Source organism: Paenibacillus sp. 7523-1 (assembly GCF_002276415.1).
Lineage (GTDB): Bacteria > Bacillota > Bacilli > Paenibacillales > Paenibacillaceae > Paenibacillus > Paenibacillus illinoisensis_A.
Window position 1 is genome coordinate 1 of the sequence record NZ_NPBR01000017.1, and the last position, 57,671, is coordinate 57,671.

The 57,671-nt window shown below is 45.9% G+C and carries 53 protein-coding genes and 2 pseudogenes (1 of these 55 running past the window's edge); 16 read left to right on the top strand and 39 right to left on the bottom strand.

Features of this window, described 5'->3' with window-relative positions; all coding sequences use genetic code 11:
* Window positions 1-305 precede the first annotated feature (305 nt).
* The 3 genes from CHH60_RS18530 to CHH60_RS18540 all read right to left on the bottom strand — a co-directional run bounded on the left by CHH60_RS18530 (window position 306) and on the right by CHH60_RS18540 (window position 2,196).
* Window positions 306-425 carry a GrpB family protein gene (locus CHH60_RS18530; RefSeq protein ID WP_255247997.1) on the bottom strand — a complete coding sequence of 40 codons (120 nt, stop codon included), beginning with the start codon at window positions 423-425 and terminating at the stop codon, window positions 306-308.
* Between the two features lie 208 nt (window positions 426-633).
* Window positions 634-1,404, bottom strand: coding sequence for a glycosyltransferase (locus CHH60_RS18535; RefSeq protein ID WP_255247998.1), 771 nt, complete (start codon window positions 1,402-1,404; stop codon window positions 634-636).
* A 102-nt stretch (window positions 1,405-1,506) separates the two neighbouring features.
* Entirely contained in the window at window positions 1,507-2,196 is a 690-nt protein-coding gene (locus tag CHH60_RS18540; RefSeq protein WP_095360549.1) for a glycosyltransferase, read from the bottom strand.
* A gap of 333 nt (window positions 2,197-2,529) precedes the next feature.
* On the opposite strand from CHH60_RS18540, the gene CHH60_RS29870 reads away from it, so the two are divergent.
* Window positions 2,530-2,700: a hypothetical protein gene (locus CHH60_RS29870; protein ID WP_176476120.1), complete on the top strand. Its 171-nt coding sequence runs from the start codon at window positions 2,530-2,532 to the stop codon at window positions 2,698-2,700.
* Window positions 2,701-2,711: 11 nt separating this feature from the next.
* Window positions 2,712-2,891: an H-type small acid-soluble spore protein gene (locus CHH60_RS18545; protein WP_095360550.1), complete on the top strand. Its 180-nt coding sequence runs from the start codon at window positions 2,712-2,714 to the stop codon at window positions 2,889-2,891.
* An 820-nt stretch (window positions 2,892-3,711) separates the two neighbouring features.
* On the opposite strand, the gene CHH60_RS18550 is transcribed toward CHH60_RS18545, so the two are convergent.
* From CHH60_RS18550 to CHH60_RS18585, 8 genes are all read right to left on the bottom strand, one after another.
* Window positions 3,712-3,882, bottom strand: a complete 171-nt coding sequence (locus CHH60_RS18550; RefSeq protein ID WP_217989997.1) for a hypothetical protein — start codon at window positions 3,880-3,882, stop codon at window positions 3,712-3,714.
* 260 nt (window positions 3,883-4,142) lie between these two features.
* Entirely contained in the window at window positions 4,143-4,841 is a 699-nt protein-coding gene (locus tag CHH60_RS18555; protein WP_095360835.1) for an ABC transporter permease, read from the bottom strand.
* A gap of 8 nt (window positions 4,842-4,849) precedes the next feature.
* Complete coding sequence (locus CHH60_RS18560) at window positions 4,850-5,764, bottom strand: ABC transporter ATP-binding protein (protein WP_095360552.1); 915 nt, start codon at window positions 5,762-5,764, stop codon at window positions 4,850-4,852.
* 175 nt (window positions 5,765-5,939) lie between these two features.
* The gene (locus tag CHH60_RS18565) at window positions 5,940-6,878 is read right to left on the bottom strand and encodes a sensor histidine kinase (RefSeq protein ID WP_095360553.1); all 939 of its coding nucleotides are present in this window, start codon (window positions 6,876-6,878) and stop codon (window positions 5,940-5,942) included.
* Between the two features lie 3 nt (window positions 6,879-6,881).
* Window positions 6,882-7,580, bottom strand: a complete 699-nt coding sequence (locus tag CHH60_RS18570; RefSeq protein WP_095360554.1) for a response regulator transcription factor — start codon at window positions 7,578-7,580, stop codon at window positions 6,882-6,884.
* Between the two features lie 301 nt (window positions 7,581-7,881).
* Window positions 7,882-8,979 (bottom strand): GerAB/ArcD/ProY family transporter, encoded by a 1,098-nt coding sequence (locus CHH60_RS18575; protein WP_095360555.1) that lies wholly within the window; start codon window positions 8,977-8,979, stop codon window positions 7,882-7,884.
* 29 nt (window positions 8,980-9,008) lie between these two features.
* Window positions 9,009-10,211, bottom strand: coding sequence for a Ger(x)C family spore germination protein (locus CHH60_RS18580; protein ID WP_255247999.1), 1,203 nt, complete (start codon window positions 10,209-10,211; stop codon window positions 9,009-9,011).
* 35 nt (window positions 10,212-10,246) lie between these two features.
* Window positions 10,247-11,911 (bottom strand): spore germination protein, encoded by a 1,665-nt coding sequence (locus tag CHH60_RS18585; RefSeq protein WP_255248000.1) that lies wholly within the window; start codon window positions 11,909-11,911, stop codon window positions 10,247-10,249.
* A 342-nt stretch (window positions 11,912-12,253) separates the two neighbouring features.
* On the opposite strand from CHH60_RS18585, the pseudogene CHH60_RS29875 reads away from it, so the two are divergent.
* Window positions 12,254-12,400: pseudogene (locus CHH60_RS29875) on the top strand (WGxxGxxG family protein); the annotation flags it as partial.
* 313 nt (window positions 12,401-12,713) lie between these two features.
* Here CHH60_RS29875 and CHH60_RS30315 read toward each other — a convergent pair.
* The 3 genes from CHH60_RS30315 to CHH60_RS18600 form a co-directional block, all read right to left on the bottom strand.
* Window positions 12,714-12,824 carry a DUF3888 domain-containing protein gene (locus tag CHH60_RS30315; protein WP_255248014.1) on the bottom strand — a complete coding sequence of 37 codons (111 nt, stop codon included), beginning with the start codon at window positions 12,822-12,824 and terminating at the stop codon, window positions 12,714-12,716.
* 228 nt (window positions 12,825-13,052) lie between these two features.
* Window positions 13,053-14,693, bottom strand: a complete 1,641-nt coding sequence (locus tag CHH60_RS18595; RefSeq protein ID WP_095360559.1) for an SNF2-related protein — start codon at window positions 14,691-14,693, stop codon at window positions 13,053-13,055.
* Between the two features lie 61 nt (window positions 14,694-14,754).
* The gene (locus tag CHH60_RS18600) at window positions 14,755-15,243 is read right to left on the bottom strand and encodes a DUF6022 family protein (protein WP_095360560.1); all 489 of its coding nucleotides are present in this window, start codon (window positions 15,241-15,243) and stop codon (window positions 14,755-14,757) included.
* 154 nt (window positions 15,244-15,397) lie between these two features.
* Between CHH60_RS18600 and CHH60_RS18605 the strand changes: the two genes are divergently transcribed.
* Window positions 15,398-16,093 (top strand): MerR family transcriptional regulator, encoded by a 696-nt coding sequence (locus CHH60_RS18605; protein ID WP_095360561.1) that lies wholly within the window; start codon window positions 15,398-15,400, stop codon window positions 16,091-16,093.
* Window positions 16,094-16,309: 216 nt separating this feature from the next.
* Here CHH60_RS18605 and CHH60_RS18610 read toward each other — a convergent pair whose 3' ends face one another.
* The 6 genes from CHH60_RS18610 to CHH60_RS18635 all read right to left on the bottom strand — a co-directional run bounded on the left by CHH60_RS18610 (window position 16,310) and on the right by CHH60_RS18635 (window position 26,192).
* Window positions 16,310-20,140: a GH32 C-terminal domain-containing protein gene (locus CHH60_RS18610; RefSeq protein ID WP_369680196.1), complete on the bottom strand. Its 3,831-nt coding sequence runs from the start codon at window positions 20,138-20,140 to the stop codon at window positions 16,310-16,312.
* 124 nt (window positions 20,141-20,264) lie between these two features.
* Window positions 20,265-21,167, bottom strand: coding sequence for an ROK family protein (locus CHH60_RS18615; RefSeq protein ID WP_095360562.1), 903 nt, complete (start codon window positions 21,165-21,167; stop codon window positions 20,265-20,267).
* A gap of 19 nt (window positions 21,168-21,186) precedes the next feature.
* Window positions 21,187-22,662, bottom strand: a complete 1,476-nt coding sequence (locus tag CHH60_RS18620) for a glycoside hydrolase family 32 protein (protein ID WP_095360563.1) — start codon at window positions 22,660-22,662, stop codon at window positions 21,187-21,189.
* Window positions 22,663-22,695: 33 nt separating this feature from the next.
* A complete protein-coding gene (locus CHH60_RS18625; RefSeq protein ID WP_095360564.1) occupies window positions 22,696-24,303 on the bottom strand; it encodes an ABC transporter substrate-binding protein in 1,608 nt (535 codons plus the stop codon).
* A 56-nt stretch (window positions 24,304-24,359) separates the two neighbouring features.
* Complete coding sequence (locus tag CHH60_RS18630) at window positions 24,360-25,241, bottom strand: carbohydrate ABC transporter permease (protein WP_095360565.1); 882 nt, start codon at window positions 25,239-25,241, stop codon at window positions 24,360-24,362.
* 15 nt (window positions 25,242-25,256) lie between these two features.
* A complete protein-coding gene (locus tag CHH60_RS18635) occupies window positions 25,257-26,192 on the bottom strand; it encodes an ABC transporter permease (protein WP_176476141.1) in 936 nt (311 codons plus the stop codon).
* Window positions 26,193-26,657: 465 nt separating this feature from the next.
* Here CHH60_RS18635 and CHH60_RS18640 point away from each other — a divergent pair, with 465 nt between their 5' ends.
* Window positions 26,658-27,725 carry a LacI family DNA-binding transcriptional regulator gene (locus CHH60_RS18640; RefSeq protein ID WP_095360566.1) on the top strand — a complete coding sequence of 356 codons (1,068 nt, stop codon included), beginning with the start codon at window positions 26,658-26,660 and terminating at the stop codon, window positions 27,723-27,725.
* A 217-nt stretch (window positions 27,726-27,942) separates the two neighbouring features.
* Here CHH60_RS18640 and CHH60_RS18645 read toward each other — a convergent pair whose 3' ends face one another.
* From CHH60_RS18645 to CHH60_RS18660, 4 genes are all read right to left on the bottom strand, one after another.
* Complete coding sequence (locus CHH60_RS18645; protein WP_095360567.1) at window positions 27,943-28,389, bottom strand: DUF1569 domain-containing protein; 447 nt, start codon at window positions 28,387-28,389, stop codon at window positions 27,943-27,945.
* Window positions 28,390-28,563: 174 nt separating this feature from the next.
* On the bottom strand, window positions 28,564-29,742 hold the full coding sequence (locus CHH60_RS18650) for an MFS transporter (RefSeq protein ID WP_095360568.1): 1,179 nt from the start codon (window positions 29,740-29,742) through the stop codon (window positions 28,564-28,566).
* A gap of 22 nt (window positions 29,743-29,764) precedes the next feature.
* On the bottom strand, window positions 29,765-30,583 hold the full coding sequence (locus CHH60_RS18655; RefSeq protein WP_095360838.1) for a MerR family transcriptional regulator: 819 nt from the start codon (window positions 30,581-30,583) through the stop codon (window positions 29,765-29,767).
* A gap of 184 nt (window positions 30,584-30,767) precedes the next feature.
* The gene (locus CHH60_RS18660; RefSeq protein WP_095360569.1) at window positions 30,768-31,484 is read right to left on the bottom strand and encodes a class I SAM-dependent methyltransferase; all 717 of its coding nucleotides are present in this window, start codon (window positions 31,482-31,484) and stop codon (window positions 30,768-30,770) included.
* A 320-nt stretch (window positions 31,485-31,804) separates the two neighbouring features.
* Between CHH60_RS18660 and CHH60_RS18665 the strand changes: the two genes are divergently transcribed.
* Both CHH60_RS18665 and CHH60_RS18670 read left to right on the top strand, forming a co-directional pair.
* A complete protein-coding gene (locus CHH60_RS18665; protein WP_095360570.1) occupies window positions 31,805-32,047 on the top strand; it encodes a (4Fe-4S)-binding protein in 243 nt (80 codons plus the stop codon).
* 2 nt (window positions 32,048-32,049) lie between these two features.
* On the top strand, window positions 32,050-32,328 hold the full coding sequence (locus tag CHH60_RS18670) for a GNAT family N-acetyltransferase (RefSeq protein WP_095360571.1): 279 nt from the start codon (window positions 32,050-32,052) through the stop codon (window positions 32,326-32,328).
* Between the two features lie 327 nt (window positions 32,329-32,655).
* Here the strand turns inward: CHH60_RS18670 and CHH60_RS30610 are convergent, their stop codons facing one another.
* From CHH60_RS30610 to CHH60_RS18680, 3 genes and pseudogenes are all read right to left on the bottom strand, one after another.
* Window positions 32,656-32,877, bottom strand: a complete 222-nt coding sequence (locus CHH60_RS30610; RefSeq protein WP_437126865.1) for a DapH/DapD/GlmU-related protein — start codon at window positions 32,875-32,877, stop codon at window positions 32,656-32,658.
* 228 nt (window positions 32,878-33,105) lie between these two features.
* A pseudogene (locus CHH60_RS30615) lies at window positions 33,106-33,285 on the bottom strand (maltose acetyltransferase domain-containing protein); the annotation flags it as partial.
* A 71-nt stretch (window positions 33,286-33,356) separates the two neighbouring features.
* Window positions 33,357-34,733, bottom strand: coding sequence for an MATE family efflux transporter (locus CHH60_RS18680; protein ID WP_255248001.1), 1,377 nt, complete (start codon window positions 34,731-34,733; stop codon window positions 33,357-33,359).
* Window positions 34,734-34,853: 120 nt separating this feature from the next.
* Here CHH60_RS18680 and CHH60_RS18685 point away from each other — a divergent pair, with 120 nt between their 5' ends.
* Complete coding sequence (locus tag CHH60_RS18685; protein WP_095360573.1) at window positions 34,854-35,732, top strand: AraC family transcriptional regulator; 879 nt, start codon at window positions 34,854-34,856, stop codon at window positions 35,730-35,732.
* 140 nt (window positions 35,733-35,872) lie between these two features.
* Here the strand turns inward: CHH60_RS18685 and CHH60_RS18690 are convergent, their stop codons facing one another.
* Window positions 35,873-36,346 (bottom strand): HIT family protein, encoded by a 474-nt coding sequence (locus CHH60_RS18690; RefSeq protein ID WP_095360574.1) that lies wholly within the window; start codon window positions 36,344-36,346, stop codon window positions 35,873-35,875.
* A gap of 317 nt (window positions 36,347-36,663) precedes the next feature.
* On the opposite strand from CHH60_RS18690, the gene CHH60_RS18695 reads away from it, so the two are divergent.
* Window positions 36,664-36,915 (top strand): hypothetical protein, encoded by a 252-nt coding sequence (locus CHH60_RS18695; RefSeq protein WP_095360575.1) that lies wholly within the window; start codon window positions 36,664-36,666, stop codon window positions 36,913-36,915.
* Window positions 36,916-37,287: 372 nt separating this feature from the next.
* On the opposite strand, the gene CHH60_RS18700 is transcribed toward CHH60_RS18695, so the two are convergent.
* Entirely contained in the window at window positions 37,288-37,536 is a 249-nt protein-coding gene (locus tag CHH60_RS18700; protein WP_095360576.1) for a hypothetical protein, read from the bottom strand.
* 234 nt (window positions 37,537-37,770) lie between these two features.
* The gene (locus CHH60_RS18705) at window positions 37,771-38,913 is read right to left on the bottom strand and encodes a M23 family metallopeptidase (RefSeq protein ID WP_095360577.1); all 1,143 of its coding nucleotides are present in this window, start codon (window positions 38,911-38,913) and stop codon (window positions 37,771-37,773) included.
* 251 nt (window positions 38,914-39,164) lie between these two features.
* Between CHH60_RS18705 and CHH60_RS18710 the strand changes: the two genes are divergently transcribed.
* Both CHH60_RS18710 and CHH60_RS18715 read left to right on the top strand, forming a co-directional pair.
* Window positions 39,165-39,926 carry a response regulator transcription factor gene (locus CHH60_RS18710; RefSeq protein ID WP_095360578.1) on the top strand — a complete coding sequence of 254 codons (762 nt, stop codon included), beginning with the start codon at window positions 39,165-39,167 and terminating at the stop codon, window positions 39,924-39,926.
* Window positions 39,923-41,689 carry a sensor histidine kinase gene (locus tag CHH60_RS18715; RefSeq protein ID WP_095360579.1) on the top strand — a complete coding sequence of 589 codons (1,767 nt, stop codon included), beginning with the start codon at window positions 39,923-39,925 and terminating at the stop codon, window positions 41,687-41,689. Before CHH60_RS18710 ends, CHH60_RS18715 begins: the two co-directional genes overlap by 4 nt.
* Window positions 41,690-41,778: 89 nt before the next feature.
* Here CHH60_RS18715 and CHH60_RS30100 read toward each other — a convergent pair whose 3' ends face one another.
* Complete coding sequence (locus tag CHH60_RS30100) at window positions 41,779-41,970, bottom strand: hypothetical protein (RefSeq protein ID WP_217989999.1); 192 nt, start codon at window positions 41,968-41,970, stop codon at window positions 41,779-41,781.
* A 181-nt stretch (window positions 41,971-42,151) separates the two neighbouring features.
* On the opposite strand from CHH60_RS30100, the gene thrS reads away from it, so the two are divergent.
* Complete coding sequence (gene thrS / locus CHH60_RS18720; RefSeq protein ID WP_095360580.1) at window positions 42,152-44,083, top strand: threonine--tRNA ligase; 1,932 nt, start codon at window positions 42,152-42,154, stop codon at window positions 44,081-44,083.
* A gap of 109 nt (window positions 44,084-44,192) precedes the next feature.
* On the opposite strand, the gene CHH60_RS18725 is transcribed toward thrS, so the two are convergent.
* Window positions 44,193-45,059 (bottom strand): SDR family oxidoreductase, encoded by an 867-nt coding sequence (locus CHH60_RS18725; RefSeq protein WP_095360581.1) that lies wholly within the window; start codon window positions 45,057-45,059, stop codon window positions 44,193-44,195.
* Between the two features lie 137 nt (window positions 45,060-45,196).
* Between CHH60_RS18725 and CHH60_RS18730 the strand changes: the two genes are divergently transcribed.
* Together CHH60_RS18730 and CHH60_RS18735 are read left to right on the top strand one after the other, a co-directional pair.
* The gene (locus tag CHH60_RS18730) at window positions 45,197-45,694 is read left to right on the top strand and encodes a hypothetical protein (RefSeq protein ID WP_095360582.1); all 498 of its coding nucleotides are present in this window, start codon (window positions 45,197-45,199) and stop codon (window positions 45,692-45,694) included.
* Window positions 45,695-45,746: 52 nt separating this feature from the next.
* Window positions 45,747-46,478, top strand: coding sequence for an MBL fold metallo-hydrolase (locus CHH60_RS18735; RefSeq protein WP_095360583.1), 732 nt, complete (start codon window positions 45,747-45,749; stop codon window positions 46,476-46,478).
* A gap of 169 nt (window positions 46,479-46,647) precedes the next feature.
* Here CHH60_RS18735 and CHH60_RS18740 read toward each other — a convergent pair whose 3' ends face one another.
* Window positions 46,648-47,850 carry a PQQ-dependent sugar dehydrogenase gene (locus CHH60_RS18740; RefSeq protein ID WP_095360584.1) on the bottom strand — a complete coding sequence of 401 codons (1,203 nt, stop codon included), beginning with the start codon at window positions 47,848-47,850 and terminating at the stop codon, window positions 46,648-46,650.
* Window positions 47,851-48,178: 328 nt separating this feature from the next.
* On the opposite strand from CHH60_RS18740, the gene CHH60_RS18745 reads away from it, so the two are divergent.
* A complete protein-coding gene (locus CHH60_RS18745; protein ID WP_095360585.1) occupies window positions 48,179-49,267 on the top strand; it encodes a M24 family metallopeptidase in 1,089 nt (362 codons plus the stop codon).
* A gap of 130 nt (window positions 49,268-49,397) precedes the next feature.
* On the opposite strand, the gene CHH60_RS18750 is transcribed toward CHH60_RS18745, so the two are convergent.
* Together CHH60_RS18750 and CHH60_RS18755 are read right to left on the bottom strand one after the other, a co-directional pair.
* Window positions 49,398-50,081, bottom strand: coding sequence for a queuosine precursor transporter (locus CHH60_RS18750; protein ID WP_095360586.1), 684 nt, complete (start codon window positions 50,079-50,081; stop codon window positions 49,398-49,400).
* A 224-nt stretch (window positions 50,082-50,305) separates the two neighbouring features.
* Window positions 50,306-51,703: an L-cystine transporter gene (locus tag CHH60_RS18755; RefSeq protein WP_095360587.1), complete on the bottom strand. Its 1,398-nt coding sequence runs from the start codon at window positions 51,701-51,703 to the stop codon at window positions 50,306-50,308.
* 335 nt (window positions 51,704-52,038) lie between these two features.
* Here CHH60_RS18755 and CHH60_RS18760 point away from each other — a divergent pair, with 335 nt between their 5' ends.
* Window positions 52,039-53,739 (top strand): methyl-accepting chemotaxis protein, encoded by a 1,701-nt coding sequence (locus tag CHH60_RS18760; RefSeq protein WP_095360588.1) that lies wholly within the window; start codon window positions 52,039-52,041, stop codon window positions 53,737-53,739.
* Window positions 53,740-53,916: 177 nt separating this feature from the next.
* Here the strand turns inward: CHH60_RS18760 and CHH60_RS18765 are convergent, their stop codons facing one another.
* From CHH60_RS18765 to cobT, 4 genes are all read right to left on the bottom strand, one after another.
* The gene (locus CHH60_RS18765; RefSeq protein ID WP_095360840.1) at window positions 53,917-55,479 is read right to left on the bottom strand and encodes a cobyric acid synthase; all 1,563 of its coding nucleotides are present in this window, start codon (window positions 55,477-55,479) and stop codon (window positions 53,917-53,919) included.
* A gap of 94 nt (window positions 55,480-55,573) precedes the next feature.
* Window positions 55,574-56,560, bottom strand: coding sequence for an adenosylcobinamide-GDP ribazoletransferase (cobS, locus tag CHH60_RS18770; protein ID WP_255248002.1), 987 nt, complete (start codon window positions 56,558-56,560; stop codon window positions 55,574-55,576).
* Complete coding sequence (cobU, locus tag CHH60_RS18775; RefSeq protein WP_095360589.1) at window positions 56,557-57,117, bottom strand: bifunctional adenosylcobinamide kinase/adenosylcobinamide-phosphate guanylyltransferase; 561 nt, start codon at window positions 57,115-57,117, stop codon at window positions 56,557-56,559. Before cobU ends, cobS begins: the two co-directional genes overlap by 4 nt.
* Window positions 57,114-57,671: the end of a nicotinate-nucleotide--dimethylbenzimidazole phosphoribosyltransferase gene (cobT, locus tag CHH60_RS18780; RefSeq protein ID WP_095360842.1), read on the bottom strand. Its footprint extends 570 nt past the window's final position; the window shows 558 of its 1,128 coding nt (coding positions 571-1,128); the start codon falls outside the window, past its right edge; its stop codon occupies window positions 57,114-57,116. Before cobT ends, cobU begins: the two co-directional genes overlap by 4 nt.

The window sequence follows — 57,671 nt, forward strand, 5'->3', positions numbered from 1 at the left end:
AATGAAGCAGATGAATCAAAATAAATTCGTTTGAGAAATTCATTAGTGAAAGTTAGATAACCTTCTCTTGATACAGCACAAAGAAGGCCGTTATATATTAACGACCTTCTTTGTGCATAGCAAAAATAAACTTAAATCACACGAGCGTATTTCCACTCGTTATTGCATCTCTTCACTGCCTCTTCAATCAAGGTAGGATGCTAGCACTCCTATTGTCGGTCCGCTAGTTGAAAACACGGATAATCACTTTGATGACTTCTCTTCTTTCTTGAGCTAACGTTTCCTGTTAGCTCAATGACAAACTTTTAAACTCTGTGGGTCTTTGGAATTTGCACTTGTATATCAAGGTCACCCTTTGTTAAAGTGCCTGGAAGTGCGGTGCTGCCTACATGCTGGATATGCTCAGTCAAAAGTCTATTACCCACAATCAACAACCCTATTAAAATAAGTTAGATTCCCTTTTTATAATATATGATTAATGTAATTATAGTATGACTTTGTCCCCATTAGCTTAATGTAACAGGGATCATAAATAGACAGTGACATAATGTTCTTCTCCTTTTCAGCAATGGAGCCAAGCTCTTGGCAAAAGCTACAACAACCGAACAGTCAAGGAAAATATGGAGCGCAGAGTTAGAAAAAGCGGTTCAGGATCTGTTCGATCTCATTTGGCTCTGTGATCTCAGGGCCGAAAGCAGCTTTAGGTTGTTTATTGTTATTCCAAGGCTCCAACGTACAAGCATCATGAACATTTGCTATTTTCCAGGTCAGTGCATTGGCAAAAGTTGTACCTGTGTTCTGTCCATGAATATGATTAATCCAAATTGGTTCGTTGATATGAATGAATTCCCTGGGAACCTTAAATGCATCGCGCCAGGAATATCGGGCCGCTTGTCCTCTCAGATACTCATCCACTTTGATAATAGTTACACCATAGCTGGGAAGCCAGAAAAAAAATTTTCCCAGCCGCTTTTGTACCGAGTCGTAGATGTAACCGTATTGCGGTATTAAGGCAACCGTATCTTTGTGAGCTTTATAGGCGTGCAGCTTTTTGATAAAATCTTGGTGATACATATCGTCACTGGACAGATACACGCGGTACAAATACTTGAACTTTTCAATATCTCGGTTGATATGAGACTGGTAATCTCTAGGTGTTACGAAACAGATATTGGAAGGCAGGGAAGGATACTTTTTTAGTATCTCATTTATAAGCTTCTCTGACTTCGGATCATATAGCACATAGCAGGTAAAATCCTGAGAAGATTGAAGGAGTAGGCTTTTGAGTGCATATTTCATAAATATATCTATTCTGTATTCTATCCATCGCATGGTCAGTCGATCCGCTGTCGCTCCCCAGTTATTAAAGAGCATTTCTACAATGAGTTTTTTTTCCTTAGACACGCGCTTAGCCCTCCTTTGATGTTCAGGAATGATCTAGAATGGTCTAGGATGTGGAGAGCGGATATTTCCGCTCACTTTGAATTCAATCAAACACACATTTGGTCAGATCATGAATTCCCGTAAAACCTGTTCAATCTCGCTTCCATTCAGCCGATCTTTAAGTGGAACCTTTTTTACCGAGGTATTACTAGAATGAACGACATTGATATAATTGCGTGGAGCCAGCAACTCATGTGGCAGATCGATGACATTCCCATGGGTGCCTCTGCCCGGTAACTTGACGCGGTATCCTGAGGCGTATTGCTCCGTTTTATACAGATACACATAGAACTGCGGTGAACGATGGAACGTCGGTGCCATCTCATTATTGACGCTGTCCCACAGATACCCGTTCTGGTTGATTAGTGCCATCGTCTCTGGCTTTGGCTGCACGCTATAAAGCTGCTGGACAAACGTTCTGTGGTACAGGTCATCCGAATCCAGTCTGGCAATATAGATATCTTCATATCCTTCAGCAAAGGAGAGTATGGCGCGAACACTCTCGATATGCGTACCGAAACGGATATTGGCCGGTAATGGTTCCTGCTCTGCCAAAATTTCCTGCATCAACTCTCCTGATTCCTTCGAGAGCTTTACTACGGTCAGGAAATCCTGATTCGTCTGTGCCTTGAGACAGTTCAGCGTATATCTGCGAAAAATGTCCATTCTCCGCTCCAACCATTCCCTCGTCAGACGCTGCGGGTCAAAACCGTAGTTGTTGAAGTTAATCTCAATCACGACTTTTCTAGTCATATTTCCGCCTCCTCTTAAAATCTTGCAACCCTTCCTGTCTAAATGAACTTACTGTCTTCATCCAATTCTGCCACTCTATAAGTTATGAAAAACTAAACAAGACGTAACGGACACTTGAACCGATCTTGATGAAGTATGGCGTAAATACCCCTGCACCTACTTTCCAATCGGCTCTCTCTTTCTGTACATGTTAGGAAGATTCTCATATCCAATGTAACACCGTGGTATTTAAATCACAGTACATGAAAAACTTTTGCATAAGCTCCTACCGTTTGGTGCAATGTAGTGATACAGAGATTATAAAGATCTTATTACAACCATGGAGGGATCGTTTTGGCTAAGAGCAAACAGCAACAAGAGGCGCATGGAATCGGACAAATCGAACAGCAGCTGAATCATCAGATGGAGGCGGCTGCAGAAATTCAAGGACAATCGAAACTCGACCAAGAAATTAAAAAAGCCACGCACCGTCATCTTGATCAATCGAAAAAGCTTTCAGAGTAAGGAGAATTCTCATGAACAAACAAAGAGCGATTGAAATTTCGGAATCGGTCATTATGAAAAATGTAACTTACCAGGATGCCCCTATCGTAATCCAGCATGTGAATGAGGATGAAACGGCTCGAATCTATCCGATCGGAAACTCGGAGCAGGAAATGACCGTTCCTTTGTCCAGTCTGACTGAGTATCCTTAGAATGCGACGGATTAGTAACGCTATCACCTTTCAACACCCCCTTAAAACTTATTGGTGTACAATAAAACCGGAGCGTTTAAGCTCCGGTTTACAAAACATCAGATAAATTTATTTCATAAATAAAATGAATGTGAAGGCATCGATTTTTATATTGTGCTATTCATAGTCTATTATAAGAAGAACATACTTCTTCTTCGCGTTTAACTTTGTAGGAACCTACACTGAAAGAGAAAAGGACGCCACATGATTGCTTGCCGATTTTGTCTTCCGATGTGCCAGAACCACCCAGCTAATTGCGTATCTTAAACTGCGTGACAGCATACAGCGTGTTCGGCCCGAATTTCTCTTCAGCAACAAGCGCTTTTCCCTCATCCCCTGTGTAGCCTAATTCGCTTTCTCACTCCATTACTGTTCATCTGTCGGTACTGACAGCCATTTATATTTAGTATGACTGGTCTTTATCGAACTGTGGAGGATAAAAATCTGTCATCCCTTAAACGATCTCCCTATCGACTTGATGTTTAGGGAAAATGATTCGCTTCCCTATGGCTGCTAGGCATCATGATGATGTCACAGCATTTTCGCAAAAACTTCTGGATAGGTCTTTCTTTGCTATGCGGTGGCATGGATTTTTTTACTTTTCCATCCATTTAACGATCGTTCCTTATCTGCTTTGCAAGAATTTGCTGACCCCACTCTTAAGCAGCCTTCTTTATACAGCCAGCATTGCGGCCATAACCGTTTTACTTGTTTGCTTATGTTTTTTGCATAAGCGGGATATGGTTCGGTGTTATCCGCAAGAGAAAAAACGCAGTTCTCATTAGTATTGCTCTAACCATACCCGCAGCTTGTCTGCTCGGCCCACCATCTGCTGAACGGACTTCTGTACAGCTTTGTAATCAGCCGCTTTCGCTGGTGGGACGGCTTCTACTTTATTCTGGGCTGCTGCCTTATTTCGCCTCCTACCTATTAGAAAAGGACCCTGAAGCAAGACGGTCAAAGCGGCGAGCAGCCTTCTTGTTCTCAGCAGCTATCCTTTGGGCTTTCTCAACGGACTTCCTTGGCTTTAAAATACTTCGTTTGGAACAATGGAATTTCAACTGGAAAGTAATAACGCGTGGAAGAACAATGTGTTCGTTGTACTTGGTCTAGTCTTGGGCATATTATATTTCACGCTTAGATACGGGTTATTTCAATGAACCCGTGTGTTACAAATGAATATTCACTCCCCTGTCACTAGACATTCTTTCGTTACATATCCCCCAGTTTATTTACGAACTTTACGGATAAAATGACGCTTAACACACCCAATATACTGAAAATGATATATAGAAAGTCCGGACTCAAAGTGATTCGCAGCAGGCCGAGAAAATTAGGAAACTGCATCAGGAAGACGGCACAAATGACTGTCGGGATGACTGCCCTCTTCCAAATTCCAAACAAAAATAACGGAATTAAAGAGGCAAGCGCGGCGGCGAAGGAGTGTATAATCATTCGGATCACATAATTCGTCAGGTCAGCTGCCGTTGGCGTCCCTGGAATAACATCCATAACCTGGTTGAGCGCAAAGGTCGCAATACCGCTAACTCCAAAGGATACCAGAGTACCGATAAAAACCGCCAACACAATAAACAGCACCTTGGCCATAACAAGCCTTTTTCGGCTGAATGGGTATCCAAATGAAAGAGCTATCGTCTTATTCTTATATTCTTCAATAAATACGTGATTGATCAGGGAAGCTCCGAACAAAATAAACCCCATCTGAATAGCTATCATCAAGTCCAGCGCCGCAGCATAACTCTCTCCAAAACGAACGATTGGCATATCAGCAAAAACAACCTTGAGAAAAAATATCGGCAAGAACATGAGTATAAGCCAGTACGTTATCGCTTCACCGATCACTTTCTTACGTTCAAGCTTCTTCCATTCCAGCTCGATTAATTTCAGCATATCCGGTATCATTCCTTTCCCTGAATTTGATGATAGAAATAGTCTTCCAGTGTACTGTTAACTTTTTGGATTTCTTCAATTTCAATCTCATGCGCAATCAGCAGCTTTGTAATTTGACTGGTCGATACGTCCGGATCATAAACTCGAATTCGTTGATCTTGTACAATTTTGATATTGGATATTCGAAGCTCATCCTCAAGTATAAAGGCGCATTTCTGCACATTAGAGGTCAAAAGTTCAATATAGCCGGTACGCTGTCTTCGAATGTCGGATAATGTGACTTCGTCGACCAACTGCCCGCTTTGAATGACGCCGATTCTATCGGCGACCTGCTCAATTTCCCCCAGAATATGGCTGGACAGGATAAACGTAATCCCATATTCCTGGTTCAGCGTTCGGATCAAATCCCTCATGTTTTTAATACCTATCGGGTCCAGTCCGTTCGTGGGTTCATCCAGCACGATTAATTCCGGCTTGGTGATGGCGGCTCTGGCAATGCCAAGACGCTGCTTCATGCCAAGCGAGAAATCCTTCACCTTTTTATCTTCGATCCCTTCCAATTGGACCAGATCCAGAGCTTGACGTATAGCTCTCTTATCGTAATAACCCAAGTATTCGCAATGAATTTGGAGATTCTCCATGGCCGTCATGTGCTCGAAAAATATTGGATATTCAATAATGCTCCCGACCCTCTTGAGGCCCTCTTTCGAGGTTTCAGAAAATTTCTTGCCAAACAGCATAATCGCACCGGATGTCGGAAGAATGAGTCCCGTCAGCATCTTCATGATCGTTGTTTTACCTGCGCCGTTAGGACCCAACAGACCATAAATCTCGCCCTTTCTTACATTTAGATTGACGCGCGATACAATGGACTTCCCTTTTACGGTTTTGCTCAGATCCGTAGTTTGAATAATGAAATTCATGAGGACCACCACCTGTGTTCACAATTTGATTTCATTGTTATTTATCTCTAGCTTAGACCAGAGAATGGACTTATTCCTTTCCCGTTCCTTACATGTTTCTTAAGAATGAATCGAGAGTGCGGGTGAAATAAAAAAGAGACGTTGAAGAAAAGAACAACATCTCTTGGATGAATCGCTAATAGGTTAATTGCTTGAATTTGCAAGTGAAAATGGTCTTTTTGTACGGCTCCGAGCTGCTCAAACTGATCCATCCGTTCATTTCTTCGGTTAGACGCTTGGAAATACTGAGTCCCAGCCCGCTTCCCTGAAATTGTGGATTTCGTGCATCGTCCAGGGTATAAAGTCGTTCGAATACGCGTTCCTGATGAATTTCTGCAATTCCTTTGCCCCGGTCCCACACGTCTACGGCAACGCAGTCCCCTTCTTCACGAACCGTCAATCCGAACACACCCCCGTCGCTTCCATACCGAATGGAATTTGAAATTAGATTGCTCAATATTCGATGCAGCGCATCCTTGTTACCATGAAAATAAAAGGGCAGCTCCGGAATGTCTATCTCAACCCGAAGATCTCTGGAGACCAGCAGGTCGTAAAACTCAAGAACGCTGTTCCGGCAAACTTCGCTCAATGATATTTTGCTAAGCGGAATATCATAATCCTCCGACTCGATTTTGACAAGATCGAAAAATTGGTTAAGCAAAGTGATCAGACTGTTTACTTTATTATTCAACCGTTGAATAACTTGCTCTTCTTCTTGAGCGGTTAACACATTCTTATGATTCAGTTTCTCCGTGTAGCCGAGAATGACCGTTAGCGGCGTCTTTAAATCATGAGACATGTTCGAGATCATTTTCTTTTGGCTGTCCTTCGTTCTGGCATAATCCGCAAATACCTTCTGTTTGTTATCCAGCAGACGGTTAATCTGAGTGAGCAACTGCCTAATGGCACGGTCGCTTGTGGGCACTAACACTTTCTCGGCCGTTTCCTGGTCCAAAATATCGGATATTTTATTCGTAATCTCCAGGATGCTTAGATTTCGCTTCTTTTCTCTATGAAATAGCCCTCCGATAATTACAACCAACACGGCAATAATGACGGATAGAAGAAGGACCATGTATTAATCCCCCATTCTATATCCGATTCCCCAAATCGTCCGAATGTATTGTGGGGCTGACGGGTCTTCTTCGATTTTCTCCCGGAGTCTCCGGATATGTACATTAATTACGTTCTCATTCCCGTAATAATCTTCTTCCCAAATAAGTTGATAGATTTGCTCCTTGGTGAACACCCTCCTTTGATGGGTTAGAAACAGTTTCAGGATATGGAATTCCTTGGCGGTGAGCGGTATGCGTTTTCCTTTTACTTTTACGGAGAACGAATGCAATTCCAGAATGAGATCCTTAAACGTAATAACGGGAGGCTCAGCAGATTTGCTTTCCGTTTCCGCGTATAACGTTGCCCTCCGAATGGCCGCCTGAACCCTGGCTGTCAATTCGATCATGGAGAAAGGCTTGCTTATATAATCATCAGCGCCAAACCCAAGGCCCATGGCCTTGTCTAGGTCGCTGCCTTTCGCAGAAATAATCAAGACAGGAACTTTGCTGGTCTCTCGGAAATGTTTGAGCAACTCCATGCCGTTGACCTTGGGGAGCATCAAATCGAGCAAGATCAGATCGAATTTCTCTTTTTGAAAAAGTGCGAGTGCTTCCTCACCGTCGCGTGTCGATGCAACGCTATAGTGATCCTGTTTTAGCTGGCTTTCAATCAACTGATTGATATCGTAGTCGTCCTCAACGAGCAGAATGCGTTTTTCCATATCCTAAGACCTCCTGAGCATGCTCTGATTCATTTCACGGTTCAATTACATCCCAAAACCAATAGCCTGCTTTCGATTTTAGCACAAATTGGAATATTCTAGTGATCAATGTGGATTATGAAATTACAGAAAAAACCTCCCTCGTCATACGGGTAAATGGCTTGATCAGGAAACAAATAAATCCGCGGATTCCGCGGATTTTTAATGCCATGTATGTAATCGAATTTGCCATTGTACCATAATACTGGCCAATTTCTGCATCCAGATGTTTGCGTGTCTTTGTTTAACTTACCACCTCCTGCTAACTATGCTTCTTTCTTATCTTCTTTCGGATCAATATCGTTAAGAAAAGGAGCGCAGGAAGAGCAATTTGAAAAACAGGCCAGATTTTAACTAAAGCTAGATGAAGGCCGAGCCATAAGAATTCGGTTAACCTTGGTGAGAGAAACGTTAAACCATAAATAATTAGGCTTAGCAAGAGTAACGCGGGCTTATATCTAAAAGGGGTTATCGTTTGTAACCCAATGACGGCTCCAAACATAAAACCCGCTGTTTTAACCCCGATTCCAATAAATAGAATCATTGTAAACAAGACATCTGCTCGCTCAATAATTTTCGGAACCTCAATAAGTTGAGTAACTTCAAACAATGGATATGTGCTTGAAGCTGCGAACTCTGGGCCAAGAACAAGCACCGATAACTCATTCATTATGATCAGGAAGACAGCAGTGATCCCGTAGGCAATCATTATAGACCGCTTTAGCTTACTTTTATCTTTAATAAGCTTAAACAGCACGAGGAATAGTACTGTCTGACCGAACGGGAATGATATAATTTCAGGAATGGCCGCTTCCACAACGGGAGCTATGCCGTTCTCTAATACAGGGAATAAAAAATCCAGGTGAATCAGCCCCGTAAAAGGAACCAATACCAAGATAGCACCGTAGCCAAGGATCATCAAAAGCAGAAATATATGGCATAAAAGAAACCAGACCCTAGGCCCAAAGCGCACGACATCAGCGCAGACACCTAACGCTATTAATGTAACAACTGCCGTAGGAGTTTGATTCAGCAATGTCAATGTACCAAGTTCGCCTATATCTCTGATACTTCTGGAGGCTTCATAAGTAAAGTAACCGATGAACAGCAGACCACCCAGGCTGCCAATCCACTTCCCCCAATAATACCGGAGGAGTTCGTATAAATCCCGCTGTGGGTCAAGTTTGTGAATGAACAGGTACATCATAAGCAATACGAAGCCACCGAGCGACCCGATCATCATAGCGAGCCAGGCGTCCTGCTTGGCTGTAGCACCCAATAGAAATAAAGTTGTACTGCCGACTTGAAACAGGGAAAAGGCGATCACCAACCCGGATACCCGGGTAACAGTTTTGCTCATTCATTATAAACCCTTTCATTAAATATGGATTAGGTTTTACTACCAATATGTCTTTGTTGGAGTCCCGGACGCCGAATCCGTGCATCAACTTGAATATCCAGTTCCATCTTTTTAAACTCCTGGTCCCAATCTTTCTTCACTGTCCTCCAGTCCCTAGGGAATTTACGATGAATCTGATCAGCAAATCCAGCTGCATCCACACCAAGTTCCTGAAGTCTACTCCACCCTTCCTTTATCACTCTGGTTACTTCTTTGGATATCTCACCTTCCATATCTCTTATGGTCTGCGTTTGGGAAATATCTTTCGTGCATGTGGTATCAATTAAAGTTCCATTAACTTTGACTTTTACTTGCATAGTGTAATGATAACCGCTCTTTCCGGGCCGAAGCTTTACATCCGCTGAATTAACTCTTAAAGAAGAATACAATTCCCTGCCGGACTGTTCGCTACATGGAAAAGAAATTTCGGTATTTTTAATCTTTTGAGAAAGGTAGGATACCCCCAGCCCCTGTTCCTCATTAAGAAAACCCTTAAGCTTTCCGTTTTGAAAAACGGCTAATTTAGTTAACCTAAGCTTTAGCGGAGTTGAAGTTTTTTTGAGCACATCCAAACCCTCTGCTTCCTTTTCATTCTCTTGGTTCTTTTCCCCCACCAAGCTAGCAACCGGTATGCCAATGGACCTAGAATCGGAGTTCATGCTTAATACAAAGTCATAGACCCTGACCTTAGGGTAAACGGATAGAATATCACTCTCATTGTCAATCAAATCATGCATAGCAGCCCCTTGAAGCTTCTCAGGAGGCATTATTTTTTTTAATAAATCTGAAGCAAGACCGTCGGTTGTAACCATAGTTACCAATTCTCTAGCTTCCGTATTGCGTAGATAGAAATCGACTAGATGTTCTAATCCCTTCTCTGCAGCTTTTTTTCCAATATATATAACACGGTTATGTGCTATGTAAATTCGTCTTGACGACTCCATCGTGCTGTACGACCAAGCCTGGTTAAACGTTTTTGCCTTGACAGAGAATACATAGGATGCCGGCTGGGAAGACCCACCTGATCCTCCTCCGGTGCCACTGGCAATAGCTGAGGGAACAATAATCTGATAAGATACGATCCATTGACCGTCATCCGACGTGTCAACTCCCGTAGCCGCGGTTACCCATAACTCGTTAAGTTCGGCTCGGTTCCAGCAACCTGTCAGACCAAATAACACGACGACGATCATGATATACCTGATTGAACGAACCATATGATTCCTCCTTACGCCATAGGATCTCGGTCATGTTCGCCTGCCTGTTCAGCAAATGATTCCTGTCCTGTTGATTGCCTCATAAGATTGGAATCACCAATCATTACTGGTCGCTTCTTCATCTTCCACCAAGGTACACGCACTAACAAATCTTTCATATTACTTTTATTAAAGGGTGCAAGCGGCATCATATAAGGTACGCCGAACGAGTCCAGAGATACTAACCGAACGAGTATGGGAATCAATCCAGCCAGTACGCCATATAAACCAAAAGTACCCGCCAGCAGCATGAGTGCAAAGCGAAGCAAACGAATAGCACCAGCCATATTAATAGAAGGAAGCACAAAGTTACAGATGGCTGTGAAGGAAACCACGATTACCATAGCAGCAGAAACTAATCCCGCCTGAACCGCAGCTTGTCCCAGAACCAAAGCCCCAACGATGGAGATGGCCGGCCCGATTGCTCGGGGCATCCTAATTCCCGCTTCGCGGATAACCTCGAAGGTTAGTTCCATGATTATTGCCTCAAGTAGTGCTGGCAATGGTGTATTTTCCCTCTGTGCAGCTAAGGTAATCAGAAGTGTGGTTGGTAACATTTCCTGGTGAAATGTCGTTGTAGCAATAAAAAACGACGGCAGCAGCAATGCAAGGAAAAATGATGCCGTACGGATAAATCGAAGAAATGTTGCCAAGTCATAACGCTGGTAGTAGTCTTCACTAGATGCAATAAACCGAAAAAAAGTTACGGGCGCAACCAAGACGAATGGGGTTCCATCAACGAATATTGCGATTAGTCCTTCAAGTAAGCTGCCTGCAACGGCATCCGGCCGCTCCGTATTAAAAATGGTGGGAAATCTAGACCAAACACCATCCTGAATATACTCCTCAATGTATCCACTTTCCAAAATACTATCGGTTTTAATAGAATCCAAGCGTTTGGAAATTTCCCTCACTACATTCGGATCAGCAATTCCCTTAATATAGGCCACCGATACCTTTGTCTGGGTATATTCTCCTATACTCCTAGAGTCAATGCTAAGATCAGTTGATTTGATCCTTCTCCTGAGGAGTGCTATGTTGGTGGAAATATCCTCAGTGAATCCCTCTTTAGGCCCCCTAACTACCGTCTGTGAAGTTGGCTCTTCGACAGCCCTCTTAGCCCCGCCGCTAATGGAGGCGGCGAAGGCCTTTGAGTTACCTTCGACGATAAGTGCAACCTGACCATTAAGAATTGCATTAATTAATTCTTCTTCGTTCTCAAGGCAGGTTATACTTCCAATAGGAGCGTAATCCACCAACCAAGTTTCGGCACTCTGGATGGATCCACTTCGAACGTCTTCCGTGAGATCTTCCAAAAGCTTCGTTAAAAGCTGCTGATCAATCAAGCCATCAATATAACTTGCAGCTAGAGCTGTATTTCCCTGTTCGGTATTCCAACTACGGACAATGAAATCCGTACTATGTCCCATTCTCTGTTTCAATATGGTCAGGTTATTTTCGAGCGAACAACTCAATAGCCTAGATGATGAGTCAGGCGTATTTTTGCTATTGCCTTGTTCAGAAGCGTGAACATTCTTATTGGTTCTTGATTCCTGCTTAAACAGCCAATTTATAACCTTTTGAATCACAAAACACATTCCCCTCTGAGTAGCGCTCAATTGGTAATATGCTTCCATATGTTTGTATTTATACACCTTGGCATACCTTGAGCAAAATTCAGTTTTTGTTATGTGCTTCTACTACGTTCTGTTATGTAGATGAAAATGCTCCCCTCACGAAAACAGCTATGTTATTTCACCTGTCAGCCGATCGGGGAGCATATCACTGATTGTTTATTATTTTATTTACAAGTTATATACTTAACCCTTACAACGATAAATAATGGCCTAGAGATTATTAAAATTTTTTACTAAAATCCAAAAAATAGAAAATCGGTTCATTTTGCTTAACCTTGGTTAGTTAATAGTCAGCAACATAAGAAAAACTAGAGTGTAAGTACCGGTAACGCGGCGAGTACGACTCAGACACAAAGCACAGACAACGATGACGAAGATGGAGATCATGGTAATTGGGGTCTGCTAGGTCTACTCGGATTAGCTGGCTTGGCGGGCTTAAAGAGACGCGAACGGGATGTTCATGTAACCCGGACAACAGATAAACGATAATTCAGACCGAAGGGGCTGACATAGTCAGCTCCTTTTTAATAGATAAGGTGAATTCGTTTTAGACTCGCCACTACTATTTAAATGGAAATAGTTCTTAGACATGCACTAGCATTGTCCTGACTACCATTTTCTTATTGTACTAATGTTTCCCGTTAGTTAAATGTTCTGTACTTCCACCTATGATACGGATCACCGTAATGAATCAAAAACATAAAGTATCTTTTGATCACAAGATATACATATCAATATAAACAAAATCCTACTCCATGTGGGATTTTGAATAGAACTTCTCTTTTGTGGAACTATCGTTCCGCTAAATCATGGGAAAGGTAAACGTAGGCGATACAGTTAATTTATTTTTGTAGTAGTGGTTAATTTGTTCCTGTATTTTTGGAGCTAACAAAGTAAGTACAAGCCGTTTCATTGGTTCAGCGTTTGGCTTTGCACAAACGGACTGAACTGTCACCAATATAATGATGACTGTTAGCAACGATCCGATTAATTTTTTCAATTTTGATACCCTCTTCCCCTGATTCTTAAGGGTAGTTTTTACTAAATGAAGTTAATTTATTATTCTATCCTGCCCATTAGTTGAACAAAATAACGTTTAACTACTGCACTAACCTGCCCCTTACGAAAGTTCACAATTCCTTTATAGGACCTGATTGATAAGCAATTGAGTCTTGTTAAGATTCTGAATCGGCTTTGTAATCGATAAGTCGTGAGGGTCGATTATCTTGTCCGATTGTGATTGCTTGACGCCTAATACGTTTAGCATGACGGGATCAGAACCTTCCTCTGAATTTAAGTAGACTACTGTGATTTTCTCCTTTTGTCCTTCCCTGTTTAATCGACCAATGATTTGCTCGTGTACCTTAGGCGACCAATCCAACTCTCCGAACAATATAGTTGAACAGCGGTACTGCAAACCGTCCAACCCTGCACCACTACGCAACGATAATATGAATACATTCGTTTCCCCTTGAACAAACCGCCTGACGGATTCAGCCTTCTGTATATCCGACTCACTGCCTGTATACATAGCTGGACAATGGTTTGTCAATTCCTTAAGCCATATTTCATAAACATCCCGATGCCATCCGACAAGAAGCAGGGGGACACCTGCCTCTAACAAACGCTTGGCATATTGGGCAATACCCGCTGCTTTAGCCACACCCGTTGTCTGTCTCATCAAAAGCTCCAGTTCACGTACTGCTGAACCACGTTCCAGATATGCCCCTTGGGAAGCTCTTAAGGCAAGTTGTTTTGCTTGAGCTTTTATCGTTTTTAACTTAAGTAGATCGGGCTCTACCACTTTAACGATCTGGTTGATCGGGGGCAATTGTTGGCCAACCTCGCTTTTCGTCCGCCGGAGCATGACATTCTGCTCACGTAGGAAACTGCCTAGCACAACCGGGTCATGTACTTTCCGATCACTATGGCACCATTCCCGAATAAACTCTGAATAGGTTCCCAATAGGTCGGGGTCGAGAAATTGTAATACATTCCAGATCTCGGTACCGTAGTTGTAAATCGGTGTTGCCGAAAGACCCAACCGAAATTCTGCGCCATCGGACAACATTTTCGCGGCCTCGCCTTTATGACTTGTGAGACCGGTTCGAAGTTCTTGAATTTCGTCATAAATGACACATTGGAAGTGGCCATCTGCAAAGAAGTCCTTCCAACCGGCAAGCTGGCTATATTTGAACAAATACACATCTGCATCGGGGAGCAAATACGGTCGTGTTCTTTCGATTCTATGAACAATAAGTTCGGTGAAGGATTCGATCTTCTCTTTCCATTGGTTTTGAAGATGGGCCTGAACGACAACAGCAGCAGGATGGGTGTCCGGTTCCAGCAACATGCCAGCCGCTGTGTACGTTTTTCCAAGACCCAGATCATCACCGAGTAGTAGAGAACGGCGTTCTAAACACAGATCGATTGCCTGCGATTGATAATGGCGAATCTTCTGTCCAGGTCTCAATCCCGGACGCAGGATGGGATCATAGTCAGGAGTGAGTATCTGTTCCAGATACGCTTTTGTCTCAAAGAACTTATCGTGCCCACGGAAAAGTTTAGCTCTGTCTTCCGAACTTATCTCCATCGGATATCGCTGAATAAACCAGGCAAGATCCACACAATTATTCGATCTGTTTGAAAACCAAAAAGTGCCCATTTGTTTCAATGCTACGCGTGGAAATAGCTGCTTCAAGCGAAGGGAGACATGTGGATGGACTCCACTTAATTTCCACCTACCGCTCACCAGTTCGATTTTTCCGTACATCGTTCCCATTTACCCACCTTCCAAACGATCATTATATGCCGATATTGGTTTCTTTCCTGATCCCCTCTATCTATCCCTTGATGAGTCGGATTCCTTGCACGATCTGTTCCCTCTCAAATTCCCTCAACGAAAAGAGTACAGGTGCTGTAGGAATCTCAAACTTCAGATGAGAATGAGGAATTTCCGTTAATAAGGTCCCCATAGGTTGTTGACTTTCTTTACTACATACAACATTCCAAAATAACCTGGACCTCTTTTCCTCTGATCCCCACTTTTCAAGCGAATTTCTAAATAGTAGACATTTTCCGATAACAAAATCATGGTCCTCAAGGGGTTCCATTACTTCAAAGCCGGCCTCCTCAAGGCTATCAAAAATCACAGGCATCAGCTGGTCTAAATACAGGCCATAGGCAGCATCCTCGATCTCACGAAAAGCGACCATGAGTTGATCGTGTAACGAGTCGTACAAAGGCTTCCATGCCGATTCAATATACTGATTGCCCACCTGGGCAATCTCTTCGATTGTCATGTCGCAACGGAATACTGGATGAAGTGTCATTCTTATTCCTCCTTGATTTGAGTTTGACTTCATCATACAACATACAAGCCAATTGGAATGTTTTCTTCGAAATGGACAAATAAAATCAACAAAAATACAAATAAACGTTACAATAGGTTTAATGTCTTCTTCCTGAAAGGCGGGATTCACAAGAATGGGACCAAAAAAACTGGCGAATAAATTTATGATAAGCGCTAACACTTTGAGAAACTACGAAGCGAAGGAGCTAATCCCTCCTGCTGAGCGTTCTGCCAATGGATATCGTATGTATACGGAACGGCATGAGATCTATCTGGCCTGTATTCAAGCCATGGCGCCTGCTTTCGGAATGGAAGTAACAACCGTGGTGCTGCATGCTCTCCAAAGAAATGAGTTGGAAGAAGCATTGTGGGTCGTTAGGGAAAGGGAGGTCAAACTGTATGAGGAAAAAGCGAGTTTAGATCAACTGGTAGAGGAGTTGAATTCATATGCTGACGGAAGCCAAGCTTACGACTTCAATCAGCGTTTCCGCATCCACGAGGTCTCTAGACGGACAGGGGTCCCTAAATCAGCGATACGTTACTGGGAGAAAAGCGGCCTGTTCACTACTGAACGTGACACTGATAACGAATACCGTCTGTATAATGAATCGCACCTGCTTAAGATTAAAATGATCCAGATATTGCAAAGTTCTGTTTATTCCGAGGAGACCGTAAAATTAAAACAATCAATTGCACGTTTAGAAATCCAAAACCTCGAGCAGGGAATTAAGGTTGCAGAGAGGATCCGAAATCACCTGAACAATACAATTAAACATCAGATGATAGGTCTTTACTACTTGCATCAATTGATCCGATCACTAGATATTTAAGAAAAATGGGCGATCGTTCGCGGACGATGCGAGTCAGCTCACTGACCTCCAATACCATTGTAGCTACACTACAAATGCCAGACTTTACAGTTAGAGGACTACACTTCACGTGCAGTCCTCTTCCACATGTCTCATTATTCAGATGTTCATGGCGCAGATCAACACCGGATGGAGTCGGATGAGTCTGTTACTTTTAATTTCTCCAGAACACCACGGTTATTGCACTTTGTTTTCCAAAGTCCATTTTTGATACTTATCGTCTGCATGGAAGTCTTCCATCATCAGCTTGGTTCCATCTTCCGATACACGGAGTGCACTCCCATTGTGCACACTTGTAATGCTTACCGTCCCATCATCGTTTTTGGAAATGTTCCAGCGTTGATTGGGGTACCCGAGATACGGATAGAGTTGAATACGATTCTGACCGACATCCCAATCCAATGACACCCCACTGACGGTACGGATGGAGTAAGAACCGGAATCATCACCGGTAGGCACAAGTATCCAAGTATAACTTGATTCTTCACCATCCTTCTCGGTGCCAGCTTTCACAACCTCGCCTGCTTGGGATTGCGTCGCTTGTAGAGCAACAGGAAGTTCCGCACTTCGAATGATCACGGTCTCCAGAGCTGCTTTTTTCATGTCAAATGCATTCACATGCTGGAAAGACGCACTGCCTCCAAACGTATGCACACCGAAGTGTCCCTCGGCAAACGTACCATCTTGAACATCCATGATCCGTTCACCGTCCAGATCCACCTGAATACGAGTTCCCTTCGCCTGAATCTGGATATGGTAAGTCTGATTACCCCGAATGAATTTTGGAATGCGGGCTAGTACCTGCCGATTCTCGAACTTTCCGTCCACTTTATAAAACAGGCGAATCGCCTTCAGGTTGGGATCAACATTCAGATAATAACCACTTCGTCCATCCTCGCTTGCCCGAAACAGAATGGAACCTGCTCCTCCCTCAGCATCCAGTTGCAAGTCAGCCTCATATCGGAAGTCTCCAGCAGTCTCTCGGGCAATATATTGGGAATCACTGCGGTCAGTGCCCTGTATGCCTTCGTCCGTAACATACCACTGGGCAGATGGTCGATCCTTCTGCCAACCGGATAAATTCGTGTGGAATATGCCATCCGTTACCGTTATCGGTATTTTGGCAGAAGCTTTGCCGTTAGCCATGGAAGCCGTCACCCAAGCTTCCCCCTTGCCTACAGCACGAATCGCAGCATGTGTTTTGCCAGAATCAACGATTTTCACCACTTTAGGATTACTCACGGTCCATTTTAGCGGTTGGGCCCCTTTTCCTGGTCCGCCCTCAGTCGAAGCGTAGAGGGTTTCGGTATGACCCACATTCGCTACTCTTCTCTGCGTATCTGCAATAATCTTTGGAGCGGAGGACATGCCTTTTCTCCAGATATTATCCAAGGCATATACATTTATGGAGACCACTTTTACATTCCCGCCCAGGCTGTAGAACGCCATCGACCTTCCAGCCGGATCCGGAAAAATGACATCCGAGAAAACCATTCTGCCCTCATTGCCAAACACTTCAACGGAAGATTCATCGACAAATATTCGCAGCTTAATCCTCCCGTTTTCAGGTTGTAGCGCAGCTTCGTGTACTTTGGTCAATAAGCCCGAGAAACCCACGTCTCCCGATGCGGTGCGATCCACGAACATCGTCTCTTTCTCCGTCTTGTAGCCTACGGTCGTTTGTTGTCCTTCCCTTTGACGCAGGTGAAAACCAAACTCAGTAACGGGACTGTTTGCCGGAATTTCCACTTCTGCTTCAATTTCGTATGCACCCGCAGCCAGACCCTTGAGCACATTCTGCGATTGCGGCCCGACCATTAACTGCTCCGCACTGTACAGGTTTTGCCGGAGTGTCTCAAGTTCGATAACAGGCTTTTGTACCAGACGCACACCCTCATCTGTTGCTCGGAGAGAAACTTCTCTCGGAATAGTCAATTGACCTTTCCAAGGGTTCGTCGGGAAATCAAATGGATAATCCCAATTCGTCATCCACGCAAGCATCACTTTCCGCTGATCCGGCATATTCGCAAATGACATCGACGCATAGAATTCCTTGCCGAAATCCGTCTTCAGCACTTTCCCGGCAGGATGGTCGTTCAGGAATTTCCCCTCCGCCGTCAGCTCGCCAACAAAGTATTCCGCATCCGATCCTTGCGTCTTCGTATTAGCTCCGGTACTGATCATAAGCACCCACTTGCGCTCATCCGTCCCCTCTACTGGCAGCTGAATCAGGTCGGGACACTCCCATACCCCTCCGCGAATGTATTCCCCATATCCGAAGTTATCGGTTAATGTCCAATCAAGCAGATTCGTTGAGGTAAAAAACCGGATATGGTCCCCACCAGAAACCACCATGATCCAGCGGTTGTGCTCTTCATCCCGAACGACCTTCGGATCGCGAAAGTCCCAACTCCCCGGGTCTTCGCCATTTTGGCCTGGGTTCTCGATTACAATCGGATGGTCTTCAGCGTATTGCCAGTTCCGGCCTTGATCCGTACTGTATGCGAGACCGATACGCTGATTGCCACCAGGCTTACCCGGATGGTACGACGTATAGTATGCAATCAGACCTTTGCCACCGGAATCCGAGAACAGGCCGGATGCGTTGTTCAGATCCGCAATCGCTGAACCCGACCATACATGACCGAGATCATTCCATGGCAGCGCAATGGGTAAACGCTTCCATTTTACAAGATCCGTACTGACTGCATGGGCCCATGTCCCTCCGTCCTGATGAAATAAGTGATACTCCCCTTCGTAATAAACCAATCCGTTCGGATCACTTGCGGACCCTCGAATCGGAGAGTAATGATATTGGGGACGATATTTTTCCGTATAATACATCGAATTTTCCGTGATATACGTATCTTGAAAATAGGCCACACCCTGTTCGACTTCAAGTCCGGCATACCCCTCGGCATAACTTGAATCGATGACATCCACAGCCGGTGCTGCATATCCATCCACATACACCTGAATCAGACGACCGGAGGCAACCACTTCGATATGGTGCTTTGCTGCCAGTTGACTTGGGTATGTACGATCCGAATTCGCAAGAATCGTTCCATCCGCCTTTCGCAGCTGTACCCGAACCTCTTCTCCTTCTCTACGAAGAGCCGCTTGGTACCCCGTTGTACCGTCTGTATTCGACCTGAATAGTAGAGCTGCGAAGCTCGTATCGGCCAACGATATATCTCCCTCAAATACAAAATCCCCCGCTGTTTTCTCGTATATGATCCGCGTTTCCTCTTGCGCATTTCCTTTGCCCCGATATCCCTGGATATCCGGCTGCCAATTGCCTTCACTGTAAACGGGGTTACCCAAATTTCCACCCATGGTCCTGATCTTCACATTTTGGAACAAGCCTGATCCATCCCACACATGGAGCCCCAGCATCCCTGATACATACGCACTGTCTTTCACATCAATCACCGGGTCGTACCCGCCATCCCAATACACCTGCAGCCTCTCGCCAACTGCTTTTACTTTCAAATGATAAATGCCGCCAGACTCCACGGTTACCGAGTACTCTTCCAACAACGTACCTGACTTGCCACTGGCATCTTTTAAACGAATCAGACCAGCCTGAGGAACCACTTGCAGCATATAGGAAGACCACCCCGTATCATTGGAACGGAAAACAAGACTGGCATCTGCCTTCATATCCTGGATTAACAGATCCGCTTCATAAATAAAATCTTCGGCCCGCGTGTCCGATAGGACAGTCACATTCTCCTTCTCTTCGGAAATCAAATGAAGTCCTTCATTTGTATCTTCAAAATTACCTTTACCATGCAATGTCCAACCGGACAAATTTGTTGCTGCCCTGGACACGTCCATTTTCATCGGAACCGCCTCCGTATGTTGAGTTTGAGATTCTGGACTCTTGGATGATGCCGTACTCTGCTGCATCGTAATCTTATCCAGATGATAAGCTGTTGAATACGCTTCCACAGAAGTGGAACCAAGGACACAGGATAACAGGACGCAGCTAATGGACCTTAACATGAATCTCAAGAATATCCCTCATTTCTCTGTGTGATATAGAAAAACAAAGAAAGGACGTGCATTCCCTTAAACAACTGAATCAGTCTTTTAAGCGATTTGCTCCGTCCTTCCTCGAACATGTGGATTACAATGATACCGCTGAATCAGTCTTGACTTGATTAAGTGCTTCGATGCCTAAGGCAAGCGCACCGTATAAACCCGCGTGCTGTCCCAATCCTGGTGGAACAATATATTGGTCGATGTGCTGCAGCAATTCAGGCACATTCACATAACCATGGAGATTGTGTACAACCTGTTCCCGAATCATGGGAAACAGATGCATTTGCTGCATGACACCACCGCCCAAAATGATCTTCTGCGGTGAATGCAGCAGGATGGACGTCGTAACGGATTCGGCAATATAAAAGGATTCGATCTCCCATGCCAGATGGTCGGTCGGCAGCTCGCTGCCGGGTGTCTGCCAGCGGGCTTCGATAGCTGGACCTGCAGCCAGACCCTCCAGGCAATCCCCATGATACTTGCATAAGCCGGCAAAGTGATCCTGCGGATGCCGCCTCGTTCGGATGTGTCCACCCTCTGGATGCAGCAATCCGTGTATTCTTTTTCCTCCAGCAATAATTCCAACGCCAACACCTGTGCCAATCGTATAATACACACAGTTGTCCAAGCCCTGCGCAGCTCCCCATGTGACTTCCCCCAGAGCAGCAGCATTCACATCCGTATCCCACCCGAAGGGAACAGGGAATTCACGCTTCAAGATTCCCACCACATTGCAGTTTTCCCATTCGGACTTCGGAGTTGTGGTAATGTAACCGTAAGTAAGGCTATCCGGCTTCAGATCGATCGGACCAAAGGAACCAATGCCGATAGCCATCACCCCTTTATCTCTGAAATAGTCGCTCACCTTGGCGAGTGTAATCTCGGGATGTTCCGTCGGAAAACTGCACCATTCTTCCATATGACCTTGTTCGTTGCCTATTCCGCATACAAACTTCGTTCCGCCCGCTTCGATCGCACCTATACGCATCTACCTGCCCTCCTTCTCTTTATTTCTCATGGGCTTCCACCTTAACAGGAGACAATTCGTAGATGTGAAGAGCAGAGAAGACCATATCTTCCTGATCGGCATCAACCGTAATTCGCGCAGCCTCTGCATCCGGATAGATCAGGTCGGTAATAACGGCCTGACCGTCACTCGCAAATACCTCAACCGAAGAAGAATCCACATAGATACGCAAATGTTGACCCCCGCCCTGAACACTTGCTGTGTGACGGCCCAGGAAATGCTCATGGAAATCAACGATGCCTGATCGACTGCGATCGACGTACACCTCACGCTGATTCGCGTCTACACCAACGAGCGTTTGATGACTGGCGCTGCTTCTCAAGGTAAATTGAACGGATTGCTCCGTTTCCCATTGCGCATCGACTTCATAGCTCACCAGCTGCAGCTTGCTAAGATGTTTCCTCGCCTCTTGGACAGAAACGTTGTGCAAGGTCAATATCGGTTTCCGGGCTTGCTCCATCTCACGGGCTGGACGCTGAACTAATGTGACTTTACCTTCTATCGTTGCCAAAGTAAGCTCCCGAGCAATCGTCATCGCGCCGCGATAACCTTCGGTTGGCGTTTGGTTGGCATACATCCAGTTGCTCATCCAGCCCATAAACAGGCGTCTGCCATCTTCAGCCGGAATGTCTGACCAACTGACTCCTGCGTAGTTGTCCCGCCCATGGTCAATCCAGCGAACCGTGCGGGAAGCTTCATCCGGAACAAACGTCGACCCATCAAAATCTCCGATAAAGTACTGCGTTCGCGAGCCTTCCTTGAACGCAGGATCTGCACCAATGCTGACAAGCATGACCCACTTTTCATGCCCATGGTCCCCATCCACCGCCAGCGGGAAGAGATCAGGACATTCCCACACGCCGTCATGTGAACCGATGCCTGTGCCGAATTCACTGCCGAGTGTCCAATCTTTCAGATTGGGAGAGCGGTACAAGCATACTGTCTGACCACAGGCAATGATCATCACCCATTCCTTGCTCTGGTCGTGCCAGAACACCTTGGGATCACGGAAATCGACATAAAACTCATGCTCCAGTACCGGATTGCCCTCATATTTGTTCCATGTGCGGCCATTGTCCTTGCTGTACGCAATGCTCTGCCGCTGAATCGGGTGATCGTTCGGCACTTCCAGGTGATGCGTGAATATCGCCACCAGTCCTGGTTCCTCATCAAAGAAGCCGGAAGTATTATTCCAATCCACCACAGCACTACCCGAAAAGATCATGCCGTGTTCATCCGGCGCCATAGCCACAGGAAGCTCTTCCCAGGTGAACAGATCCTTGGTCACGGCATGCCCCCAATGCATCGGTCCCCACGTGGTACCAAACGGGTGATGTTGATAGAACAGGTGATACTCGCCTTTGAAATACACCATCCCATTGGGATCATTCATCCACTTCTCGTTCGGCGAGAAATGATAAGCACCTCGGTAATCGGTTGTTGAAATGGTAGACATGTAGGTTCTCTCCTTTGAAATACACTGTTATTTTTATTTCGTATTGCGGTCATATCCCGCTTGTTTGATCTGAAGCCATTCCTGCAGTCCAAGACGATCCAGCTCTTTCAAATAGGCATCCCATTCCTGCTCGATTTTCCCGTTTTGATACCATTCCGTGCGCATGCGCAGTACATAGGCGAACAGGTCGGTTTCAATGGTAGACAGTCGGTCGAGCTCATCAATGGAGAAAAATACGCTCGGATAGACGTTTTCCGCTTTCATATGCGGAACCATGACCCGATCCAGAAGCTCCATGCGCCATGCAGCATCTTCCGGTTTGGTCGTGTATTTGTCGTAGTAACTGTCTAGAATCGCCAGTGGTCCGGCTATGCTTGTTTTTTGTCTAAGTTCAACAGGCGCAGCCCCTTCCAGCGGTAAATGCTTCAACATGCCTTTGGCTTCATCGAATTCAAAAATATTTTGCTGCGTTTCATCCCCGTACGTTCCCCAGTTGTTTTGGATCGATTGGAGCGGATCGTACAGCTGGTCTACCCACTTCGCTGTGGATTCCAGATTTTTATTGCTGCTCGTGATAACCATACGTCCTCTATCGAGTCCGATCCCATTGGTTCTCGTAACATTTCTCTCTCCATCCGGACCGGCAAGCGGAGGCAAAACATCATACGTGTCATTCATTCCCGTAATGTTGGCCTTATCCCATGTGAAATACATGCCGTATTTATGGTCCTTGCCTTTGGCCAGATACGTATTCCAATCCTGCTGATAGGCTTCCACATCCACAAGACCTTCCTGGACAAGCTCATGGATATATTTCACAGCTTCCTTGTACCCTTCATCCGCTGCCGTAAAGACGACCTTCCCCTCGTTCGTTACCACGGTATGGTCCCAGTTCTCCCCAAGTCCGAATGCGGCAAAGAGAAATGTCAGATCTTCTCCGCCCGGCTTGTTGATGAACGACAACGGAATTTCATCCGCTTTTCCATTTCCATTGGGATCTTGCGTTTTGAAGGCGATCAGCACTTCCTTCAATTCCTCGGTCGTCGTCGGCATCTTCAGTCCGAGTTTATTCAGCCATTCCACATTGATCCAAGGCAGATTATCCACCGCTTGTATCCGCTGCTTGCCGCTTCCCAGCTCCTCGATCCATGGGAAAGAGTAAATATGTCCATCCGGTGCCGTGATCATGCTCTTGTATTCGGGAGCTTCCTCCAGCACCTTTTGTAAATTGGGCATGTATTGTTCGATCAAGTCTTCGAGCGGGATGATGGCCCCGTCCTTGGCCAGTTTCAGAAGATCATAATCTCCGTAACCTGCGTCAAAGATGGCATCGGGCAACTCCCCGCTGGCTACCGCCAGATTTCTCTTTTCGGCAAACACATCACTCGTATAGTTCTTCCAGTTGATATGCACATTGGTCTTTTCCTCAAGTCGCTTGTTAATCAGTTTCTCGTTCGGATCGGCCGGAGCCAGCGGCGAGCTCTGCGTGATAAAGTTCAGTGTAACTTTCCCGTCGGGAGACTGGGCTTCACTGGCTGCGCCGCCCCCTCCTCCACCACAGGCCGTGAGCAGAAGTACAGCAGACAACATGGAAAGGGATACCGATGTAATGCCTCTTTTGGACTTTTTCACTTTTTTCATGACGTGACCTCCACTTTATATTGTTGGATCTGACTTAAGATATCTCAGGCTGTTCACTATTTGAGTGAACCTACCATGACACCCTTTTCGAAATACTTCTGAAAGAACGGATACATGATAATCAGCGGTAGACTCGAAATGACAATCGCAGAATACTTAATCATCTCGGATAGCCGTTTGAGCTCCGCCATGGCAAGCTGATCACTGATCATGCCCGGGGCAGCCTGATTCTGGATCAGAATGGAACGCAGAACGAGCTGTAAGGGATGAAGATTGGGATTATCCAAATAAATCATGGCATCAAAATAGGAATTCCACTGCCCAACGAACGCGTACAGCGCAAGGACAAAAATGATCGGTTTGGATAGCGGAATGACAATCTGAAAGAAAATCTTCTTATCGGAAGCACCGTCCACGTTCGCAGCTTCTTTCAGCTCCCTGGGTACGCCTTTGAAAAAAGTTCTGGAGAGAATGATGTTCCATACGTTAACCGCTCCCGGAATGATGATCGCCCATATGGTATCCAGCATGCCGAGATTACGCACCAGCAGATAGGTCGGAATGAGGCCACCACCGAAGAACATCGTAATGATAAACATAACCATGAAAAATCCTCTTCCCGCCAGCCTTTCCTCAGACAAGGCATAACCTGCACAGATGGAAACCGCCACAGTCACGAAGGCAAACGAAACCGAGTACAGCACCGCATTCGCGAAGCCTCGAATCATGGCTGGATTGGACAGAATCATCTGATAACCATCCAGACTCCAGTCGGATACGTTGAAGGACAGGCCCTGATTAAGCAGTACGGTTGGATCCATAAAGGAAGCGATAACAATATAAATGAGAGGAACGACCACAACCAGTACAGCACAGGTGAGAAAGATGGCGTTCAGTGCGAGGATCAGACGATCCAGCCCCGTCGGTTTGATAGTCATGAGTGGTACTCCTTTCTAGTAAAGGCCTTCGCCTTCGTTTAATTTCTTCACAATCAGATTCACGGTGACGAGCAGGATGACGTTAATGATGGAGTTAAACAACCCTACGGCCGCAGAATAGGCGTAATCACCGGACTGTAATCCGACCTTGTACACATAGGTGGCAATAATTTCGGATGACGGCAGGTTCATGGATGTCTGCATCAGATATGCCTTTTCGAATCCGATTGACATAATACCGCCAGCTGCAAGGATAAACACAATAGCCATAATCGGGCGGATGGTCGGAAGGTCAATGTGACGAATACGTTGAAGAAGATTGGCTCCATCCAGATTAGCTGCATTGTGAAGCTCTGGATCGACATTAGCCAAAGCCGCAACGTAAATGATTGAAGCCCAGCCTGCCCCCGTCCAGATATCGGACAAGATGTAGATCCAGCGGAAATATTCGGGTTCGGACATAAACATGATCGGCTGACCTGTAATCCATGTGGTCAATTGATTGATGGGACCCGTCGGCGATAAGAAGATGAACAGCATGCCCACAACAACGACAACGGATATAAAATTCGGCGCATACAGAAACAATTGAATGTTCTTCTTCACTCCAGCCTGGCGCACCTGATTCAGCATGAGAGCCAGCAAAATAGGCACCGGGAAGCTGAATATCAATCCGAAAAAGCTGAGCTTAAGCGTATTCATAAAAATCACATCAAAATTGGGTGAAGCCAAAAACTTCTCGAAATGTTTCAAGCCCACCCACTCACTGCCCATAATCCCCTTGATCGGACTGAAGTCCTTGAATGCGATGATGGCTCCATACATCGGAATGTATTTGAAGATCAGTGTCAGGATTAGAGCTGGCGCAAGCAATACATACAGGAAATAATTCTTTTTGAGCTGCTGTAATGGATGAAAAATGGAACTCCTCTCTTTGAGGCTCTTCCCCATCCTCTTATTGGTGTTTACTGTGTTATCCAACATACGACCCCCGTTCATCATTAAAGTTTACAATTGCTCATAGTAAGGGCTTTCAATATTTACAATTGCTTATTTGATATTTTACAATTTATCAGGATATGTATCATGTAGTCAATACAAAATGTGAAAAATAATTGTGCATTTGCTTCACTTTTTTATGCATAACTCTGTTCTAATTGTAGATTCAACGGAATGAATATCCAAAAAAAGCCCGTTATATAACGTATTTCATCCTGTAACAAAGGTTTCTGCATTGGTTGTGTACGATGTAAACTTAAATGACGAATAAATCAAGAATGCGAAATACGAAATTGACAAAAACAATTATAAATTGTGCATTTGTAAATTTACAATTGCTATTTGCTTCGATATATTATACATTTGACTTAGAAAACACTTGGGACGATCAATTGACCAATAGAGGTGAGGCACGACATGGCAAAAGAGAAAGTAACGATACAGGATATCGCAGATGCTTTGGGCATCTCCCGAAATACGGCTTCCAAAGCACTGAATGATAGCGGAAACATCCCGGAAGAAACACGGAGTCGGGTGATTAAGAAAGCCATTGAATTAAGATATAAACAATTTGCTTATATGGAAAGTGAGCATGTTCTGAGCAAAACGCCGGGCAATATCGCCCTGTTAACAGAGAACCTGCCTAATACGTCTCATTTTGGATCGCTGCTAATTAGCGGTTTGGAGAAAAGAATTAGTGCTGAGGGCTATAATCTGTCCATTCATATCGTTCGTGAAGTTGATGAAGAAGCCCTTACCCTACCTAACAATTTTGATATTTCCAAAGTGGACGGCATCATCTGCATCGAGTTATTCAACCTGGAATATACCCGCCTCATCACAGAGCTCGGAATTCCGACGGTCTTTATCGATTGTGCAGCCAACATCTGTTATCCGGATTTCCATGCGGATCTGCTGCTTATGGAGAATGAACATAGCACGTATCAGTTAACCAAAAAATTAATTGATAGCGGCTACAAAAGTATCGGATTCGCAGGAGATTACAATCACTGTAAAAGCTTCAACGAACGATGGACTGGATATCACCGGGCGATGTTGGAATCGGGATTGCAGGTCGATCTAGCCCACTGCATTACAGACAATGATAAGCTGTTCTTCTCCAAACCTGGTTGGATAAGGGAACGAGTAGCTGGACTGGAGTCGTTCCCTTCCGCATATGTGTGTGCCAATGACTTCATTGCGGTAGATCTAATCAGAGCTTTTAAATTAAGAGAGGTAACGGTTCCGCAGGATATTGTGGTATGTGGATTCGATAACGCACCTGAATCAAGAATTATTGAACCTCCGTTAACGACGGTTCATATTTATAGTAACGAGATGGGGATTAAGGCAGCCGAAATGCTGTTATCCCGAATGGACAACCCCGAACAGCCTTATCAGGTCTCGCATATTGTGACTGCGCCCATTATCAGAGAGTCAACACCTGGCATCATGCCAGCCGAGCCGACTCTTGTCAGAAAATAAGATGGAGAAATGTACCATAGTCGAGTTAAAATGCACCTGATGGCGTTCTTTGAGCGAGTAAGTTGGAACCAAAAAGAAGTGGACACCCATCAGATGGGTGACCACTTCTTTTTATTTTCTAACTAACCTCTTCTAGCTGCCTCCGGTCATCCTATTCCAATATCTTATCCCTAGTTGGCTCGTCAAACTACCAGCGCTCAGCCCTTTTCCTTATTTCTCAAACGCCAAATTGCTTCAGATGATGGTCCAAGTGCTTGTAGATTCCTTTGCCCCATTCCTCGGAAGTCAGTCTTCCAAAAAAAGGATGGGGAAATGCGCCATTTTTGAGACCTTCACGTTGTATCGTCAATATATTTTGTTTGAGCTTTTCTTTTTCTACTTCAAACTCTCTTGTATCCACAATCATCATGCTTGGAATCGTAGACATATTGCGGGGAAGTGGCTTGTCATTATAAAAAATGGGTTTTGCAAACTTTCCGACCAGTATGCCTAGCAAGCTTCTTGAGGAACGGGCTTTTCCCGTTGCTATGTCTTGAAATGAAGAGCAATGAGCAAGCATTTGAGCAGCATTCATACGCCCCCACCCAGGTTGAACATCTTGGTTTAATTGATCAATGCGTCCCAAGATTTCTTTTGCAGCCGATAGATCAAAAATTGTTTTCACTAAGACATAAGCCTCCTAACCTTTACAAGAAAAGAATTCACAATGAAATATTACCATATTATTCAAGTGGAATGTGGATTAAACCAGCCTACCCTTTAATGATTAAAACAGCCAATCACAATGATCGGCTGCTTCCTATTGTTATTGAGCTATCGCGGAAGTCCAGTTCTTCTCTTATTTAGTCACCATAGGCGTCTCCGCCTTACTACTGTTCGCTCTATTAAACAGTAAGATAGCCAGAAGTAAAGCTATGCCGACAGCAGCAAATCCCAACCAGTTCAGATACAGGACAGACGTACTGCGAATGACGAGACCGCCTACAGCAGATCCCAGTGCAAAACCAAATTGAATGAATGACGTATTTACGCTAAGAGCAATGTCTGGATTTCGAGGCGCTAGAGTAACTAAGTATAGCTGCTGGGCTGGGGAGATACTCCATGTTGATAGCATAAAAATCATCAAAATCAAGATGAATGCCAGGAGATGGACACCCGCTAGGGCGAACATAAGGAGCGTGACCCCCTGTAACAAAAGCCCGAGAAGAATGGTGAATTTGGTGCCCTTGGCATCTGCCAAATGTCCACCTACTCTTGATCCTACAAAGCTGCAAATACCTGCAAAAAATAGAACAGCACTAATCTCGGTCATGGTAAGAGAGGATGTCTCTTGCAAGAATGGCGTAATATAAGTAAATAGTGTGGCGTAACCGCCGACATACAACAATGTCACTATCAAAGACATCAGAATAGTCGGGTTTTTGAGAATAGAGAGCTGCATACCAAGGGTAACCTTTTCTTCTTCTTTGATGGCTGGAACCATTTTATAGATAACTAGTAATGGAAGAATACTTAATACACCAATTAGAATAAACAAGACTCTCCAGCCGAACATCTCACTAAAAAATGTGCCTATAGGGACACCGAGCACTAACGCGCTGCTAAGCCCCATCAAAATGATACCGATGGCATTGCCCCTTTTTCCCTTCTCAACCAGTCGAGTCGCTACGGCCATGGCGACAACGGTAGCCATACCTCCACTAGCTCCCTGGATTACACGGATCCATAACAATGTCTCATAAGCAAGATCTGCAAACATGAGTCCGTTGCTGACAATAAATACACCGAGGGTTGTCATCAGTAATTTTTTGCGATCTGCATTGATCGTAAGTGTGATCAATATCGGGGAGACAATGGCCGCAGCGAGAGCAAACACCGTGACTAGTAGCCCGGCTTCGGAAGTAGATACCCCTAGGTCCATGGCCATCATCTCAATGACTCCCGTAATAATATATTCAACGGTCCCGATCAAAAAAACAGCCAGTGCCAGGACATAGATAATGCCTTTATTTTTCATTTCACGTCACTCCACCTTCTCATTAACTATTTCGTATTGGAATTTGTATCTCAATCAATTTTGCATCTCGTTCCGGAGATAACGGTAAATACAGTTCCCTGCCCGGTTCGCTTTCCTTGATCTGATAGTTATTATTTTCGATCCATTTCGCTAAATGCACACAGGCCGCACCATCAAATTTGGAATCGGAATGAAAAGCCATTGTGGCCATCATCGGTTCAGGAGGAATTATTCGCAGCTGAAATGGCTCTGGAGAGGATTGAAGCTCACAGGTTAAAAAATATCCCACTTCAAACTCAAACTCATCTTCTTTTCCGTCGACGTCTTTCCACAACACAACCTGAGGGCCTTGAATCTGCTGCCGCAATTCGGTTGTTACTAACAGATCGAATTGACGAAATAATTCTGGTATGTCATCTTCTCTTCCGTATGCTTTTTGATAAAGGAAGGTTTGAGCAGCTTCTGCTTTGATTCGGATGTCTTGACCCGTTTCGAATTGCCCCTCCCTTTCGATGAGCTGCATGCGCTCTTCAATCCTGACAAGTTTCGCTTGTTCCGTATCAATGATTTGCTGGATTTCGCTTCTTTTCAGCCTAAACATGCCTTGAATGTTCTCCAATGTGATATCTTCCTGGAGCAGCTGTGTAATCTGAGGTAATGTAAAACCCAACTCCTTATACATCAAAATCCGGTTGAGCTCCAGAAGCTGATCTGCGGAATAGTAACGATATCCCGTATGGTGATCTACTTTTCTTGGCTTGAGTATGCCAATCTGGTCGTAATAACGCAGGGTTTTAAGAGAGACCTTGCTTAACCTGGAAAATGCACTGATTTTAAACAACATATCATCTCCAATCGATAACTTAAGGTGAGTATACAGTTTCCTGTGCAGGGGAAAGTCAAGGAAGTGAATGCATTTTTTATTTTAGTCGAACAAAAGCAGCCGATCATGTTGATCAGCTGCTTTGTCATGTAAAAGGCGCTATCCTTTTTAGCGATCACTATAATTGTGCTTTTCAATAACTCTATTTTACACAATGAAAAATAAAAGATCGACTTTCAGCATTTGCGTATTTAAATTCCCAGTCCCCATATGTTTCAATTTTAGAAAAACCGGCTTGTCTCAGTGACTCATCCAATTCTCCTTGCTTTCGAAATCGTATCTGCATTTTTTCATGAACAAGGACTTCATTTGTTTTTGTATTTTTCACAGTTTCATAGAACGTATAAACATCTTGCTCAAACCCCTCATATTCTGTATAGATTTCAAGAGGATCTCCACTTAGCCTGTCTTCGGCTACATCAGGACTCATATCCTTCTCCCACTCTTCCCACACTTTTACCAGAGGATTTCTTGTATCAAAAATAAAGTGACCGCCAACTTTCAGAGATCGGAATACGTCTGAGATCACTTGTTCCCAACTATCATCTGTAAGAAATACCTGTGCAACATTGGCAGTCATAATAACCGCGTCATACGTATTGGTTTGTAAATTGGAGCTGTCTCCTACAATCCAGTTCACATGGCCTGAATCATCCTTACTTCTCGCCAGTTCAATCGCTTCTTCATGGGGATCGATGGCTGTGATTGTATATCCGTTTTGAGCAAGATGTGTAGTCCACCTTCCTGTTCCACAGCCTAAGTCCGCTATAGACTCCACGTTCAAGCTCTTTAGCAATGCAAGGAAAAATTCATCATCTTTTCCCCAAAGGTTAATCTGGTCATATACTAATGGAATCATAAATATTGTTTCCCACTTTCTATATCGTTTTGTGCGATGAATCTGGATATGACATAAGTATAAACAGATATTCCTGAAATGGTTCATTTTATCTGCCCGTTAGATGAATAATAGCAACCAATCACAAGGAATGCACGGAAACATTAGGAGATTCTTCACGTTGACTTATCCCTATTTCCTCATTATAATTCGGACATCGAGAGCCAAGCCAAAAATTGCTGGCCACGGTTGCCAATGCCATGCCCCGGTTCAGAAGGTTCGCTTTCGAAGTATAAATCTTGTCTATAAACAAACTCAAAAGTGAAAGATGTGAATGAACGATGAGTAAACAGAAGCTGTACTACGGTAAAGATATCGAAGTAATGTTTGATTCCGAGGTATGCATTCATTCCGGTATTTGCGTAAAGGGCCTCCCTGGTGTATTTGATTTGAGCAAACGTCCTTGGGTAAATCCCGATGGCGATACTTCAGAGGCCATTGCCCGGCATATTGACACATGTCCAAGTGGAGCATTGACGTATAAACGTCTGGACGATGAATATCTAACAAGGAAAGAGGGATGAACATGCATCATGTAGAACATGAACCTGCTAATAAAAGATTTCTTATTCAAGATAATGGTGACATTGCTGCGGTAATGACATATGTAATCTCAAGTCCAGAGCTGTACATTATTGATCACACGTTGGTTGAAAATGCTTACCGGGGACAAGGGCTTGGCGACAAGCTGCTCAAAGCTATGGTGGAATACGCACGGGAAAACGGTATTAAGATTTTACCTTTATGCCCGTTTGCTAAGGGACGTTTCGACCGCATCCCTGAATATGCGGATGTTCTCAATTAATAACCATTGATGACCATATTATGAGAAAAGAGCCAGAGAGTACGAGATCTCTTCGTCCCCTCTGGCTCTTTTGCATTAATTGCTCCTGTCATTTTGGTGGGCATCTTCATGAAAGTAATGTTCAAATTGTTTTTTCATTCTATTTGCTACCACGTGGGTGGAACGCGAATGCACAATGGCTGATATGACAAAATACAGAGAGACTATTGTAATAATAAAATAAATGGTAACCAACGGAAAACTCCTCTCTAATAGTTGGATGTTCGAAAATCCTCTGGTTCTATATGGCTTTTAGATAAGCCGTAATCTAAACGATTGTCCACTCTTTTACCATTCAACTTGATCAAAACGCATATCTTTATAGTAGAACTCTTTATCATGATCCGTAATCTTACGCAGAACTTTGCATGGATTCCCAACAGCAATTACATTCGCAGGAATATCCTTGGTTACTACACTCCCAGCACCGATGACACTCCCTTTACCAATCGTGACTCCTGGTACAATAATCGCTCCGCTCCCGACCCACACCCCATCCTCAATGACCACGGGTAATGCAAACATCCCGCCTTCTTTGCGCTTTTCTGGGTGTACAGGATGATTCGTTACAGCAATCGTAACATTCGGGCCAAACATGACATCATTACCAATCGTAACTTTGTAGTCATCAACCACCGTTAGATTGAAGTTAATATACACATTATTTCCTACAGTCGTATTGGAACCGTACGACATGCGAATGGGAGGCTCCAACCATACATGTTCTCCGATACTTCCAAATAGTTGTTTCATTAACATTTTGCGCTTTACAACATCATCCGGATGCAATTGATTAATTTCATAGCATATCGCCTTACCACGCTGGCGTGCTTTTGCCAACTCCTCAGCCTCTTTCGGATAATTAGCATCATCATCGGTGAATAATTGCTTGCTGGCCATTCGTTCTTGAATATTCATACTATATTCTCCTTTATACTTGCGTTAGATTTATTAAAGTAACCTTGCGAACCTCTCCGTTTTGATCAGGTTTAGGCAAAGTTTCTGGTTAGATTATTCAGCCACTTATACTGTCGGTATCGCATTAAAGCAATGGGTAGTTTAATGATCTCGTCTAAGCTGATGAAGGTATACAGTAGAATCGGCGGTACATGCCACACAAATGCACTTAGGTAACTAAGCGGCAGAATGATGAACCACATGACAACGGTGTCACACCAAAATCCAAATTTGGAATCACCACCAGCCGTGAATATACCCGCTATCGTTGTAGAGTTTATTGATTTGGCTATACAATAATACGCACTAATGTACAGCATGCCATCTAGGTAACTCTGAGCAGTTGCATTCAAATTCGCAACGGAATATACCAACGGTTTAATGAGCAGAATCATGCAGCCGGCAATCACTCCAAACCATAAAGCATAAAAACACATTTTGTTGCCAGCATATTTTGCTTTCTCCAATTCACCTTGTCCCAAATACTTCCCAACAAGTACAGAGCCCCCAGTAGCGATGCCTCCACAGAGAACCACTGCCAGATTTTTAACGACAGACGCTATTGAATTTGCGGCTACCAGATCGGAGTTCACATGGCCTATTATTGCAGCAGTAGCGGTAAGTGCCCCTCCCCAGACCATATAATTCCCCTGCACAGGCAGCGTATACTCCAAGAAATCCTTTAATAGATTTCGTTGAATGCTATCCCGTACGGGTAATCGAAAACGAATGGGTCCTTTGATGATGGAGTGAAGTATGCAGCAGGTTAGTTCAACAACCCTCGCTAATACAGTGGCAAGCGCTACCGCAGATATGGCCACTTCGGGTCTGGATGGGAATAATACAAAAATGCAAATGGCATTGAGCAAAATGTTTAAAATCAAACCTAAGGAACTAATCCACGCACTAAGTTTTGCATTCTCCATACTTCGAATCACACTGAGATACATCTGTGATATTCCCATCACAAGATAAGAAAAGGAATTCATTTGTAAAAACCTTGAGCCGTATTGAATCAGTTCGGCATCATTGGTGAATAAACGCATAAGTGTATCTGGCAGAAAGAAGGAAGATAAGAAAAACAATATGGAGACACCAAAGGAAAACATACAGGCGATGCTCAAAATGCGCTGTATGGTCGAAGTATCTTTCTTCCCCCAGTATTGCGCAGTGAGGATACTAGCTCCCGCTGACATCCCCATATAAAACAAGGATAATGCAAAAGTAATTTGCCCTGCGAGTGATACAGCTGACATTGCAGATTGACTGATCATCCCCAGCATAAGTACATCAACAGATATTACGGTTGCTGATATTAAATTTTGTAACGCAATGGGAATGACGAGCGTCATTAACTCCCGATTAAAATCACGATTGCCAGATCCCAGATGTTGAATGCGGTTTCTCACCTATATCCTGTCCTCTCGGCTGATTTCACAATATAAGGATAGGATAATATCGTTGTTGTATCCATCAATATTGGCTATAATTTTATAAAAATCGTATATTTTCAAAGGACGGTCTCTTTGATGACAAATTTAGAGGTGTTTTCTGATTTATCCGAACGTTTGGATTATAACCTTCCTGATCTACCGCTCTATGTCCGGAAGGGAAGCCTACATCAATTTAACAATTATGCAGCAGTAGCGCACTGGCATGTGGACATCGAGTTTATCTATGTATTGCAAGGATCGATGGATTTCTCTGTTAATGGAACTATTACTCGATTGCATCAAGGTGATGGACTTTTTGTGAACAGCCAGCGTTTGCATTACGGTTATTCTCTTGCAGACCAAAACGATTGTTTATTTCTTGTCGTCGTCATTCATCCCTCTATCCTTGGCGAGAAGACTTCATATATTCAATCCTACTGGGGAGAAAAGTTTGGTTTGACGATGGCTGATTTTCTAGTCCTTACAGATCAGGTGGATTGGCAACGAAGCATATTACGGTCCATTCAAGAAATCTATCAAGAAATGCATAAAACACACACTCCTCTCAATCCGCTTCGTCTGGCATCGCAAGCTTTATCTTTGTGTGCAACGATAGGGGATCATTTACAACCAAGCACTGGGCAACCTGGAGTATTGATGCATGTTCAAGAAATGACACGTTTCATTCATCAAAACTATGATCAAAAAATAACGCTTGAGGAGATCGCATCTGCAGGAGCCATTTGCAGAAGTCGGTGCTGTACATTGTTTAACAAGTATGTAGGTCAGACACCCAACAATTATGTCACTCAATATCGCCTTCAAAAAAGTTGCGAAATGTTAAAAGAGACACAACGATCTATAAGTGAAATTGCACTTGCCTGCGGTTTTCAAAGTGCTAGTTATTTTTCATCGATTTTCCGGAAACAGATGGGGGTAGTTCCGCAACATTATCGAAAACAAGCTAATGAATAACCACCCCAATGTGAATCAGGTAAATAAAAAACACTCAAAATGATACGAATGTAATGACGGGATCGAAGATACAGAAACAGCACCGTATCCTCCGTTTAAGAAGAACATGGTGCTGTATAACCGCTTGAAGACTCATGAGCTTAGATGTTTTCCTTTATCCAAGAACGCAGCTTATCAGCATAGAAAGAGCGCTCTACTGGATCGGACTGTGAACCCTTCGACAGATAAAGCTGATCATTCCTATATCTAGGGTAAACATGGAGATGATAATGCCACACGTCTTGATTGCCAGCTGGTTCATTGTGCTGCCTTGTAGAAATCCCTTCACATCCATACGTACTTTTCATCGCAAGTGCTGTAAGCTGAGCCGCGCGGTGAATTTCAACAGCGTAATCCGCAGGTAGCTCATAGATGTTCTCGAAATGTTGATTGGGCACCACAAGAACATGTCCTTTATTGTTGGGCCACCATTTGCCCGCTATAAATGCCGTTACCTTTTCATTCTGATAGATAATATCCCTTTGTTTTGTTCCCTGGTCAGGTCTTTCGATGCCCCAAATACAGCAAAATGGACATTCGTACCCTTCGGGCTTGTGTGAAAATAATGCTGTCATCTCTATATCGCATCCCCTCTTCTATTTTTCCAATCAACTAATAGACACTGGCAACTTCAGGCTCGACCACTTTCCATGATCCAATTCCGGGAGGACATATCCCTCCGTAATGTCTTCGTACAAGCTTAGAATACTTCATGTACGTCTCATAGAAATGTAGGTTTCCAAAAAACGTACTATATTTACTCCTAAAATCAAAATATAGTAATATACCCATATCATGATAAATATAAGGAGTGGAAACTATACTAAAAAGTAAGTCTGTGAGCATATTTACTATTGTTTGTTTTGTCCTTATCATGGGAGGTTGTAGCTTCATGTCTCATTCTCGAGAAGAAGCTCAAGCCATTAACAAGGCTATGAATGCAGGAGAAATGTATTTTAAAGAAAAATACGACCTCAACGTTGAATTTACACGTCACAAATTTAATCCGCCCGATCTTGGTACGGACATTGGGCTTTATGGATATTTGAAAGGAGATACGGATACCGAGGTGTTTCTCCTCATTAACTATGAGACGCTCGAAGTCGTCACTGTGGGAGTTCCCAAAGAACTAATTAAAAGATAGGAGATAACTGAGCCATGTTCTTGAGGCTCTTTCTAATATTTATCCAAGAGACCCCCTTCTTTTTTTCCAAAAAAGTCAAATATCCAAAAACAAAAGTATAGTCTTGCTAAGCTACTCTGCCTGTTAGTTGAACAAAAGCAGCTAATCACACCGTGTCAGCTGCTTTCAATGTCGTATTAAGCTAACTTTACCCGATACTTAAATCCTCGGTTGTTGAAACCACACTAATCATCCAACTTTCGATGTTGAATGATGTATTCGTTTCCATTCCATTATATCCCTGCTTGTTAGTTCAATATGAGACGGCAGCTGAGCTTAAGTCAACTACCGTTGTGCTGATTGAACATTCGTTACCCGTTAACATAATGGGCACTATTTTTTTATATCTTCATTAATCTTTTGTTTATATAAAATTATGGCAAGAGGCAAATTAATCATTCCAAGAGTGAAAGAAGACACCATAGATATCCATTGAGGTATTGTAAGATAATAATTCGGTTTTCCATCTCCTACTGGTCCTACTTTGGGTTGGTAGCTATCCCACCATTCATATAAGAAACCAACAACAGGTGCTAGTATGCAAACTACACTTGCAGCGATATGTAACACATACCTATTCAACCCTAATCCCTCCGCTTCATCTATTTATGTCTAGAACCCTCTTTACATTATATGTAATCTAAAAGTTGGAAGTCGCACTAACCTGTACGTTTGATTAACATAAAGACAGCCGGCGCATTAGCCGGCTGCCTGCATGAATTATATGTTTCAAGCTAAGATCACGATTCCATAAGCTCTATTTTTTTAATCAGAGATGGACCCCCATCCACTTCTCCTACGAAGAAATAGACCCAGCTATTCAGGTAGGCCCTGGAACGTTTTCCCGCGTGTCAGTACCTGGCTCTGATCTGCCCAACGGATCTGAACTGAACGGGAAGTGAACAGATCTGGTCCGTCTGAGACTTGAAAATGCAGATGCGCTTCACTGGAGTTACCGGAATTACCAAGCTGCCCGATGAGATCTCCCTGCTTGACTTTATCCCCTGTCTTTACGGCTGCACTCCCCTCCTTGAGATGTGCGGTGATGCTGTATTCCCCATTTCCATGATCGATGACGACAACATTCCCTGCCGGCTCTTCAGCATTCATCACGCCTGGCGTGTTATCCGGAATGTCATTTTTGACTTCAACAACCGTCCCATCTGCAGCTGCATAGAGCGGCTCACCAAAAGCATAATAGTTTTCATTCACAGCGGCCTCCCCTTGATAACTTGAATCTTCCTTTGTGCGAATAATGTCCAGTGCGTAACGCTGCGTTTCATGCGCATAATGATAATTGGACATCACATCATTTCCTCCCCAGAACACGAACCATTCCCCCTTCATAGGAAACTGAAATTCGGTCTTGGTAAATGTCTTGTCTGTCTCCTCATACGTTTCAAGTGGCTGGATTAACAGCCCGTCAATCTGATGATCTTCGGCAAAATAGGCCTGTATTCCTCTGGTCCCCGTCTGATCCTTCCAGGAATGCTCCATCAGGTTGTTCATTTTGACTTTCGTAACCTGTTCCCAGGAAGTGACTCCCTCTGTGAAGCTGTCCACAGACGTCTTAAACTCTTCCAGCGATATCGTTTCCTTGAGTTCCGGGCTCATTTGATTATAAATGTCCTCCTTCGAACCATTCATCAATGTATCTATGAAATGTTCAGGTGTAATCATCACATCCTCCTCTGCTGAGTTCGTCTCATCTTTATTGGTGTTTTCTGCGGCTGGCGACGCACTGGAAGTCTGTTCTGCTGACGGCCGTTCCCTCTGGTCAGATGATTCTGTAGTGCCGCAGGCAGACAAAAGTACACACGCACCAAGTGCTGCGGCAAACAGTTTCCAGCTCTTATGACTTCTCCATAAGTCTTTTTGCACAGCATAACCTGCTTTCATCCGTTCCTTTTGAATGAACATTTTGGCCCGCTTCCTGTTTCCCATATGAATTCTATTCACTTCCCCGCACCCCTTCTGTAGAACGATTTCTTTCCAATCCAGTGTACAAAACCAATCTTATCCTCCGTCTAACCTCCTCTTACGTCTATCATAACTTTGAGGCATGCTGCTGCTTCATAATTAAGATTCTGTTAAGGTTGCCGGCACGCTGTACGGCCCTTCTGAATGGTATGATAGATCAAATAGACCAACACAGATGAACATAAGGAACCGCTAATATATACATAAAAATAGGGAGGATCTTTTACGTCATGGATAACGTTTCAATCCTGCTTGTTGATGATGAACAGGCGATTTTACATATGTTAAAAACGGTTTTACTCAAGGAGCAATTCGTAGATATTGACACGGTCACCACAGGTGAAGAAGCGATTGCCGCTTGTGAAAAGAAAACCTATCACTGCATCGTGCTGGACGTCATGCTGCCAGGCAGAAGCGGGCTGGAAATTTGTCCTTTTCTGCGCCAATTGACCGATGCACCGATTCTCTTTTTAACTGCCAAAACAACGGATTATGACAAGTTGACCGGCTTCGCGGTTGGGGGAGACGATTATGTTGTTAAACCGTTTAATCCACTTGAAGTGGTCGCACGAATGAAATCACTGCTGAAGCGGTATTTACCCAGACAGACAGAATCAGGTAGACAACTTCCGAATCATGACGTAAGTACGTCACCATCTTCCCCGCAGGAAGGGATCTATGATTACGGACGCTTTCAGTTGAACGAGCACGCCGGTGAACTCAGAGTTGATGGTCAGCTGGTAGGCTGTCCCGCTCTGGTGTATCAGCTGCTGCTCTTTTTCTGCAAACATCCCAATCGCATCTTCACCAAATCCGAATTGTACGAGCGGGTATGGGAATCGGAAGCCATCCGTGACGACAATACGGTCATGGTTCATATTCACCGAATTCGTGAGCGTATTGAAGCCGATCCCTCCAGGCCTGAACTGCTGGTGAATGTCCGTGGATTGGGATATAAGCTCGTTCTGCCCGAGGAGGAGCCCCGAAGATGAGCATCCGTCGCAGATTGATGACACGGTTCATTGGCCTGCTTGCGGGTGCTGTAATTCTGATCCTGGTTCTCGGTGGAAGCATCGCATACTGGGTCATCCAACAATTGAATGAAGCCAGCCTTGTTGAAGATTTTGCCTCTGTCGGACTCGAACAACTGATCAGTACCGCAGAGATTTTGCCGGACGGTACCGTTCAATATGATCCCGCGCTGCTAAAGCGTGTGGAGGAGAACAACGGCTGGCTGCAGGTTCTCGATGAGCAAGGCCGTGTGGTGGATGCCTTTCATACCCCTTCCGATGTCCCGAATCACTATAAACCCGGAGAACTTCTATCCTATTGGGAAGGAAAAAAGCCCTTTCCCTACCAGCTCTATTTACTCATAAGGGAAAGAAAGGGGATCAACTTCACCCTACTGTACGGGGAGAGCAATCAGGTGGTAACACTTTTGGATCAAGTCTACACCAGCGGAAGTTATGCCGACGGCAAGCTGGTACTGCCCACCGAGCAGCAGGATATCCTTCGCTCGGCGGATGCCTATCTTGAGATTTTGGATGAGCAGGGACATGTCCTTACTTCTTTCAACAAACCTGCGATGGGCACGCCGGACAGCTACAGCATTCAGGACCTGATTCTGCGCACACGATACCCCACCAGGTATGGAATAAACACGGTAACCCTTTATGATGAACAGGATCAATCGACCTGGATGCTGAGTGTTCCTCTTCCCAGCAGTCAAGCAGGCATGAACGAGAATCCCTTCGGTTTTATTTTTGGTCCTGCCCTGGCAGCCCTTTTGGTATCCATCATCATCCTGCTTGTGCTGCTTGCATTCTGGTATGCCAATCGCTTCGGTTATCCCATGCTGCATATGCTTCAATGGCTGCAGCGGCTTGAACATGGACACTACGAAGAACCGGCTGGCACCTGGGGCAAGCCACGCAGCCAGAAGCGTAACGGAAAATGGCGTCAAAAATATCGGGTATATGCGGAAGTGCTGCACTCTATCCAGTCGTTGTCGAGCACACTTAAACGTGATGAAGAACTCCGCAGACAGACCGACTCTCTGCGCGAGGAGTGGATTGCTGGAATAACTCATGATCTGAAGACACCTCTGTCATCCATCCAGGGATATGCACACATGCTGGAAGCTGAGAAATACAACTGGACATCCGAGGAAATACGAGAATTTGCGGGTATCATGCTGGATAAATCCATGTACATGGACCGGCTGGTGAACGACCTGTCCATGACATACCGTCTGCGCAGCGGTGGATACCAACCTCCTGTCGAGCAAACAGACGTAAATGCGCTACTTCAAGATCTTGTACATCGTGCCGATCGTAACCCGGCTTATGGAGAAGGCCGTATTACATTCGAACCTGCCACAGTCGCGGTGCATGGTTATGTCCATATCCCGTCCTTCGAACGAATTGTCGATAATCTCACCGCCAACGCCCTGCTGCACAATCCACCAGAGACGAAGCTGACCGTTCGTGTTGAGCCAGGTGAGCAGGACGGCAATTTCATCATTCAATTTGCCGATGATGGCCGCGGAATGGATCAGGAGACGGTATGGAGGCTGTTCGAACGATACTATCGCGGCACGGATACGGCGACATCCGATGTTGGATCAGGCCTCGGCATGGCGGTAACCAAAGGGCTGATTGAGGCCATGAAAGGCCGAATCGACGTTCAATCCCATCTGGACCAGGGAACCACCATACGATTAATATTTGATCGTCATTCGGATAAAGCTAAATAAAACTCCGCTTGACCTTTTGATTTTCAGTATATATAATCGACACTCAATAACACCTGTTCCAATATATTGATATGGATCTCAAGTTCATTTCAATTTAAATAACTTTGCATATTGGCGATGACCAGAGACATGATTTCGTTTGCGTGCTGCCCAGAGAGAGAAGGGATTGGTGAAACCTTCTTCAGCGAACGGAGCGGAATTACCCCTCTGCAGCCGTGACCTCGAACCTCAGCTTGGCGGACTTCCCATGGAAGTACCGTCTGGTTGTCAGTAGAGTTCACCGCCTGATCCCCGATAACGGATCCCAATGAGGGTTATGATGTTTTCTGTTTTGCGGCGGCTGGCCGATGCAGGGGATATTCATAACCAAATTAGGGTGGAACCACGAGCTGAGCGCACTCGTCCCTTTTCCGGGACGGGTGTTTTTTGCGCTTCCATTTCAAACATTGGAGAGTGGTTTGCATGAGTAATCAACAAGGTAACCCTATTGAGATTCGCCTTCAAGGTGGAGCAGTTCGTTCGTACGAGGCAGGCATAAGTGTCGGAGAAGTCGCTTCGTCCATCAGTACTAGCTTGGGTAAACAGGCCATCGGAGGCATTGTGGACGGTGTAAACGTTGATCTGGACATGAAGCTTGAACAGGACTGCGAACTCGTCATTGTTACACTGGACAGCGAGGAAGGACTGTATCGTTATCGTCATAGTACTGCGCATGTGCTCGCCCAGGCCCTCAAGCGTATCTACGGTGCGGAACAAGTCAAGCTGGGGATTGGCCCCGTCATTGAAGATGGCTTTTATTACGATGTGGATCTGGAACATGCTTTGTCCATCAGTGATCTGGCTGCCATTGAGCGGGAAATGAACAAGATTGTGCAGGAAAATGAGAAGATCAGCCGCCGGATAGTTAGCCGTGAGGAAGCCCTTCGCTTGTTCGAAGAAATTCAGGATCCTTATAAGCTTGAGCTGATCCATGATTTGCCGCTGGATGCGGAGCTTTCGATCTATGATCAAGGGGAGTTTTTTGATCTGTGCCGTGGCCCACATCTTCCGTCCACTGGCCGGATCAAAGCCTTCAAGCTGCTGAATGTGGCAGGGGCTTACTGGCGGGGCGATTCGAACAACAAAATGCTGCAGCGAATCTACGGCACTGCCTTTCCAAGCAAAGCCCAGCTGGACGATCACCTGCACATGCTGGAGGAAGCCAAGAAGCGGGATCATCGCAAGCTCGGCAAAGAGCTGGGTTTGTTCATGTTCTCGGAGGAAGCGCCGGGGATGCCCTTCTATCTCCCGAAAGGCATGACGATCCGTACAGAACTGGAGCAATTTTCACGCGAGCTGCAGCTGCAGGAAGGGTATCAGGAGGTTCGAACTCCTCTTATGATGAACAATCGTCTGTGGGAGCAATCCGGTCATTGGGAGCACTATAAGGACAATATGTATTTCTCAGAAGTGGATGACGCTACATTTGCTCTGAAGCCGATGAACTGCCCAGGGCATATGCTGATTTTCAAAAATGCACTTCATTCCTATCGCGAGCTTCCCATTCGCATGATGGAATTTGGCCAGGTTCACCGTCATGAATTCTCGGGTGCGCTGAACGGCATGATGCGGGTACGGACATTTTGTCAGGATGATGCCCATCTCTATGTCATGCCGGAACAGATTGAGGAAGAGATTAACCAGGCGATATCCCTGATCGGACGTATGTACGATATTTTTGGTTTCGAATACACAATTGAGCTATCCACTCGTCCTGAAGACTCCATGGGGTCGGAAGAGCTATGGGATCAGGCGGAACGCGCCCTGCAAAATGTACTGGATCGTCGCGGCGTGAAATACCGCATCAATGAAGGAGATGGAGCCTTTTATGGGCCGAAGATTGACTTCCATATTCTCGATGCACTGAAACGCAGCTGGCAGTGCGGAACAATCCAGCTTGATTTTCAAATGCCGGAGAAATTCGACCTCACTTATGTTGGCGAGGACAGCCTGAAACACCGTCCGGTCGTGATCCATCGTGCCATCTACGGCTCTATCGATCGCTTCATTGGCATTCTGACTGAGCATTATGCGGGTGCGTTTCCACTCTGGCTCGCTCCGGTTCAGGTGAAGCTGCTCCCGGTATCCGATCACTATGCGGATTATGCCATGCAGGTACAGAGTCAATTGCGAGCAGCAGGCATTCGGGTTGAAACAGATCTGCGCAGCGAGAAGCTGGGGTACAAAATTCGTGAAGCTCAGATGGAAAAAGTGCCTTACTCGCTCGTACTCGGGGAAAATGAGAAAAACGCCCTGTCTGCCTCTGTCCGCGCATACGGCCAGGGAGATCAAGGCGTTCAGAGCATTGAATCATTCATCCAGGAAATACACCAAGCTGTGCAAGCAAAAGCCTAAAATGTCTATCATAGCGAGTTAACGCAGATGATATAAGCAGACGAGTGTACTATGATCACCTTTGATCATTTACTGAGATGAAGAACCGATCCTGCACCTCAGCTTGGGCTCATCCCAATTTTTCATCAGGCTTTAGCCCAACCTGCTGTTCGCTCCATGTCCAGAAACGTTCAGTCACAGCATCATCGACAGCATGTGCTTTGAGCTTCTGCTCTTTCTTTTGATAAAAGTAACGTCCTGTAATTTCTGCTACTTCCGGGCTGGTGGCCAAATAAATCGCCGTTTGGGCCCCCTCCTCGGGAGACAGGAAAAAAGGGAGCTTACCGATAAAGGCCATGATGCGTGTACCAAAACCGGTATTACGATCCACGCCGATGCTTGTACCTACTGCACCCGGATGCAGACAATTCACCGTGACTCGGCTATTCGCCACTTTGCGGGACAGCGCACGGGTGAACAGTACGTTGGCCAGCTTGGACTGAGCATAGCTTTTAATCGGGTTATAGCCCTTCTGCAGATGCGGGTCGTCGAAGTGAATCTTGCCTGCTTTGTACGCACCGGATGAAACATTCACGACTCGTCCCTGCTCCGCAGCCTGCAAAGGCTGGATCAAGAGCAATGTGAGCAGAAAATGTCCCAGATGGTTAATTCCGATGCTCTGCTCAAAACCATCCGAGGTCTCCTGTCTTTTCAGCATGACTACGCCGGCATTATTCACCAAAACGTCAAGCGTACTGTAGCGTTCACGGAAGGAGCGGGCAAAATGGCGGATGCTCTGGGTGGAACCCAGATCACACAGGATTAGCTCAATCGCAGTAGAGCCTGACTCGCGCAGGGCCTCTTGCAGAGCCTGCTGTCCGCGCTTCTCGCTGCGGCAGGCCATAATCACCCTATAGCCTTGCCTTGCAAGTTGAATGGTGGTTGCGAGCCCCATGCCGGAATTTGCTCCGGTTACAATGGCTGTTTTCATGGACATCGGATACTTCCCTTCTGAACCCGGGTTCAATGATTGGATGAATGGACAGAATCCTGCCTTCCACGGAAAAGAGGCACTCCGAGTAACAATATGAGATAATGAAGTTATCACATCTTGGTTTCCATGGGAGGACAGGTATGCTGACCAAAGACGATTTTAAAAAAATCAAAAAAGAAGCAAAGCTTGAAATCGCGGCACTGGAACAAGAGTATCATCATATGGGACAGGAACTCGATTCACCGCAATGGGATCAGCGTAAACATCGAAGATATGCATCCCTTGTCATTGAATGCTGCTCCATTCTTGAACACATGTTAAAACAGCTGTATCAAAGCATCTATCAAAAAAAGTTTAATTCGACCGAGCTGATGAAAACTCCTGCTTACCGTGCAAGGTCCAATATGGGGATCATACAGGCCGAATTAAATAAACAACAGATCGCCCTGAAACCTGGGAAAGAAAACATGGAACATGCTCTTAGTCAGGTCTTCCAGGCGAGGAACAAGCTCATTCATGAGAACTTCTCCTTTGACTCCATCGTCAAGGAAGGCATGCGGGCTGAGGAAACCTTTGAAGCGATGCTGGATACGATCCAGAAGTACAGAAAACATTTAAAATATCTTCGTCCAGAATAAGCGCAAGCCATATCATCCAAAAGGAGGTGGACCGGACTCGATCCGGAAACCTATGAATCATCAGACAACAGATTTAACTGTGCTGCATCTCAATATCCCTACACCTTCGGGAAACAGCCCAATCTACCCGGTCATGCTGCGCGATGAGGACGGCATCACTCTCGTGGACACAGGCATGATTGGCCAATTCGCCGGTCTGGAAGCCGCACTGAATAAGGAAGGTGTACAGCTGGTAGATGTTAAACGCATCATTTTGACCCATCAGGACATTGACCATATTGGTAATCTGGGCGCCCTGCTGGATGCGATTCCCGGACTTGAGGTCTGGGCACATGCAGATGAGATTCCCTATATTAAAGGTGAAAAGCCATTGATCAAGTTCACGCCTGAACGTAGAGCCATGCTTCCCGCACCCGTGCTTGCCCAGGCCGATCAGCTTCTCTCCCAGCTGCCTGAGATCGAGATCAGCAGAGTATTGGAAGATGGGGACATGCTGCCGCTTCAAGGAGGAATTCAGGTCATCCATACACCTGGACATACCCCGGGGCATATCTGCCTGTACTTCCGTGAATCGGAATTCCTGCTGGCTGCCGACGAACTGCGTGTCGTGGATGATGAGCTAGTGGGACCTGCACCACCTGCAACACCGGACATGCCTGAAGCGCTGAGAAGTTTGAAAAGACTGACCGGCCTTAAACTGAACAAAGTGCTCTGTTACCATGGCGGCGAATACACAAATGAACCAAGCGAGTATATCGCCAAACTTGCAGAAAGCGCAGATTAATTGGCAGTATCCAACTGCTATGTGCTTCCATATATATTACAATCAAGGGGCTGTCCCAAAGTCATGAACTTGACGGGACGCCCCTTTTTCTATTTTAACGAACAGGATCCGGATTCTATTAGAAGCATGCTGAGCTCCACTTTTTGTAATGGAATCCCGATGCAGGCGCTTAACTCTCCGGTGTAAGCACAATGATGTGGTCGTCCCCATCCCTCGGAGTTCCTCGTCCGTCCCGATTGTTCGTCAGAATATATAACTTCCCGTCTTCTCCGGCAGTCACGTTACGAATGCGTCCCCACTCATCTTCAAAAATGGGCTCCACCTTCTCCACTTGTGTACCATCCTCGGACAGGGTAATATGCAGCAATTGTTCGCCTCTCAGGTTAGCCGCAAGCAGTGAACCCGCCCACGGTCCTTCCTCTATAAAAGCAATACCCGATGGTGCCCATGTCTCGTCACCACTGTGAGCAAGCGGAGCCAGGTAGGTACCATTGTCATCCTCGTCGCCTTCAACTTCAGGCCAGCCATAGTTCTCCCCTGCTTCAATCCGGTTAATCTCATCGTAGTTACGCTGACCGTGCTCGGTAGCATAGAGGTACTTATTATCCGGATTCCATGCAAGACCCTGGGCATTCCGGTGTCCCATGCTGTATACAGGGGAATTCGGCCACGGGTTATCTTCAGGGATCGATCCATCGAGACCAATCCGCAATATTTTGCCACCCAAGCTATCCTTGTCTTGTGCCAGTTCCGGTTCATAACGTTCACCAGTTGTAATGTAGAGCATGTTGTCCGGACCAATCTTAATACGGCCTCCATTATGATTCGTTCCGCCAGGGATCTTACCCAGCAGCTCCTTGTCGATCACGGCTTGATCCCCATTTACCTTCAAACGCAATACACGATTTGCGATCTCGTCTCCTTCAAGATAGGAATGGTAGGCGTACAGATAACCGTTATTCTCAAAGTCCGGATCTGCAGCCAGACCGAGCAAGCCCCCTTCTCCCTCTTCATTGAACGGAGCCTCAAACGCAATGACTGGTTCGGTTTGTAATTCTCCATCCTTAATGACCTGTATGGTTCCAGGACGCTCCGTAACAAACATCCGTCCGTCTGGCACGCTTATTAGTTCCCATGGTGCGTTCAGTCCAGTGGCCAGAACCGAAGCCTGATACGGGATAACCGCATTCTCCTGTCCTTCTTCCCCGGTACTCGCCTTGTCATTGCCTCCATTTGCTGTCTCTCCCTGACCTGTGCCTTGACCTTGAGACACCTGCTGCGATTCTGTGGAAGGATCGCCTGAAGCACAGGCCGTCAGCAGTGCCATACTTAACAGCGAAGCGTATAGCGGAACACTTACTCGGTTATTCATCATCTCATCTCCTTCTATTGATTTGAGTGTAGTTCGAATCTGCCAAATGCTGCTGCGATATGTTCAAGGATATTTATTCTCAGTATCTGTCCTATATCGGAATTCTACCGATATCTGTATTTGTACTGGGTTCTAGGTCGTTTATTTGTACCGTTATCGGTCAACCATTCTCAACGGCGTTTCGCCCTGTACTTACCCCTCTCTCTATTCGCCTAAACGGGAAATTGACCATAATAAATAAAGCCCTTCAGTCACTCCCCTTTGGTATTTTTCAATATTCTTCTATAATAGAAGGATAGAAAGAACTGAAAGGTGGAGCTATACACATATGAATCAAAGCCCTTTATCCCGTCTGGAAGCTGATCTGTCTGCGCAAGGATTGGATGCCATGCTGATTACAGATCCGAAACATATCTACTATTTAACTGGTTTTGCAAGCAACCCGCATGAACGTTTTCTCGGTCTTGTTCTCGCCCGTGGCGAGGAACCTTTACTGATTGTGCCTGCCCTGGATGCTGATGCTGCAGCAGCGGCCTCCTCCGTAACCAATATCGCAACTCATACGGATACCGATAATCCCTATGCATTGTTCCAACGTTATCAGGGACGTCTCGGCCGGATGGGCCTTGAAAAAGAATACGTCACCGTTGCGCGTTACGAGCAGCTGACAGCTGCCCTTGGTGCAGTCAACTTCGAGGATGTCGGTCCTCTGCTCCGCACACTGCGCGTCAAGAAGACACCGGACGAAGTAGCCCGCATCCGTCATGCCATTCATCTTATTGAAGAAACGCTGCGCCAGGGACTGTCTCATGTACGCACAGGCGTAACCGAGATTGAACTGGTTGCTGAGATGGAATATCAGATGAAGAAACTGGGTGCAGATGGTCCTTCCTTCGATACCATGGTGCTTACCGGACCCAAGACAGGGCTGCCGCATGGTACACCGGGTGAACGCAAACTGCAGCATGGCGACTTGCTGATGTTCGATATGGGCGTATACGCTGCAGGGTATGCATCTGATATTACGCGTACATTTGCTTTTGGTGACATTTCTCCTGAACTGAAAACCATCTACAATACCGTGCTTGCCGCAAATGAAGCTGCCATTCGCGCAGTTAAGCCAGGCGTGGCCTGTGCCGATATCGACCGTGCAGCACGTCAGGTGACGGAAGATGCCGGATACGGCGAACGCTTCATGCACCGTGTGGGTCATGGTCTCGGAATTGATGTGCACGAGTATCCTTCCCTACATGGACAGAATATGGATCTTCTGCAGGAAGGCACCGTATTCACGATTGAACCAGGCATCTATACCCCTGCAGGCGGAGTACGAATTGAGGACGATGTTCTTGTCACAGATACCGGAGTTGAAGTGCTGACTTCCTATCCAAAAGAACTGCAGATCCTGACAGACTAACCTTTAAGATATGCAATTAAAAATAACCCGCGAAACCATATCCTTATGGCTTGCGGGTTATTCTCGTTTTAAGACTTGTTACGTTGCTAACAACCATACTCGAATGAATACGGATGTAGACGAGATCGGATTAGACTTCATCCTTGATTTTAAAATTACGTGCTGCATATAGAAACGGCGTACCTACCGCAGTTAACACGAATTTGATAATGTACGTTGTCAGGAAGATTTCGAGCCAGACATCCCATGGATAGATAAACGCAAATGCAATCGTGCAGAATACCAGCGTATCCACAAAGGAACTGACGATCGAGCTGCCGTTCGTACGAATCCACAACTGATTGCGTCCAGGTGCCACCTTGCGCAGCATACTGAACAGTCGCACATCCAGGAATTGGCTGATGAAATACGCTGTCAGACTTCCGAGTGCCAGACGTGGCAGCAGTCCGAACAAGGTTTTCATCGACTCCTGCGCAAAGTCCGTCGGTGCCGGTTCGAAGAAGATGACCATCTGCATCAGTACTGTCGTCATGATTAGCGTGAAGAATCCGAACCATACGGCTTTCCGTGCTTCACCCGATCCATACTTCTCGTTGAGAAGGTCACTGGTCAGGTACATGCTGACATACATCGTATTGCCAAGCGTCAGTACAATCCCCATAATATCTATCGTTTTGGTCACCTGAATGTTGGCTATAACCGTAGCCACACCAATCCAGGCATACAGACCCTTTTTACCGAACAGTCGGTAACACAATAGGAAAAAACCATACGTTACGAGAACAAAAAGCGCTCCCCAACCCAAATTAAACATAAATACATACACTGCCTTCCTAGTTTTGATTACGCGGGATGGTTACGAACCGCGGTCTGGCCTGGGGCCAAAACATGAATACTCTATCACATTTCCGATCCATTGAACAGCACTAAATAACGACAATCTGCAATTATGTAAAAAAGCCGCGCTACGGGTAACCCGTAGAACGGCTAATTTTGGCTTATTGCTGCGCATAAGCCATCCAAGTTATGGAGTCCGGATTATACTTGAACAGCGGAATCCAGATCACGGCTTTGATCATTGAATGTATCCTGATCATTCTCTTTCAGGATTTTACTGGATACGAGACCAGCGGTCATCGAATCGTTCACGTTCAGTGCCGTACGACCCATGTCGATCAGCGGCTCAACCGAGATCAGCAGGCCTACCAGTGCAACCGGCAGATTCATCGTGGACAATACGATCAGGGAAGCGAAGGTTGCCCCGCCGCCTACACCGGCTACGCCGAAGGAACTGATCATGACCACCAGGATCAGGGTAATGATGAAGTCCCAGCTCATCGGATCGATCCCGACCGTAGGAGCAACCATGACCGCCAGCATGGCCGGATAGATCCCGGCACAGCCGTTTTGACCAATGGTCGCCCCGAAGCTTGCCGACAGGTTCGCAATCCCGTCCGATACGCCAAGCTTCTTCGTCTGTGTCTCCACGTTAAGCGGAATTGAAGCCGCACTTGAACGGGAAGTGAAGGCAAATACCAGCGTTGGCAGAACCTTCTTCACATACGTAATCGGATTGAAACCAAACAGTGCGATAATAATCAGGTGGATGATAAACATCACAATCAACGCAACATAGGATGCAATGACGAACTTGATCAGCTTCAGGATCTCTTCCGGATTCGTTGTCGCCGTTACTTTCGTGATGAGCGCCAGAATACCGTATGGCGTCAGCCTGAGCACCAAGGTTACAATCCGCATGACTACAGCATATACCGCATTGACCATGCCGCGGAACGTTTCCGCCTGCTGTGGCTTTTTGCGATCCAGTCCAAGTACAGCCACACCAATAAATGCCGAGAAGATAACGACAGCTAGGGTGGACGTGCGGCGTTCGCCGGTCATGTCTGCAAATGGATTCGAAGGAATGAATTCCAGCACCTGCTGTGGAATCGTCTGATCCTGTACATCAACGAGACGCTCCTCGACCTTCTGCACCTGTGCGAGCTCTCTGTCCCCGCCTTCGATCTCAATGGAAGTCAGGTTGAAGCTCAGACTTGTTACGATACTTACACTTGCCGCAATGGCAGTCGTTATAAGCAAAATCGCAATGATGGAGAAGCTCATTTTACCGAGGTTTTGCTTGCCTTTCAGATTCATGATGGCCGAAATAATGGAAACCATGATCAGAGGAATCACGACCATCTGTAACAATCGAACATATCCTGAACCGACAAGATTAAACCAGTCAACCGACTTGGCAACAATGTCAGAATTAGACGAGTATATCAGTTGAAGAATGACGCCATACACAACTCCGATTCCCAGACCCGCGAATACACGCTTGGTAAAGGAGATATGTTTCTTTTGCATCCAATACAGGACGCCTAGAAGAACAAGCATAATCACTACGTTCAGAATGACTAGAAAAGTATCCATCTTGTAAATCCTCCTCAGAATGTGCATACCGTTTGAACGGTTTTTTTCTATTCGCTTTATGCGACATTGAACAATATATCATATATCAAACTATTCTGGTAGGTATTAATTGATATTATGTAATATGCATGTAATACATTCATGAATTTCTGAAAAAAATTCACCGTTTAATGAAAATTCTTCTATTCAACCCCCGGTTAATTTTGTAATATAGGTATATCCGCTTATTCCCAAGTTTTCTCAACGTGAAAATTAGGCCTTTTTTCGTTGGTATATAGTCTTACGATACGGAAAAGCGACAAATGTTAATGAACATGACGTGAAAGGATGATCCTATGTTTCGTAATCGTACGGTTGCCGGCAAAATTAGAGGCACGCTGTTCCTCGTTCTACTGGTCGCTTCCCTGTTGTTTAGTATCAGTTTCTATGCTGTATCCATGAATATTATGCAGAGCTATGTGCTTCCACAGTTCGACAAGGTCCTGAACACGTCCATCCAGGATATATATAAGAACGTCTCCTCCTCCAAGATTTTGCAGGTGCAGAGTGGCGGTGCGGGTTCTGAAGGTGCCGCTCTGACGGTCGAATCCTATCTAGCTCAAAAAGCAAAAGAACATAACTTAGATGCAACCTACGTTGTATCCATCCAGGAAGGCAAAGCGACAGTTGTCATTGCTAACGCAGCCTCAGAAATGAAAACCGGAGATGAAATCAGCGTGCAATCCGCGATGAATACGGCCGCAGAGAGCAAAGAAATGGTCATCAGTGACGTTTATTCCGATTCCTTCGGCGTACATAAAGCAGCCTTTATTCCGATCGCAGGCAGCAACATGATCATGGCAGTAAGTATGGATGCCCAGTTCATTCAGGATAAAAACGTTCAGATCTTCTGGCTATGTCTGGGTATCACAGCACTCGTCTTCGTGCTCGGTTGGCTGATCTCTGCCAGCATGATCAAAAGAGTAACCAAACCGATCATCCAGCTTGTACAACACAGCAAACAGATTTCCCAAGGTGATCTGACCGCCGAGCTTCAAATCAAGGGCAAAGACGAAATTGCTCAGCTCGCCGCAAGCTTCCAAACGATGACCCACAATTTGAAGGAAATGATCAGCCGTGCACTGTCTACCTCCAATGAAGTGGTTCAAGGCTCCGATGATCTGTTAAGACGGGTCGAGTCCATGTCCGGTATGGTCAAAAACTCTAGCCGCTCTGCGGAAGACGCGGAGAAAGGCAGTGTGACCATTGCTTCAAGCGCTGCCGAGAATGCGAGAGCCATGGAAGAAATTACGCAGGGTATTATGCATATCGCTTCTTCTGCTGCTGAAGTATCGGAGCAGATTGGTGAAGCTGCAAATGAAGCCGTCAACGGTAACCGTCTCGCACAGGATGCTGTGCAGCAAATGGAACGTGTCGGCCAGACGGCAAACGAGTCACTGCGTTACGTGGAGACGATGAATGAACGTTCCGTAGCGATCGGCACGATTGTTACATCCATTTTTGAAATTACGAAACAGATCAACATGTTATCCCTTAATGCTTCCATTGAAGCAGCACGTGCCGGAGAGCATGGCCGGGGATTCGCTGTCGTAGCAGGTGAAGTCCGCAAGCTGGCGGAACAGTCCAAAACAGCCACGGAGGAAATCGCCGATTATCTCGGAACCATTCGCGAGGATGCGGAACGTTCGGTGAGTGCCATGAACCGGGTAACTCAGGAAATCGGGTCTGGTACCCATGTCGTTCAACAAGCGGGAACGGCCTTCCAGCAGCTGAACGAACTGATCCAGAACGTCAACCTGACCATCCAGACCGTCTCTGCTTCCACAGAGGAAGTCTCCGCAGGCGCAGAGGAAGTTAGTGCATCCGTTGAAGAGACCGCACAGATTACATCCAGATCACGCGAGAGCATGCAGCAGATTGCTTCAACCGCCGAGCATCAGCTCAGTGAGATGGATTCCCACTCGGGTACGGTTCGTCATCTGCATGAACAGGCCATGGAACTGCAGTCTGCGATGAAGAAATTCAAAATTAACTAAAATAACAATTCAGGTATAACATTAAACCATCATTCCCTTAGGTGAACCACAATTAAACCACAGACATGCAAATACCCCCATGTGTTCCAGCAGCCCGTTTCCGGGTACTGTGAATACACATGGGGGTGTTTTTTTATTAATAGGTTATAAATTGCTGATCATACACCAGCTTGCTATTCAATCATTAACAGTTGAAGCGGGATCTCGGTACTGGATTCCCATAATTTCATATACACGTTTCATGTCCAGGGCTGTGCGCAGAGACTCGGCCACCCGGTCGAATTCCATCTCCTTGCGTTCATGAGCACTATAGGTTTCCTGAAGCGGAGCGAGTCCTTTCCCTTGCCGAAGGCCGTTAAGCCAGGAGCGGCGGAACTGGTCACTTTCAAACAAACCATGCAAGTACGTTCCCCATACTTTGCCATCCGGGCTTCCCCAGCCTTCCTGAAAAGGCTGACCACCTGGATGTGCAATCTCAAACAGCGCAGTTACTTGCTTCGCATCATGGCATTCGGTCACGCCCATATGAATCTCGTACCCATTCACAGGCATGGAATCAACTGAATCTTGATCCCCATATAGACGAAGCGGATGCCGCTGCTGCACACGCCCCGAAGCTCTCACCGTCTGTTTATGTTCCAGAAAAGTGGTCGACAGCGGCAGCCATCCCAGACCCCGCGCCTCCTGAATCTGGTTCGCTTCCACTGCAAACGGATCTTTCAGATGCTGGCCCAGCATCTGATAACCACCGCATATGCCCACAAGCTGTACATGATCACGTTCGGTCTGACTCGCGATCGCTTGCTCGAGACCCGACTCTCTCAGGAATGCCAGATCACCAATCGTATCCTTCGTACCGGGAAGCAAAATCGCATCCGGCTGGCCCAGCTCTTCCGGGGCAGTCACATACCGTACATTGACATCCGGTTCACGGGACAGCGAGTCAAAGTCCGTAAAGTTGGAAATCCTCGGATAACGAATAACGGCAAGATCCAGCTCCCTTTTTCCTGATTTGCCATGACGCATGGAGTCAAGCACCACGGAATCCTCGGCTTCAATCTGAATATCTCTTATGTAAGGCAGTACGCCCAATACCGGAATGCCCGTTCGCTCTTCGAGCCAGTCGAGTCCAGGCTGCAGCAGGGACAGATCTCCCCGGAATTTGTTAATGATAAATCCTTTTACACGCTGGACCTCATGCGGTTCCAACAGCTCAAGTGTACCTACAATGGAAGCAAACACGCCTCCGCGATCAATGTCCGAGATCAGAATGACTGGCGAATCCGCCCAGCCTGCCAGATTCATATTGACAATGTCCCGGTCTTTCAAGTTAATCTCGGCCGGACTGCCTGCGCCTTCCATCAATACAATATCATAGGTTTCCCGCAGCCGATTCAGCGCTTCCATAACTGTCTGCTTCGCTTCCGGCAGGAAATGCTGACGATAGTCCGAAGCACTCATCTGGGCAAAAGGTACACCGTGCACCACGATCTGCGAGTGCATATCCCGCACGGGCTTGATCAATATCGGGTTCATATCCGTTGTTGCTTCAATGCCGCATGCTTCTGCCTGTGCTCCCTGCGCTCGGCCAATCTCCTTGCCATCTTCGGTTACATAGGAGTTGAGCGCCATATTTTGTGATTTAAACGGGGCCGGTCTGAAGCCATCCTGCTTGAATATCCGGCATAATGCCGTAGTAATAACACTCTTCCCCACATCCGATGCCGTACCTTGCAGCATCAATACCGCCGCTTGTCCTACAGGCGTATCCCCCACGTTCCAATCACCTCAGCTCTCAGCGTTATGCTCCACATTACTCATTTCCGTTCGTTCCCTATATCAAAAATAATCCCTGCAGCAGACTTAACACCGTCAGCAGAGCGGCTTCCAGCAGCTCATTCATCGCACCATATGTATCTCCAGTAAGTCCGCCTAACCTCTCGCTGATGCGTCCGGCAACGAACTTGCCGATAAGATACGCCGCCAGCGGTACCAAAATGGCAGCTGCAATAGGATACAGCCACCAAGGTAATGTCCCAAGGCCCCTATCCATCGCCAGCATTTCTACCATACTGCTGCCAGGCTGAAAGATCCACACCGCGGCAAGTGTAATGACAGCCGCCAGGATGGTCAGTCCAACTGCGGCGCTTCGTGCCCGCTGGACTTCTTTTCGTTCACCAAGGCCCTTGAACAGGACAGCAAGTCCATCGTCCCCCCTGGCATTCGGCCAAGCCGAAATGGCATATACCATGAACCAGCGGCTCCAGATCATGGGCAGAATCAGCAGTGCTCCATACATCCAGTTACCACGTGCGATAAAATCAGCAATTAAGGCTGCTTTCATCATGAGCAGCAGCACGCAGGCAATCACGCCCATGGCTCCAACGCGGCTGTCTTTCATAATCTCCAGCATTCGCTCACGGGTACGATAGCTGAGCAGGCCATCCGCTGTGTCCATCCAGCCATCCAGATGAAGTCCCCCCGTAAGCCATACCCATAGGGTCAGGGTCAATACGGCCGCCGGGAACGATGGCAGCAGTGCACCTGTAAGCGCGCCACCAATCCAGACACTTAAACCAATGGCTGCACCGACCAGCGGATAATAGACTACACTTTCCCGCAGCAGTGGCGGAACGAAGTCAATCTGCATTTTCACCGGGAAACGGGACAAAAATTGAAAAGCGGCCGCAGCCGCATGTTTTTGATCCAGTCTGTTTACATACTCCGCACCCTGAGCAGGCCCCTCGTTTACCTGATTCAGGTGGTCTTCACTGGTCATTTCCTCACGATTATGCGGGCTGTTGTTACCGTCATGGCTCATAAGCGATACTCCTTGCTCTTCAGCTCCATCGCAATCCCTACCGTTACCAGAAATACTTCGCGGCAGATGGCAGCGACTCGCTGATTCAATATGCCCGCCAGATCCCGGAACCTTCTGCCAAGCGCATACTCTGGTACGATGCCATCGCCCACTTCATTCGTAACCAAGACTAGCAGCCCGGGATAGGACTCAATGGCAGTTACCAGCGCATTCATATGATCCAGAACAACCTGCTCAGGTTCTTGCTCATGGGTAAGCAGGACGTTCGTCAACCAGAGCGTCAGGCAATCCACCAAAATGGTCGGAGCTGACGATCCTGTATGCGATTCCCCCATTCTTGTAATGAGTTCTGGCAGTGCCAAGGGTTCCTCCACGGTATGCCACAGGTACCCCACTTTATCCCGCTGATTCTGATGCAGACGTATCCGTTCACGCATCTCGTCATCATACGCCTGTGCGGTTGCGACATACCAGGCCTCGGAGGAACGCTGCATGCAGAGACGCTCAGCAAAGGAACTTTTGCCGCTCCTTGCCCCGCCCGTTACAAGTACACTCATGGAGATACCTCTCCCCGAACCGTCGAAGCAGCTGTCGATGACTCATCCGCGCGCACATTCTCATTCGAGCTTCCCGATACACCAGCGCTTGCAAATGTGGCCATCTCATTCAGAATACGGCAAGCCGCATCGATTAGATGAAGACTGAGCACACCACCTGTTCCCTCACCCAGCCGCATGTCCAGATCCAGCATCGGTTTGAGGCCAAGTTCGCGCAGAAGCGCAGCATGTCCACTTTCATGCGAGGTATGGGAAGCAATCATATATTCCACACTGACCGGAGCAAGCTGTCTCGCAATCAGTGCCGCTGCAGTGGAGATAAACCCATCCACCACCACAGGGCAGCCATGAGCTGCCGCTGCAAGGATGACACCTGTCAGTCCGGCAATTTCCAATCCGCCCACTTTACCTAGCACATCCAGGGCATCGTCTGCATCCGGTGCATTCACACTAAGTGCCCGGCTGACTACAGCAGCTTTGCGCTGCAAACCTGCGTCATCCATCCCTGTTCCCCGACCAACCGCAGATGCGGGTGCCGTTCCGGTTAAAGCACA

What these genes read in the sequence shown, in the direction of transcription:
- CHH60_RS18540 (WP_095360549.1), bottom strand. Translation starts at nt 2,196, where the DNA reads ATGACTAGAAAAGTCGTGATTGAGATTAACTTCAACAACTACGGTTTT.
- CHH60_RS18545 (WP_095360550.1), top strand. Translation starts at nt 2,712, where the DNA reads ATGAACAAACAAAGAGCGATTGAAATTTCGGAATCGGTCATTATGAAA.
- CHH60_RS18555 (WP_095360835.1), bottom strand. Translation starts at nt 4,841, where the DNA reads ATGCTGAAATTAATCGAGCTGGAATGGAAGAAGCTTGAACGTAAGAAA.
- CHH60_RS18560 (WP_095360552.1), bottom strand. Translation starts at nt 5,764, where the DNA reads ATGAATTTCATTATTCAAACTACGGATCTGAGCAAAACCGTAAAAGGG.
- CHH60_RS18565 (WP_095360553.1), bottom strand. Translation starts at nt 6,878, where the DNA reads ATGGTCCTTCTTCTATCCGTCATTATTGCCGTGTTGGTTGTAATTATC.
- CHH60_RS18570 (WP_095360554.1), bottom strand. Translation starts at nt 7,580, where the DNA reads ATGGAAAAACGCATTCTGCTCGTTGAGGACGACTACGATATCAATCAG.
- CHH60_RS18575 (WP_095360555.1), bottom strand. Translation starts at nt 8,979, where the DNA reads ATGAGCAAAACTGTTACCCGGGTATCCGGGTTGGTGATCGCCTTTTCC.
- CHH60_RS18580 (WP_255247999.1), bottom strand. Translation starts at nt 10,211, where the DNA reads ATGATCGTCGTCGTGTTATTTGGTCTGACAGGTTGCTGGAACCGAGCC.
- CHH60_RS18585 (WP_255248000.1), bottom strand. Translation starts at nt 11,911, where the DNA reads ATGGAAGCATATTACCAATTGAGCGCTACTCAGAGGGGAATGTGTTTT.
- CHH60_RS30315 (WP_255248014.1), bottom strand. Translation starts at nt 12,824, where the DNA reads ATGAAACGGCTTGTACTTACTTTGTTAGCTCCAAAAATACAGGAACAA.
- CHH60_RS18595 (WP_095360559.1), bottom strand. Translation starts at nt 14,693, where the DNA reads ATGGGAACGATGTACGGAAAAATCGAACTGGTGAGCGGTAGGTGGAAA.
- CHH60_RS18600 (WP_095360560.1), bottom strand. Translation starts at nt 15,243, where the DNA reads ATGACACTTCATCCAGTATTCCGTTGCGACATGACAATCGAAGAGATT.
- CHH60_RS18605 (WP_095360561.1), top strand. Translation starts at nt 15,398, where the DNA reads ATGGGACCAAAAAAACTGGCGAATAAATTTATGATAAGCGCTAACACT.
- CHH60_RS18610 (WP_369680196.1), bottom strand. Translation starts at nt 20,140, where the DNA reads ATGTTAAGGTCCATTAGCTGCGTCCTGTTATCCTGTGTCCTTGGTTCC.
- CHH60_RS18615 (WP_095360562.1), bottom strand. Translation starts at nt 21,167, where the DNA reads ATGCGTATAGGTGCGATCGAAGCGGGCGGAACGAAGTTTGTATGCGGA.
- CHH60_RS18620 (WP_095360563.1), bottom strand. Translation starts at nt 22,662, where the DNA reads ATGTCTACCATTTCAACAACCGATTACCGAGGTGCTTATCATTTCTCG.
- CHH60_RS18625 (WP_095360564.1), bottom strand. Translation starts at nt 24,303, where the DNA reads ATGAAAAAAGTGAAAAAGTCCAAAAGAGGCATTACATCGGTATCCCTT.
- CHH60_RS18630 (WP_095360565.1), bottom strand. Translation starts at nt 25,241, where the DNA reads ATGACTATCAAACCGACGGGGCTGGATCGTCTGATCCTCGCACTGAAC.
- CHH60_RS18635 (WP_176476141.1), bottom strand. Translation starts at nt 26,192, where the DNA reads ATGGGGAAGAGCCTCAAAGAGAGGAGTTCCATTTTTCATCCATTACAG.
- CHH60_RS18640 (WP_095360566.1), top strand. Translation starts at nt 26,658, where the DNA reads ATGGCAAAAGAGAAAGTAACGATACAGGATATCGCAGATGCTTTGGGC.
- CHH60_RS18650 (WP_095360568.1), bottom strand. Translation starts at nt 29,742, where the DNA reads ATGAAAAATAAAGGCATTATCTATGTCCTGGCACTGGCTGTTTTTTTG.
- CHH60_RS18660 (WP_095360569.1), bottom strand. Translation starts at nt 31,484, where the DNA reads ATGATTCCATTAGTATATGACCAGATTAACCTTTGGGGAAAAGATGAT.
- CHH60_RS18665 (WP_095360570.1), top strand. Translation starts at nt 31,805, where the DNA reads ATGAGTAAACAGAAGCTGTACTACGGTAAAGATATCGAAGTAATGTTT.
- CHH60_RS18670 (WP_095360571.1), top strand. Translation starts at nt 32,050, where the DNA reads ATGCATCATGTAGAACATGAACCTGCTAATAAAAGATTTCTTATTCAA.
- CHH60_RS18685 (WP_095360573.1), top strand. Translation starts at nt 34,854, where the DNA reads ATGACAAATTTAGAGGTGTTTTCTGATTTATCCGAACGTTTGGATTAT.
- CHH60_RS18690 (WP_095360574.1), bottom strand. Translation starts at nt 36,346, where the DNA reads ATGACAGCATTATTTTCACACAAGCCCGAAGGGTACGAATGTCCATTT.
- CHH60_RS18695 (WP_095360575.1), top strand. Translation starts at nt 36,664, where the DNA reads ATGTCTCATTCTCGAGAAGAAGCTCAAGCCATTAACAAGGCTATGAAT.
- CHH60_RS18710 (WP_095360578.1), top strand. Translation starts at nt 39,165, where the DNA reads ATGGATAACGTTTCAATCCTGCTTGTTGATGATGAACAGGCGATTTTA.
- CHH60_RS18715 (WP_095360579.1), top strand. Translation starts at nt 39,923, where the DNA reads ATGAGCATCCGTCGCAGATTGATGACACGGTTCATTGGCCTGCTTGCG.
- thrS (WP_095360580.1), top strand. Translation starts at nt 42,152, where the DNA reads ATGAGTAATCAACAAGGTAACCCTATTGAGATTCGCCTTCAAGGTGGA.
- CHH60_RS18725 (WP_095360581.1), bottom strand. Translation starts at nt 45,059, where the DNA reads ATGTCCATGAAAACAGCCATTGTAACCGGAGCAAATTCCGGCATGGGG.
- CHH60_RS18730 (WP_095360582.1), top strand. Translation starts at nt 45,197, where the DNA reads ATGCTGACCAAAGACGATTTTAAAAAAATCAAAAAAGAAGCAAAGCTT.
- CHH60_RS18735 (WP_095360583.1), top strand. Translation starts at nt 45,747, where the DNA reads ATGAATCATCAGACAACAGATTTAACTGTGCTGCATCTCAATATCCCT.
- CHH60_RS18740 (WP_095360584.1), bottom strand. Translation starts at nt 47,850, where the DNA reads ATGAATAACCGAGTAAGTGTTCCGCTATACGCTTCGCTGTTAAGTATG.
- CHH60_RS18745 (WP_095360585.1), top strand. Translation starts at nt 48,179, where the DNA reads ATGAATCAAAGCCCTTTATCCCGTCTGGAAGCTGATCTGTCTGCGCAA.
- CHH60_RS18750 (WP_095360586.1), bottom strand. Translation starts at nt 50,081, where the DNA reads ATGTTTAATTTGGGTTGGGGAGCGCTTTTTGTTCTCGTAACGTATGGT.
- CHH60_RS18755 (WP_095360587.1), bottom strand. Translation starts at nt 51,703, where the DNA reads ATGGATACTTTTCTAGTCATTCTGAACGTAGTGATTATGCTTGTTCTT.
- CHH60_RS18760 (WP_095360588.1), top strand. Translation starts at nt 52,039, where the DNA reads ATGTTTCGTAATCGTACGGTTGCCGGCAAAATTAGAGGCACGCTGTTC.
- CHH60_RS18765 (WP_095360840.1), bottom strand. Translation starts at nt 55,479, where the DNA reads ATGCTGCAAGGTACGGCATCGGATGTGGGGAAGAGTGTTATTACTACG.
- cobS (WP_255248002.1), bottom strand. Translation starts at nt 56,560, where the DNA reads ATGAGCCATGACGGTAACAACAGCCCGCATAATCGTGAGGAAATGACC.
- cobU (WP_095360589.1), bottom strand. Translation starts at nt 57,117, where the DNA reads ATGAGTGTACTTGTAACGGGCGGGGCAAGGAGCGGCAAAAGTTCCTTT.